The organism is Paenibacillus glacialis (genome assembly GCF_001637205.1).
GTDB classification, from domain to species: domain Bacteria; phylum Bacillota; class Bacilli; order Paenibacillales; family Paenibacillaceae; genus Paenibacillus_AQ; species Paenibacillus_AQ glacialis.
Window position 1 is genome coordinate 230,686 of sequence record NZ_LVJH01000002.1, and the last position, 57,671, is coordinate 288,356.

Annotated in this window: 53 protein-coding genes and 1 riboswitch (2 of these 54 only partly in view); of the genes, 12 read left to right on the forward strand and 41 right to left on the reverse strand. The window is 41.7% G+C overall.

The genetic code is table 11. The features are described 5' to 3' along the window. Positions 1 to 221, reverse strand: partial view of a 2-oxoglutarate dehydrogenase complex dihydrolipoyllysine-residue succinyltransferase gene (gene odhB / locus PGLA_RS01535; protein ID WP_068527680.1) — the start only. Its footprint begins 1,087 nt before the window's first position; the window shows 221 of its 1,308 coding nt (coding positions 1–221); the start codon lies at positions 219 to 221; its stop codon lies beyond the left edge, outside the window. Positions 222 to 251: 30 nt separating this feature from the next. Continuing rightward, a complete protein-coding gene (locus PGLA_RS01540; protein ID WP_068527683.1) occupies positions 252 to 3,113 on the reverse strand; it encodes a 2-oxoglutarate dehydrogenase E1 component in 2,862 nt (953 codons plus the stop codon). A 289-nt stretch (positions 3,114 to 3,402) separates the two neighbouring features. Between PGLA_RS01540 and PGLA_RS01545 the strand changes: the two genes are divergently transcribed. Next, positions 3,403 to 4,167 (forward strand): YwaF family protein, encoded by a 765-nt coding sequence (locus tag PGLA_RS01545; protein WP_068527685.1) that lies wholly within the window; start codon positions 3,403 to 3,405, stop codon positions 4,165 to 4,167. A 136-nt stretch (positions 4,168 to 4,303) separates the two neighbouring features. On the opposite strand, the gene PGLA_RS01550 is transcribed toward PGLA_RS01545, so the two are convergent. The 3 genes from PGLA_RS01550 to PGLA_RS01560 all read right to left on the reverse strand — a co-directional run bounded on the left by PGLA_RS01550 (position 4,304) and on the right by PGLA_RS01560 (position 7,375). Then, the gene (locus tag PGLA_RS01550) at positions 4,304 to 5,902 is read right to left on the reverse strand and encodes a copper amine oxidase N-terminal domain-containing protein (RefSeq protein WP_068527687.1); all 1,599 of its coding nucleotides are present in this window, start codon (positions 5,900 to 5,902) and stop codon (positions 4,304 to 4,306) included. A 95-nt stretch (positions 5,903 to 5,997) separates the two neighbouring features. Then, on the reverse strand, positions 5,998 to 6,501 hold the full coding sequence (locus PGLA_RS01555) for a GNAT family N-acetyltransferase (RefSeq protein ID WP_068527690.1): 504 nt from the start codon (positions 6,499 to 6,501) through the stop codon (positions 5,998 to 6,000). Between the two features lie 34 nt (positions 6,502 to 6,535). After that, positions 6,536 to 7,375 carry an SDR family oxidoreductase gene (locus PGLA_RS01560; RefSeq protein WP_068527692.1) on the reverse strand — a complete coding sequence of 280 codons (840 nt, stop codon included), beginning with the start codon at positions 7,373 to 7,375 and terminating at the stop codon, positions 6,536 to 6,538. Positions 7,376 to 7,527: 152 nt separating this feature from the next. Between PGLA_RS01560 and PGLA_RS01565 the strand changes: the two genes are divergently transcribed. After that, positions 7,528 to 8,616, forward strand: coding sequence for a M24 family metallopeptidase (locus PGLA_RS01565; RefSeq protein ID WP_068527694.1), 1,089 nt, complete (start codon positions 7,528 to 7,530; stop codon positions 8,614 to 8,616). Between the two features lie 181 nt (positions 8,617 to 8,797). Here the strand turns inward: PGLA_RS01565 and PGLA_RS01570 are convergent, their stop codons facing one another. From PGLA_RS01570 to cobD, 13 genes are all read right to left on the reverse strand, one after another. Then, a complete protein-coding gene (locus PGLA_RS01570) occupies positions 8,798 to 9,502 on the reverse strand; it encodes a queuosine precursor transporter (protein WP_068527698.1) in 705 nt (234 codons plus the stop codon). A 181-nt stretch (positions 9,503 to 9,683) separates the two neighbouring features. Continuing rightward, positions 9,684 to 11,078: an L-cystine transporter gene (locus PGLA_RS01575; RefSeq protein ID WP_068527701.1), complete on the reverse strand. Its 1,395-nt coding sequence runs from the start codon at positions 11,076 to 11,078 to the stop codon at positions 9,684 to 9,686. 96 nt (positions 11,079 to 11,174) lie between these two features. Next, a complete protein-coding gene (locus tag PGLA_RS01580) occupies positions 11,175 to 12,776 on the reverse strand; it encodes a cobyric acid synthase (protein ID WP_245699648.1) in 1,602 nt (533 codons plus the stop codon). A gap of 15 nt (positions 12,777 to 12,791) precedes the next feature. Further along, positions 12,792 to 13,604: an adenosylcobinamide-GDP ribazoletransferase gene (gene cobS, locus PGLA_RS01585; RefSeq protein ID WP_068527704.1), complete on the reverse strand. Its 813-nt coding sequence runs from the start codon at positions 13,602 to 13,604 to the stop codon at positions 12,792 to 12,794. Beyond that, a complete protein-coding gene (cobU, locus tag PGLA_RS01590; RefSeq protein ID WP_068527708.1) occupies positions 13,601 to 14,173 on the reverse strand; it encodes a bifunctional adenosylcobinamide kinase/adenosylcobinamide-phosphate guanylyltransferase in 573 nt (190 codons plus the stop codon). The genes cobS and cobU overlap by 4 nt, the downstream gene beginning before the upstream one ends. After that, positions 14,170 to 15,240, reverse strand: coding sequence for a nicotinate-nucleotide--dimethylbenzimidazole phosphoribosyltransferase (cobT, locus tag PGLA_RS01595; protein WP_068527709.1), 1,071 nt, complete (start codon positions 15,238 to 15,240; stop codon positions 14,170 to 14,172). Before cobT ends, cobU begins: the two co-directional genes overlap by 4 nt. Before the next feature lie 128 nt (positions 15,241 to 15,368). After that, positions 15,369 to 16,145 carry an ABC transporter ATP-binding protein gene (locus PGLA_RS01600; RefSeq protein WP_068527712.1) on the reverse strand — a complete coding sequence of 259 codons (777 nt, stop codon included), beginning with the start codon at positions 16,143 to 16,145 and terminating at the stop codon, positions 15,369 to 15,371. Next, positions 16,142 to 17,188 (reverse strand): FecCD family ABC transporter permease, encoded by a 1,047-nt coding sequence (locus PGLA_RS01605; protein ID WP_068527715.1) that lies wholly within the window; start codon positions 17,186 to 17,188, stop codon positions 16,142 to 16,144. The genes PGLA_RS01600 and PGLA_RS01605 overlap by 4 nt, the downstream gene beginning before the upstream one ends. Beyond that, entirely contained in the window at positions 17,185 to 18,189 is a 1,005-nt protein-coding gene (locus tag PGLA_RS01610) for an ABC transporter substrate-binding protein (RefSeq protein ID WP_068527719.1), read from the reverse strand. Before PGLA_RS01610 ends, PGLA_RS01605 begins: the two co-directional genes overlap by 4 nt. Before the next feature lie 244 nt (positions 18,190 to 18,433). Then, a riboswitch (cobalamin riboswitch) is annotated at positions 18,434 to 18,645 on the reverse strand. 93 nt (positions 18,646 to 18,738) lie between these two features. Beyond that, positions 18,739 to 19,335: a histidine phosphatase family protein gene (locus PGLA_RS01615; RefSeq protein WP_068527722.1), complete on the reverse strand. Its 597-nt coding sequence runs from the start codon at positions 19,333 to 19,335 to the stop codon at positions 18,739 to 18,741. Further along, complete coding sequence (gene cbiB, locus PGLA_RS01620) at positions 19,326 to 20,300, reverse strand: adenosylcobinamide-phosphate synthase CbiB (RefSeq protein WP_425415326.1); 975 nt, start codon at positions 20,298 to 20,300, stop codon at positions 19,326 to 19,328. The genes PGLA_RS01615 and cbiB overlap by 10 nt, the downstream gene beginning before the upstream one ends. Next, a complete protein-coding gene (locus PGLA_RS01625; protein WP_342671674.1) occupies positions 20,297 to 21,022 on the reverse strand; it encodes an adenosylcobinamide amidohydrolase in 726 nt (241 codons plus the stop codon). Before PGLA_RS01625 ends, cbiB begins: the two co-directional genes overlap by 4 nt. Before the next feature lie 18 nt (positions 21,023 to 21,040). Beyond that, positions 21,041 to 22,132, reverse strand: a complete 1,092-nt coding sequence (cobD, locus tag PGLA_RS01630; RefSeq protein ID WP_068527728.1) for a threonine-phosphate decarboxylase CobD — start codon at positions 22,130 to 22,132, stop codon at positions 21,041 to 21,043. 179 nt (positions 22,133 to 22,311) lie between these two features. On the opposite strand from cobD, the gene lplA reads away from it, so the two are divergent. Then, positions 22,312 to 23,313, forward strand: a complete 1,002-nt coding sequence (gene lplA / locus PGLA_RS01635) for a lipoate--protein ligase (RefSeq protein WP_068527731.1) — start codon at positions 22,312 to 22,314, stop codon at positions 23,311 to 23,313. Positions 23,314 to 23,420: 107 nt separating this feature from the next. Here the strand turns inward: lplA and PGLA_RS01640 are convergent, their stop codons facing one another. From PGLA_RS01640 to PGLA_RS27805, 6 genes are all read right to left on the reverse strand, one after another. Beyond that, the gene (locus PGLA_RS01640; RefSeq protein ID WP_068527734.1) at positions 23,421 to 24,167 is read right to left on the reverse strand and encodes a hypothetical protein; all 747 of its coding nucleotides are present in this window, start codon (positions 24,165 to 24,167) and stop codon (positions 23,421 to 23,423) included. Next, positions 24,154 to 24,882, reverse strand: a complete 729-nt coding sequence (locus PGLA_RS01645; RefSeq protein ID WP_068527738.1) for a hypothetical protein — start codon at positions 24,880 to 24,882, stop codon at positions 24,154 to 24,156. The genes PGLA_RS01640 and PGLA_RS01645 overlap by 14 nt, the downstream gene beginning before the upstream one ends. A 46-nt stretch (positions 24,883 to 24,928) precedes the next feature. Continuing rightward, the gene (locus tag PGLA_RS01650; RefSeq protein WP_068527741.1) at positions 24,929 to 26,140 is read right to left on the reverse strand and encodes a hypothetical protein; all 1,212 of its coding nucleotides are present in this window, start codon (positions 26,138 to 26,140) and stop codon (positions 24,929 to 24,931) included. 176 nt (positions 26,141 to 26,316) lie between these two features. After that, complete coding sequence (locus PGLA_RS01655) at positions 26,317 to 26,580, reverse strand: YqkE family protein (RefSeq protein ID WP_068527743.1); 264 nt, start codon at positions 26,578 to 26,580, stop codon at positions 26,317 to 26,319. 51 nt (positions 26,581 to 26,631) lie between these two features. Next, positions 26,632 to 26,970 (reverse strand): hypothetical protein, encoded by a 339-nt coding sequence (locus tag PGLA_RS01660; protein WP_211269483.1) that lies wholly within the window; start codon positions 26,968 to 26,970, stop codon positions 26,632 to 26,634. A gap of 186 nt (positions 26,971 to 27,156) precedes the next feature. Next, positions 27,157 to 27,333: a hypothetical protein gene (locus PGLA_RS27805; RefSeq protein ID WP_161487819.1), complete on the reverse strand. Its 177-nt coding sequence runs from the start codon at positions 27,331 to 27,333 to the stop codon at positions 27,157 to 27,159. 119 nt (positions 27,334 to 27,452) lie between these two features. Between PGLA_RS27805 and PGLA_RS01665 the strand changes: the two genes are divergently transcribed. From PGLA_RS01665 to PGLA_RS01690, 6 genes are all read left to right on the forward strand, one after another. Further along, a complete protein-coding gene (locus PGLA_RS01665) occupies positions 27,453 to 29,063 on the forward strand; it encodes a spore germination protein (protein WP_068527748.1) in 1,611 nt (536 codons plus the stop codon). Positions 29,064 to 29,066: 3 nt separating this feature from the next. Continuing rightward, on the forward strand, positions 29,067 to 30,263 hold the full coding sequence (locus PGLA_RS01670) for a Ger(x)C family spore germination protein (RefSeq protein WP_068527752.1): 1,197 nt from the start codon (positions 29,067 to 29,069) through the stop codon (positions 30,261 to 30,263). A 20-nt stretch (positions 30,264 to 30,283) separates the two neighbouring features. Further along, complete coding sequence (locus PGLA_RS01675) at positions 30,284 to 31,387, forward strand: GerAB/ArcD/ProY family transporter (RefSeq protein ID WP_068527756.1); 1,104 nt, start codon at positions 30,284 to 30,286, stop codon at positions 31,385 to 31,387. Between the two features lie 26 nt (positions 31,388 to 31,413). After that, entirely contained in the window at positions 31,414 to 31,641 is a 228-nt protein-coding gene (locus PGLA_RS01680; RefSeq protein WP_068527759.1) for a hypothetical protein, read from the forward strand. 113 nt (positions 31,642 to 31,754) lie between these two features. Then, a complete protein-coding gene (locus PGLA_RS01685) occupies positions 31,755 to 32,663 on the forward strand; it encodes a DMT family transporter (protein ID WP_068527761.1) in 909 nt (302 codons plus the stop codon). Positions 32,664 to 32,834: 171 nt separating this feature from the next. Next, the gene (locus tag PGLA_RS01690; protein WP_068527764.1) at positions 32,835 to 33,635 is read left to right on the forward strand and encodes a Cof-type HAD-IIB family hydrolase; all 801 of its coding nucleotides are present in this window, start codon (positions 32,835 to 32,837) and stop codon (positions 33,633 to 33,635) included. Positions 33,636 to 33,758: 123 nt separating this feature from the next. Here PGLA_RS01690 and PGLA_RS01695 read toward each other — a convergent pair whose 3' ends face one another. From PGLA_RS01695 to PGLA_RS01735, 9 genes are all read right to left on the reverse strand, one after another. Continuing rightward, positions 33,759 to 34,844 (reverse strand): site-2 protease family protein, encoded by a 1,086-nt coding sequence (locus tag PGLA_RS01695; RefSeq protein WP_084410653.1) that lies wholly within the window; start codon positions 34,842 to 34,844, stop codon positions 33,759 to 33,761. 171 nt (positions 34,845 to 35,015) lie between these two features. Next, complete coding sequence (locus PGLA_RS01700; RefSeq protein WP_068527767.1) at positions 35,016 to 35,786, reverse strand: MBL fold metallo-hydrolase; 771 nt, start codon at positions 35,784 to 35,786, stop codon at positions 35,016 to 35,018. A 125-nt stretch (positions 35,787 to 35,911) separates the two neighbouring features. Beyond that, the gene (locus PGLA_RS01705; protein WP_068528359.1) at positions 35,912 to 36,970 is read right to left on the reverse strand and encodes a sulfate ABC transporter substrate-binding protein; all 1,059 of its coding nucleotides are present in this window, start codon (positions 36,968 to 36,970) and stop codon (positions 35,912 to 35,914) included. Between the two features lie 40 nt (positions 36,971 to 37,010). After that, positions 37,011 to 38,075, reverse strand: coding sequence for a sulfate/molybdate ABC transporter ATP-binding protein (locus PGLA_RS01710; protein WP_068527770.1), 1,065 nt, complete (start codon positions 38,073 to 38,075; stop codon positions 37,011 to 37,013). 1 nt (position 38,076) lies between these two features. Further along, a complete protein-coding gene (locus PGLA_RS01715) occupies positions 38,077 to 38,874 on the reverse strand; it encodes a sulfate ABC transporter permease subunit (protein WP_068527772.1) in 798 nt (265 codons plus the stop codon). Then, positions 38,871 to 39,686, reverse strand: coding sequence for a sulfate ABC transporter permease subunit CysT (cysT, locus tag PGLA_RS01720; protein ID WP_068527775.1), 816 nt, complete (start codon positions 39,684 to 39,686; stop codon positions 38,871 to 38,873). The genes PGLA_RS01715 and cysT overlap by 4 nt, the downstream gene beginning before the upstream one ends. A 444-nt stretch (positions 39,687 to 40,130) precedes the next feature. Next, positions 40,131 to 40,715, reverse strand: a complete 585-nt coding sequence (locus tag PGLA_RS01725; RefSeq protein ID WP_068527777.1) for a TetR/AcrR family transcriptional regulator — start codon at positions 40,713 to 40,715, stop codon at positions 40,131 to 40,133. A gap of 5 nt (positions 40,716 to 40,720) precedes the next feature. Then, positions 40,721 to 41,353: a YigZ family protein gene (locus tag PGLA_RS01730; protein WP_068527780.1), complete on the reverse strand. Its 633-nt coding sequence runs from the start codon at positions 41,351 to 41,353 to the stop codon at positions 40,721 to 40,723. A gap of 194 nt (positions 41,354 to 41,547) precedes the next feature. Continuing rightward, positions 41,548 to 42,903 (reverse strand): glucose-6-phosphate isomerase, encoded by a 1,356-nt coding sequence (locus tag PGLA_RS01735; RefSeq protein WP_068527783.1) that lies wholly within the window; start codon positions 42,901 to 42,903, stop codon positions 41,548 to 41,550. Between the two features lie 192 nt (positions 42,904 to 43,095). On the opposite strand from PGLA_RS01735, the gene PGLA_RS01740 reads away from it, so the two are divergent. Then, positions 43,096 to 43,995: an NAD(P)-dependent oxidoreductase gene (locus PGLA_RS01740; protein ID WP_068527785.1), complete on the forward strand. Its 900-nt coding sequence runs from the start codon at positions 43,096 to 43,098 to the stop codon at positions 43,993 to 43,995. Positions 43,996 to 44,147: 152 nt separating this feature from the next. Here PGLA_RS01740 and ppnP read toward each other — a convergent pair whose 3' ends face one another. Next, positions 44,148 to 44,459 (reverse strand): pyrimidine/purine nucleoside phosphorylase, encoded by a 312-nt coding sequence (ppnP, locus tag PGLA_RS01745; RefSeq protein WP_068527787.1) that lies wholly within the window; start codon positions 44,457 to 44,459, stop codon positions 44,148 to 44,150. A gap of 48 nt (positions 44,460 to 44,507) precedes the next feature. Continuing rightward, a complete protein-coding gene (gene tkt / locus PGLA_RS01750) occupies positions 44,508 to 46,550 on the reverse strand; it encodes a transketolase (RefSeq protein WP_068527790.1) in 2,043 nt (680 codons plus the stop codon). Positions 46,551 to 46,976: 426 nt separating this feature from the next. Here tkt and PGLA_RS01755 point away from each other — a divergent pair, with 426 nt between their 5' ends. Both PGLA_RS01755 and PGLA_RS01760 read left to right on the forward strand, forming a co-directional pair. Beyond that, a complete protein-coding gene (locus PGLA_RS01755) occupies positions 46,977 to 47,540 on the forward strand; it encodes a C40 family peptidase (protein WP_068527793.1) in 564 nt (187 codons plus the stop codon). Between the two features lie 238 nt (positions 47,541 to 47,778). After that, entirely contained in the window at positions 47,779 to 49,110 is a 1,332-nt protein-coding gene (locus tag PGLA_RS01760; protein ID WP_068527797.1) for a radical SAM/SPASM domain-containing protein, read from the forward strand. 319 nt (positions 49,111 to 49,429) lie between these two features. On the opposite strand, the gene PGLA_RS01765 is transcribed toward PGLA_RS01760, so the two are convergent. From PGLA_RS01765 to PGLA_RS01790, 6 genes are all read right to left on the reverse strand, one after another. After that, positions 49,430 to 50,281 (reverse strand): HAD-IA family hydrolase, encoded by an 852-nt coding sequence (locus PGLA_RS01765; RefSeq protein ID WP_068527800.1) that lies wholly within the window; start codon positions 50,279 to 50,281, stop codon positions 49,430 to 49,432. A gap of 168 nt (positions 50,282 to 50,449) precedes the next feature. Beyond that, positions 50,450 to 50,773, reverse strand: a complete 324-nt coding sequence (locus PGLA_RS01770) for a 2Fe-2S iron-sulfur cluster-binding protein (protein ID WP_068527803.1) — start codon at positions 50,771 to 50,773, stop codon at positions 50,450 to 50,452. A 183-nt stretch (positions 50,774 to 50,956) separates the two neighbouring features. Then, complete coding sequence (locus PGLA_RS01775; protein WP_068527805.1) at positions 50,957 to 53,881, reverse strand: VWA domain-containing protein; 2,925 nt, start codon at positions 53,879 to 53,881, stop codon at positions 50,957 to 50,959. After that, the gene (locus PGLA_RS01780) at positions 53,865 to 55,871 is read right to left on the reverse strand and encodes a vWA domain-containing protein (protein WP_068527808.1); all 2,007 of its coding nucleotides are present in this window, start codon (positions 55,869 to 55,871) and stop codon (positions 53,865 to 53,867) included. The genes PGLA_RS01775 and PGLA_RS01780 overlap by 17 nt, the downstream gene beginning before the upstream one ends. Before the next feature lie 130 nt (positions 55,872 to 56,001). After that, complete coding sequence (locus tag PGLA_RS01785) at positions 56,002 to 56,937, reverse strand: DUF58 domain-containing protein (RefSeq protein WP_068527810.1); 936 nt, start codon at positions 56,935 to 56,937, stop codon at positions 56,002 to 56,004. Beyond that, a protein-coding gene (locus tag PGLA_RS01790; RefSeq protein WP_068527813.1) for an AAA family ATPase crosses the window boundary here: on the reverse strand, positions 56,934 to 57,671 show its 3' portion. 252 nt of this gene lie beyond the right edge of the window; 738 of the gene's 990 nt are visible here — the last part of the coding sequence; the start codon falls outside the window, past its right edge; it ends in the stop codon at positions 56,934 to 56,936. Before PGLA_RS01790 ends, PGLA_RS01785 begins: the two co-directional genes overlap by 4 nt.

The following is a 57,671-nucleotide window of genomic DNA, read 5'->3' on the forward strand; positions in this document are numbered from 1 at the left end:
CGACCAATGACCTCACCAATCTGGACCGTATCGCCTTCTTGTCTGAGAATTTTCTCTAGCAACCCATCTTGCTCGGCACTAATCTCTAAGTTGACTTTATCTGTCTCAAGCTCAAGAAGTACGTCCCCAAGGCTAACAGGATCCCCTTCTTTCACATGCCATTTGTATATCGTTCCTTCGGTAATGGATTCTCCCATTGCGGGTACAGTAATATTATTCAAGTCTTCTACCTCCTCATGGATATATTCGATTTAGTTCGTCTGTTTAGTAGCCTGTTGTAAGCGAAGTGCCAATGAAATAATCTGTTGTTGTTCAAAAATATGAACCTTCTGATAACCACTAGCCGTGCTCGAACGCTCAGGACGACCATTATAAGTGACAGAGACTCCATCAGGTGCAATAGCACGAATACGCGGATCAATATAGCGCCACGCCCCCATATTTTGAGGTTCTTCCTGTACCCACACGATCTCTTTAAGATTCGTTAACCGACCTAGTATATCCTTCAATTCACTCTCAGGGAATGGATATAGTTGTTCTACACGTGCAATATGCAACCAATCTGGACGTTTATCTTCTTCAGCATCTAATGCTTCTTCTAGTTCAACGGCAATTTTACCGGAGCATAGTAGTAAGCGTTCTACACTTTCAGGTTTTTCTCCTAATCCCATCTGCTCCAATACTCGTTTGAACGCTCCCTCACTGAATTCAGTTCTAGAAGAACCTACTCTTGGATTACGTATCAAGCTCTTCGGAGACATGATGATGAGTGGTCTTGCTTCTTCCGTCTCGGTTAGGGATGCCTGACGACGCAACAAATGGAAGTATTGTGCAGCACTAGTTAGATTCGCTACAGTCATGTTATCATCTCCTGCTAATTGCAGAAAACGTTCAAGCCGCGCACTAGAGTGCTCAGGCCCTTGGCCCTCATATCCATGAGGTAGTAGCATAATTAGACTTGAATTCTGAGTCCATTTGGAACGTCCCGCCGAAATGAACTGATCCATAATCACTTGAGCACAGTTAGAGAAATCACCATATTGTGCTTCCCAGATGACCATAGTCTCCGGTGAGAAGACATTATATCCATACTCAAATCCTAGTACCGACGCTTCAGATAATGGACTATTATGAATAGCAAAGGAAGCCTTCGCTTGTGGCAGTGCATGCAATGGACAATACGTAGCACCCGTCTGCGGATCATGCAACACTAAATTACGATGCGCAAATGTTGCGCGTTCCGCATCTTGGCCACTGATACGAATAGGTTTACCATCCGAAAGAATCGTTGAGAACGCCAACGTTTCAGCAAGTCCCCAATCTACCTTTTCCCCTTCATCCAGGGAAGTATAACGACGTTCAAGTATACGCTGCAACTTCGGATAAACTGTGAATCCCTTAGGACGCTTCAGAAGTTCTTTGTTGATTTTTTGAAGCTTATCCAATGATACTGCGGTGGATATTGGTGGTGCCACATCAGATACAAGTACAGCAATACTCTGCTGAGCAGCATTCTGTACATCATTACGTTTCATTAGATCATAAGCATCCTTCATGCGATTAATGACACCTTGCTTGAGTTGCTCTGATTGTTCTTCCGTAACTCGACCTTCTTTGGATAACTTAGCAGCGTAAATGTTACTCACACGTTCATGATTTCTAACTTTTTGATATATCAATGGTTGCGTCGTATCTGGATCATCCGTTTCATTATGTCCATAGCGACGATACCCTACAAGATCAATCAGGAAGTCTTTCTTAAAGCGATTACGATATTCACTAGCCATACGCATAGCCGCAATACAAGCTTCAGGATCATCCGCATTCACATGAATGATCGGAATTTCATATCCTTTTGCTAAATCACTAGCGTAATGCGTAGAGCGAGAATCTTTGCTCTCGGTTGTAAAACCTAAATTGTTGTTCACAATAATATGGATGGTTCCACCATTCTGATAACCTGACAATTTAGTGAAATTCAGTGTTTCTGCAACAATTCCTTCTCCTGGAAAAGCAGCATCCCCATGAATGAGAACCGTTGCTGCTTTATTCACATCTTGCTTAGGATATCCACGTTGTCCCCGATCTTCTTGAGCTGCACGTGCATAGCCTTCTACAACAGGATTCACGAATTCAAGATGACTCGGGTTGTTCGCTAAAGTAATTTTCGCTTCAAGCTCATTGCCTTCTTTTAAAAGACGTTTGGCTCCTAAGTGATATTTAACATCACCGGTCCAACCATAGTTGATACCTGTGGAACCCTCTGAAGGAATCAACTTTTTGTTCGGTGAATGATGGAATTCCGAGAAAATATTTTGATATGGCTTACCTAGTACATGCGCCAATACGTTCAATCTTCCTCGATGCGCCATCCCCATCAAGATATGCTCCGCACCACTACTTATCATTTGGCGCAACATTTCATCAAGCATCGGAACGAGAACGTCATTCCCCTCAATAGAGAAACGCTTCTGCCCAACGAATGTACGATGAAGAAACTCTTCAAATTGTTCTACTTGATGTAATCGTTCTAGTAATGCTGTACGTTCCTCTAATGTTAGTCCAGAAGATGGAGCTTCGGCTTGACGGTTTAGCCAGACCCGCTCTTCCTCTTCATGCACATGACTAAATTCATAAGCTATAGTGCCTGTATATAATTCACGAAGTCGCACAATGGCATCCCACCCTGTAGGTACATCCTCAGGTGCATTATGCCAAATTAAGGAAGATGGAAACGCTTTTAAATCTTCCTGCGACAAATGATAGCGTTCAGGTTGAAGCAATCTTGTATCGGATGCTGGACGGAGTCCTAGTGGATCGATGTTTGCTTCTAAATGTCCATAGGCACGAATATTCCAAACAAGTTTCCCAGCGTCTACACCCTTTTTCAACAGATTCCTGTCCCAAGATATACGATCACTTGGTGCTTTGGGCGTTGTATCTTCGTCAGATATGGAAGTTGGTGCTCCCCACAAACCAAATAAATGTTGGAAAGTCTCATCTACTGAAGTAGGATTGCTTAAATACCGATCATATTGTTCATGTACATAACCAAGATTGGGGCCGTAATAAGTTTGCCAAGGATCGCTAGTCTGTTGCTTATTCGTTATCATTGTCGGATATACCTCCGTCTTGAGCTATAATAGTTACTTTTTAATAAGACTTTCTCAAATCTCACTTCTTTGATCTCTTCTATTATAATCCTTTGTACACAATACCTGAAATAGCCTTTTCATATAGTTATGATCTAATAAACAGATCGATCGCATATCTTATCTAGAGATTCATGGCGAAAAGATGCTGTTTAAAAAACTCCTCAATGGATCATCCAGATTTTTGTTAATATAATAGTATTACCCTTTATCCCCTATATTCAATACTATCCTTGAAAGGAGAAGTTCAATGATATCCTCTTTTTTTGACTATCACAGTCCTTACATTTTCCATGCATACTCCATAGCTCATCTCATTCAGATTGCAATACTGATTATTCTATCCTTCTTGATGTTCAAATTAAGGTTCGCCATTCAAAGAAATGCTTCAGCAAAACGAACTATTCGTTATGTCATTATTGGGATATTGATCATGTCAGAAATCTCACTCAACCTATGGTATGTCTCACAAGGAGTATGGAGTATCCAAACATCATTGCCCCTTGAATTATGTAGTATAACTTTGTTACTAGCCATTATGATGCTTCTTACTAAAAGCCGTTTATTGTATTCTATTGTTTTTTTCGCAGGAATTACCGGAGCGCTACAAGCTGTACTCACACCAAGCTTAGACTATACATATCCACATTTCCGCTTTCTACAATTCTTCATCGCTCATATTGGTATTATCCTTTCAGCGTTATATATGTCATGGATTGAAAATTACAGACCTACCTGGAAATCGATCGGAATCGCCTTGATTTTCTTAAACGTTCTTGCCATTATCGTTGGATTCATCAATTATGTCATAGGTTCTAATTACATGTTCTTGATGCATAAGCCACTTACGCCATCCATTCTTGATTGGTTAGGTCCCCATCCCTATTATTTATTGTCTGAACAAGGTATTGCGCTTCTTTTCTTCACCCTACTGCACCTGTTATTCTTCGTATTACCTAGTTGGTGGAAGCAATATTCTCTAAAAAACACTTCAAAAGCAAAATCTTATCTATAAGCTAAAGCTAGAGCATATTACCGAGATTCAAAAGATCGTAGCATGAAAAAAAGGTTGAGTAGGGTATCCCCTACTCAACCTTTTTCATTCTAATCCAGAAGCTGAATTACTATTACAAAAAACTTCTACCGCTCGACTATTTACGTTCTATCAAGATGGATTTACTATCATTATCCCATTGCACTGTAGAACCTAAAGCTTTCGCTATGAAATGAAGTGGTACATAATATGTTCCATCATGCTTCATGACAGGCTCTGTGAGTTTCACTACTTTCCCATCCACAAGTGCTTGATTGGAGCCATTCTTAAGAACAATTGTCGATCCCGTTAGATCATCAATAATTGTAATTTGCTTCCCTGAAGCGTCCAATTTCAATTCTGCATCGAGCTGTTCAGCAACATATCGAAGAGGGACCATCTTCGTTTTATTAACATCAATAGGAAGAGCATAACCGTAGTACCAATCGTAATCTTCATCTACTAAGGTATTCATATAGATATATTTCTGAGTAACACCCATATCCTCTTTGATGAAACGATAAGCTTCGGATTGATTATCAAAATTACGCAACATGGTTCCAGGTGTCACTTTATTCGCATTGAGCAAATCTATTGCAAGGGACCCTTTAGATATGTCAATGATATTCGCACTAATTGCCTTGTTAACGTTCCATATTTCGCTTGTAGAATGAACCTTGATTTGCTTAATAGGAGCTTCTATTGTTGTTGGAATCTGAACCGTAAGATCAATGTTTTGCTTACGTACATTTAGATTCTTATCGAACATATAATCCATAGCTAACACCGTATTTTTACTAAACAATTCATTCAATTCCGGTGTATCAGTGAACATTTCATTTACGTCCTTATCATAATCAACAAGGAATTCATTCAACGCTTTTTGTAATTGATTCGTCAAGTAAATAACAGCCGCTTCTTTGTCATCGATAACGCTATTCAATGTACCTAAACCAAAAGGAAGCACTTCTTCATCCACATTACCCATGTCACTTAATTCGTTTAAAGTGTCTACTTCCGATTTAAATATAGGATAGTATACATCATATAACGTACTTATTAATTCTTTGACACCTTCCTTATCCTTGGATACGCTTGTTAGGAAGGATTTAGCGAGACCTACCAATTCATCTCCACGAATATCTACATGAAGCTTCTGAAGACTCAAAGACTCACCATATACAGTGTCTGTCACAGAAGATACAGAAATAGATGCTGGGTTAGATACATTCTTAAATAAGAACTTTCCTACATTCTTAATTAATTGTTGGGACTGTTCTGTCGTTGGTTGTAGGTTAGCAGCATCTACACCATAACCAGAGTACAATGTGTCAAGAGCTATAGAAATCGGTTGTTTAGCTCCTTCTACCCACAATATAAGATTCTTCTTATCAACGGATACGTGGAACGGTAACTTTTTACCATCTAAACTTAATGATCCCTCTACAGAACCCGTTGATGCATCTTGCATCATAGCATGGTCAATTGTTAATGAAAATGAGTTTATAAGATCAAGCATTTCTTTTTCTTCTTCACTCATCTGCGTGCCTGAAGGAACAATTTCAAGTGACAGTGTTTGTTTCGATTCTGAAGATTTAACTGTAAGATTATCTGCTAGAGTCTTACTAATATCCAAACCTCCAACAGATTGACATCCAGCTAATATAACAAGCATAGACACTAGAAATGCAGCCAATAAAACTTTCATTCGTTTCATTATTTACTCCCCTTTTTCGTATAAATATTGGAATATATTTCACTAGTATGCCAGTGAGGAGCAGATCTGTAAAGATAAATATATATGTGTTCTCTCTATACTCTTAATGCCACAATAACTAAATCCCGTTCTACACTGTCTAATGTAGCAACACCCGGAAGGAAACCCCATTGTTTAAATCCAAATTTCGATAGTAAATGTAAACTCCCATCATTATGTCCGAATACAAAACCAACTAAATTACTTACCCCAAGCCGTGGACATTCAGCAATAGCTTTCTCCACAAGGATGCTTCCGACTCCAGCTCCACGGTAATCTTCTGACACATAAATACTTATCTCTGCGGTTCCATCATAAGCTGCCCTTCCATAAAAGGATTGAAAGCTCATCCATCCCACAATGTTGCCTTCCGACCTCATCACCCATAGTGGTCGAAGATGATCATTGTGTTCATGAAACCATGCTAGTCTACTTTCTACGCTTACTGGTTCTAAATCTGCCGTAACCATCCTTCCTGCAACTGTTGAGTTATAAATTGCTACGATCGCTGACAAATCACTTATCTGGGCATAATCAATACAATATTCTTGTAATCTCATCTCTATTCCTCCGAAGTCTAATAGTCATAGGTAGTTAAAGCCCAACTTGTTTCTCACTCCAATCCCACAACCACTGAGCATCCTCCATATTGTTTGCACGTGGTGTGAGTGTCTGAATTTTTTGGCGATAGAAATATTCACCACTCACCTCAGAGATTTCAGGTGCTGTAGCCAGATATAGTGCTGATTGAGATCCTTGCTCTGGAGATAGAAAGAATGGGCGCAGGAGCGTATACACACGTTTACCGAATCCTGTGTTACGATCAACACCCAAGTTCGTTACAACGGCTCCAGGATGCAAACAATTAGCTGTCACACGTGTTCCGATCAACTTAACAGCCATCTGTTTGGTGAACAGAATGTTCGCAAGCTTAGATTGCGCATAACCTTTAGCTATATTATATCTCTTCTTTAATGTAGGATCGTTAACATGTATTTTCCCCACTTTATATGCACCTGAAGATACGTTCACTATTCTTCCTTGATCTGCTAACATAAGTCTATCTAACAGCAATTTTGTTAGTAAAAAATGACCGAGATGATTAATCCCTAGCTGCATTTCAAAACCATGCTTCGTTAATTTACGCTTCAAGGATACGACACCCGCATTATTAATGAGTACATCTAATACCTGATATCTGGACTTATATTCAGCTGCTAACCTGCGAATACTATCTAGATCTCCTAAATCACCGATCAAGAGTTCCATGTTCTGCGATCCACTCTGTCTCATAGCTTCTTCAATAGCTATTTTGCCACGTTCCTCACTTCTACAGACCATAATAACGCGAGCACCTCTTCGTGCTAGTTCTGTTGAAGTAGCCAGTCCCATACCTGAGTTAGCGCCGGTTACCATAACTATTTTATCTCTCATAAGTTCATTCCCTCCTATTATAATTCACATATTGCTCTAATCATCTTATGTAGAGTTATGACTTCACTTTCTCATTCGTAAGTAGAAGTTTATAATATATATTAGTTCACAACGAAGCTTGATACCGAATTCGGAAAGGATTGAACATATCGATGAATGAAAGATTAAACCGCTTAGATACCTCTATGCAGGAAATGGGTCTTGAAGCCCTGATTATTACAGACCCTAAACATGTGTACTATTTAACAGGGTTCGCAAGTGACCCTCACGAACGTTTCTTAGGATTAGCCCTTAGACAAGGTGAGGAACCGGTGTTAATCGTGCCTGCACTAGATGCTGAAGCTGCCCTTGCGGCATCCTCTGTCCAGAACATCATAACCCACTCAGATACAGATCACCCTTACAATTTGTTAAAAGAACACTTAAAGGGGACGATCACATCTCTTGGTATTGAAAAGAATCAGCTTACTGTCTCACGGTTTGAGCTTCTTCAAGCATCCCTAGAAGCACAATCATACCAAGATATTGGCCCTGTTCTCCAAAGCTTGAGAGTGCAGAAAACACCTGAAGAAGTTATTCGAATGAAGCATGCGATTCACTTGATTGAAGAAGTACTTCGTCAAGGGTTGACTCGAGTTCAGGTGGGTGTAACTGAAATCGAGCTGGTCGCTGAGCTCGAGTATCTTATGAAGAAACTTGGCGCAGACGGCCCTTCTTTTGATACCATGGTACTCTCTGGGTCCAATACCGCTCTCCCTCATGGGGTTCCCGGGCAACGGAAAATTCAGAACGGTGATTTACTGATGTTCGATATGGGGGTATTTGCGAATGGTTACGCCTCTGATATTACACGCACCTTTGCTGTCGGTAACATAAATAAAGAGCAATCCACTATTTACAATACTGTTCTTGAAGCGAATCTTCAAGGTATTCAATCCATCAGACCAGGCGTAACGTTGGCATCTGTTGATCAAGCCGCTCGTAGCGTGATTGAACGTGCAGGTTACGGTCCCCAGTTCATGCATCGTCTTGGTCACGGGTTAGGTATGGATGTTCATGAGTATCCATCCATTCATGGTAATAACCTGGATCTCGTTCAATCTGGTATGGTATTTACGGTAGAGCCAGGCATTTACGTTCCTGGATTAGGTGGCGTTCGAATAGAGGACGATATTGTCGTAACTGAAGATGGTGTCGAAGTGCTAACCTCATTTCCTAAAGAGCTGACTATTGTAGGATAATAATAAAGAAGGGTGAGCCTTTCACTTTATTATTTTGCAACAAAAAGGATGTCCTACTGCCATATTATTGGCGCAAAGGACATCCTTTTTGTTGCATAACTATATAGATTGAACTAAAGTTTGCGCTCACAACTTCAATCATTTCTAAAGAAGATCATGAATATAAGGGTTCGTCTTTAGTTCAATCTATATAACTCGATGACTCTTCATCGGCAAATTTAAAGGTTCTAGCCTTATATAGAAATGGCGTTCCCACAGCAGTTAATACAAACTTAATAATATAAGTAGTTAATAATATTTCTACCCAGACATTCCATCCATAATCAGGTATTGAAAAGGCAATTAAACAAAAGACTAATGTATCCACAAAAGAGCTGATCATCGTACTTCCATTATTACGTATCCAGAAATGCTCAGGCTTCGGATAGAACTTGCGAATCCAGCTGTACAACCTCACATCGAGGAACTGACTTACGAAGTATGCGGTAAGACTACCCAAAGCTAGTCTTGGCATAAGTCCAAAGATCTTCTCCAGAGGTTCTTGAGCAAAATCTCCAGCTGACGGAGTAAAGAAAAGTGCCATCTGCATAATGACTGTTGTCATTAATAAGGTAAAGAAGCCGAACCAGACAGCTTTACGAGCTTCTTCCTTACCATATCTCTCATTTAGCAGATCGCTAGTCATATATAGACTCACATACATCGTGTTGCCTAAAGTCATAACGATGCCAAACATATCAATCGTTTTGGTTACCTGAATATTAGCAATTACCGTGGCAACCCCAATCCATGCATAGAGACCTTTTTTACCAAAAAGGCGGTAGCATAGCAGGAAAAGCGAAAAGTTGACGAGCACATATACAATGCCCCATCCAAAATTAAACATGATTAATCCTCCTAGTTTTGATACGCGGGATGGTTACGAACCGCGGTTTCGAACGTCTACAACGATCAAAACATGTTCTACTGTAACACAGAAGATCTCAATTGCCTAGACTCCAACAAAAAAACCAAAGCAGAGGTTGCTTTGGTTTCTCATTTCTTGAATACTTTAAGACTCTACATGCTTAAGCTTGTGCTGCATCTAAATCTATTTTGTCGTCATTATATACTTTGGGATCATTCTCTTTTAATATTTTGCTAGAAATAAGACCTGAAATCATGGAATCATTTACATTCAGTGCTGTACGTCCCATATCGATTAGAGGTTCGACAGAGATCAGTAGACCTGCTAATGCAACGGGTAGACCCATTGTAGAAAGTACGATAAGCGATGCAAAGGTAGCACCCCCACCAACTCCCGCTACACCAAAGGAACTAATCACAACAACCAAAATCAATTTCAGAATAAAACTCCAGCTTGTTGGATCTATACCTACTGTTGGAGCAATCATCACTGCAAGCATGGCTGGATAAATCCCAGCACAACCGTTCTGACCAATTGTAGCCCCGAAGGTAGCTGACAGATTTGCGATACCTTGCGATACGCCAAGTTTTCTCGTCTGAGTCTCTATATTAAGTGGAATGGCAGCTGCACTAGAGCGTGAAGTGAATGCGAATGTCAACGTAGGCAGAACCTTTTTCAGATAAACTAACGGGTTGAAACCAAACAGCGTTATCAATATTAAATGAATAATAAACATAACAATCAAAGCTACATAAGAAGCGAGTACGAAATTAATCAGTTTTAATATTTCATCAACATGGGTTGTAGCGATTGTCTTGGTGATCAACGCCAATATACCATATGGAGTCAGTCTCAATACTAGTGTAACCATACGCATCACAACCGCATAAATTGCATCGATCAAATCACGGAAAATTTGAGCTTGCTTCGGTTTCTTACGATCTATCCCAAGAACAGCTACACCGATAAAGGCTGCGAAGATAACGACAGCAAGTGTAGAAGAACTACGAGCTCCCGTCATATCTGCAAATGGGTTTTTCGGTATGAACTCAAGCATTTGCTTTGGAATCGATTTGTGCTCGACATCTCCAAGCTTTTCTTCTAATTTCAAGCCCTGTGCCTGTTCTCTGTCACCGCTCTGAATTTCTATTGCCTTTAAATCAAAGGTCCGGGTGGTCATAATACTAACAGATGCCGCGATCGCTGTGGTAAGTAGAAGAACTGCAATAATAGAAAAACTCATTTTCCCAAGATTCTTAACACCATTCAAATTCATGATAGCAGAAATGATCGACACCATAATTAGCGGAATCACGATCATTTGAAGCAGTCCAACATAACCGTAGCCTACCAAGTTGAACCATTCAACGGACTTCCCTATGATATCAGAATCAGGTTTGAAGAAGAATTGCAGGATAACTCCGAATACGATTCCAAGCCCTAATCCTGTAAATACACGTTTTGTGAAGGAAATATTTTTCTTTTGCATCCATACTAGTAATCCTATCAGTACCAACATGACCACGATGTTAATAATAATCCATAAAGTATCCATTATGTGTGTCCCCCTAAATAAAGTGTATCGCTAAATAAATATGAATAGTCTTTCGATGTTTCATATCATAGCACATACCTTAGTAATTGGGTAGGATTAATTTGATAACTTTTGATTAGTGGGTCTAATGCCCATAAGATCGTAGATTTGTTCCATATCAAGATGGCTGCGAACTACTTCAGCAACCCGGTCGAACTCCTGTTCTTTAAGCATGTTAGCGGTATATGTCTGACCTAAAGGTGTCAATCCTTTTTGCACACGAATACCGTCCAGCCAAGATCTTCGAAAGCTATCGTTATGAAATACGCCATGAAGATAAGTTCCCCACGTGCATCCATCTTCCGTCCCCCAGCCTTCGTGTACACGATCCCCTGTTATTCGCTCCACTTGAAACAGTTGTGCCACATTATTCATATTCAAGCATGCTGTCTCACCCATATGAATTTCGTAACCTTCAATCGGGGTAGCGTCCTGATTCTTATCAAGACTAAGCGGATGACCGAACGCTAATCTTCCTTTCACCCTCACAGTTGTTTTCTCTTTCAGAAAGGTCGTCGTAACCGGAAGAAAACCAAGTCCTACAGCGCTTCGAGGTTCACCACCCTCCACCGCAAAGGGATCCGTCAATATTTCGCCTAACATTTGATAACCACCACATATACCCACAAGTTGCTGTGTCCCTGATCTCATAGCTTCTGCTATTCCATCATCTAATCGCTGCATACGAAGAAAGTCCAGGTCCCCGATCGTATCCTTAGTCCCTGGTAGAATGATAACATCAGGGGAACCCAACTCTGAAAGTGACTTCACATATCGAACGGATACATCCTTCTCCTCACGCAAGGGATCAATATCCGTAAAGTTAGAAATTCTCGGATATTGAATAACAGCGATATCAATCTCACGCTGATCCCCTACCTTCTTTCGTAGTGTATCTAATACGACAGAATCCTCCGCTTCAATCTTGATCTCTTCAATAAAAGGTAAGACACCAAGTACCGGAATGCCAGTACGTTCGGTAAGCCAGACAAGCCCTGGCTCAAGTAGCGAGACGTCCCCACGGAATTTATTAATAATGATGCCCTTCACCCTTTGCCGCTCATGGGGTTCTAAGAGTTCTAACGTGCCGACGATAAAGGCAAATACACCGCCCCGATCAATATCTGCGATTAACAGTACTGGAGCATCCGCCCAACCCGCTAAGTTCATATTGACGATGTCTCTGCTCTTTAAATTAATCTCTGCCGGACTCCCAGCTCCTTCCATCACTACGACATCATACTGCTCGCGTAACCGATCTAACGCACTCATCACTATTTCTTTCGCTGTCGATAAGAACTGATTACGATAATCGGATGCACTCATTTGTTGATAAGGTTCACCATGAACAACGATTTGTGAGAACATGTCTTTCACTGGCTTAATAAGTATAGGATTCATATCTGTTGTCGCCTTAATCCCACAAGCTTCGGCCTGAACACCTTGCGCACGGCCAATCTCTTTTCCGTCCTCCGTTACATAAGAGTTCAGAGCCATATTTTGCGATTTATAGGGGGCTGTGAGATAACCATCTTGTGTGAAAATACGGCATAATGCTGTGGTAACGACACTCTTGCCTACATCTGAGGCTGTCCCTTGCAACATCAATACCCTTCCAAAAGAACCCTCATTCATCATGTGAGATTTGGATTTCTCCATATTTATCTCCCCCTCTTACATATGATTGTGCAACAGTACTAACATAAGTAATGCCACAACTTCAAGTAATTCGTTGAGTGCTCCATAGGTATCCCCTGTTAATCCACCTAATGTTGCGTTTAACTTCTTTGCCATCCATGTTCCTGCAGCCCAAGTTGCCAGAGGAAGTGTAATTAATCCAAATAGCGCTACCGTCCATGAAGAGCTGTCCATATAGATCAACGGTATTATCGATGCCGCGACTCCTGATAACACGGTCGCAATTAGAAACGTCGCCCATACCTGCCCTCTACCTAACCCATTAAAGTTCCCCCCAGCCAGACCCTCTTTTCCACGAGCCATAGGCCATGAAGCAATCGCATGAACCATGAACCAGCGACTCCAAATCAAAGGCAGCAGTAAAAGTCCTGAGTAGTCAAGACCATCTATGAGCAATGAATAGATTAAAGAGAGCTTCAGCATGAGGAGGAGCACGCACGCTAACACACCCATGGCTCCTACGCGGCTATCCTTCATAATGTCTAACATCTGTTCACGAGAACGATAGCTTAAAACCCCATCGGCAGTGTCCATCCATCCATCTAAATGAAGTCCTCCTGTGAGTCCAATCCATAAGATAAGGGTCAAGACAGCAGCAGGTAGGGCTGGCAGTAAATACGAAAACCCTGTAGCCCCTGCCCACACGACTAGTCCAATAACCGCTCCTACAAGCGGATAGAACTTCACACTTTGACGAAAAAGCGCTGGTGAGTAATCTAGATGTGCATTCACAGGAAAACGTGATAGAAATTGAAAAGCGGCCGCAGCCGCTTGTCTCCACTTCATCATAATGTATACTCCCTACTCTTCAGCTCAATAGCAATACCCACCGTGACCAGGAAAGCTTCAGAACTACTTCTCGATATAGCCTGATTCATGAACCCTGCTAAATCCCGGTATATTCTTCCGAGAGCATATTCTGGTACAATGCCATCCCCAACTTCATTGGTTACCATGATCAAATCCCCTGGGTATTGTTGCACCTGTTCTACAAGGCGAAGAATCTCAGCTTTCACTTTCTCTTGCATATCCTTCTGTCCCTCATACGATAGAAGGATATTAGATAACCATAACGTAAGGCAGTCCACCAGAACCGTAGGAGCACTATCTTGTTCCCCAAGACTGTTCTCACGCCAATCGCTCAGAAGCTTCACTAACTGAAATGGTTCTTCCACATTACGCCATGGATAGTTGGCTTGAATTCTTTGAAGCTGATGAAGAGCAATCCGCTCCTTCATCTCCTCATCGAAAGCTTGCGCCGTTGCGACATATATAGCTTCCTGCGATTTCGACATACATAACTTCTCCGCAAAGCTACTCTTCCCGCTTCGTGCGCCACCTGTAACAAGTGTGATCATTTCGTCTGTTCCTTGGTTTCACCAGACACGCCTGCACTTTCGAAGGTTGCCATTTCACTTACAATACGGCAAGCTGCATCCACAAGATGTAGACACAATACGCCACCTGTACCTTCGCCGATCCGCAAGTCTAATTCCAATACAGGACGAAGACCCAACTCTTGTAATAACAATCGATGTCCCTGTTCATGAGAAGCATGCGACACAATCATGTAATCAGCGGATGCAGGACAGATCGCTTTAGCAAGTAATGCTGCTGCGCTAGAAATAAATCCATCTATAATGACTGGACAACCGTTTATTGCTGATCCAAGAATGACACCTACTAAACCTCCAATTTCAAGACCTCCAACCTTAGCAAGAACATCAATTGGATTACGCGGATCAGGGGCATTAATCTTCAACGCCTGTTCAACAACACCAATCTTATGCAGAAGGCGAGAATCATCGATTCCGGTTCCTCTTCCAACGGCATCCTGAACACTAATGCTTGAAAGAGCGCAAATTACCGCAGAACTTGCCGTCGTATTCCCAATACCCATTTCGCCAGTTATAAATAATTGCACACCACGTTTAACAGCATCTTCGACTACCTGCATACCGACAAGTATTGATTGCTCCGCTTCCTCATAAGTCATGGCAGGACCTTGTGCCATATTCGCTGTACCATACCGGATTTTGCGCGATAGTAGATCGGGGTGGGACAAATCACTATTCACTCCAATATCCACACATACGACTTCCGCACCTGCTTGTCGAGCAAGAACGTTAACCGCCGCACCTCCTGCAAGGAAATTATGAATCATTTGAGGCGTAACTTCTTGTGGAAAGGCACTGATACCCTCCACACACACACCATGATCTCCTGCCATAATAATGACTTCTCTGTGGTCAAAAGAAGGCTTTACGCTTCCTGTGATACCAGCAAGCTGTATCGCCATAGACTCCAATTTACCCAAACTGCCCGGAGGAACAGTTAGATTACTTATATGTAATTTAGATGCCTGAATTGCAGCTTGATCAAGCCCACGGATTCTCCCAATACGTTCCATAACTTCCTGACTCATATATCATTTCTCCTTTAATAATGTTCTTTACTACATAGATTGAACTAAAGACCAAATCCCATATCCATGATCTTCTTTAGAGATGATTGAACTAGTGAGTGCAAACTTTTGTTCATTCTATATACATTTCAAGTGCGGGATAAAAGTACTTGTGGAACCCCGCTTTTCGGGTGTTGTACGACCGCAGGATCAACTTTGTATACTCGTCGGATATTATCTTCCGTTAAGATCTCATCCGGTGTCCCTAGACCAACAACCTCCCCTTCTTGTAGTACTAAGAGTTTATCACAGAATTGAGCTGCCAAATTCAAATCATGGAGTACAGCAATAACCGTGATTCCTGTCTCTTTGCGCCAGTTAGCAACCAATTCCATAAACTGAAGCTGATAATAGATATCTAGAAACGTTGTCGGTTCATCCAACAATAAAATTCGAGGTTCTTGTGCCATAACTTTACCTAAGGCAACGCGTTGCCTTTGTCCACCACTTAATTCATCTAATGGTCGATCACCCAGTTCCTGTAGCTGCAACTTATTCATGATGTCCTCAATGATAGTATCGGCATTGTCACCAAGGTCTCGTCCCATCCAGTCCTGAAATGGAAATCTCCCCATTTCGATTATATCTCTTACGGGAAAGCTAATCGCAGGAAGGCCATCCTGCTGAAGGACAGCCAACATCTGAGATAATTCTCGACGGCCGTACTTCGAGACATGATGGCCCCGAATCTTAAGTTCACCTGTAGTTATCTTGTCCACTCCAGAAATTAATTGGAGAAGAGTCGATTTACCACTACCATTAGGACCTATAATGCCCCACCATTCACCTTCTTGTATGGAACAGCTCACATTACGAAGTGCAGAAAATTCTCCATACATTTTTGAAACATTATTCACATTGATCATACCTTACCACCATTCCTTTGCTTCTTATTACGATACAACAGATATGCAAAGAACGGTGCACCTAGAAACGCAGTAACAATTCCAAGAGGAATCTCAATTGGAGCTAGGATAGAACGGGCAACCAAGTCACACCACATAGTGAAGATTGCACCTCCTATTGCTGATAACGGAATGATGAGTCGGTAATCAGGTCCTATAATCAATCTTACAATATGTGGCGTAACGAGGCCTACAAATCCAATCACACCCGATACAGACACAGCCGCTGCAGTAAGCAATGTAGATACAATTAACGTTACTAGCTTAAGTCTCTCTACATGAAGCCCCATATGTGCAGCCTGACGTTCACCGAGTGCTAATATATTCAAAGAACGTGCGCAACTCCAAATGACCACAAACCCAATGAGAACATATGGCAATAACATTAGCGTGTATGACCATCCTCGGAAACTAAGTCCGCCCATCGTCCAGAATAAAATTTCATTAACAGTCCCCTTCGACATCGCTGTTAGGAACGATACAATCGCTCCTAGAAATGATTGCATGACTACACCAGACAAAATTAAACTGTTGGTAGGGATCTTCCCACCATCACGCGCCAAAGATAATACACCCCAAAGCGTCAATATCCCTGTAAAAAAAGCAACCAAAGGGAGCGTCCATGCGCCCACAAGTGAATACTGTATCCCGAAGAATATAAGAACCGCAGCTCCTACAGATGCACCTGAAGACACACCAAGGGTATATGGGTCAGCTAGAGGGTTTCGAAGCACTCCTTGAAATCCTGAACCGGCAACCGCAAGAGCTGCTCCGACCAACATTCCTAGAATAATTCGAGGCAATCGGACTTTTATCAATATTTGTTCAAAAGCAGGACTCCAAGTGGGCGTAATCGCATCTCCGATCCAAGGGATACGGTGCAATAGAATCTGTACAATATCCATCACCGGGAGCTTCACAGCCCCTATTCCCAGACAGAGTAGGAAGCTCGCGATAAGCAAGATTATCCCGAGTCCTCCATACCCAGCTAGTTTCTTACTCATGGCTTCACAAGTTCAGGATAGATCGCACTTGCAATTTCTTTAAGACCTTCCGTCACACGTGGACCCGGACGACTAACTAGGTTATCATCTAATCCAAAAATAGCATTATTCTTAACAGCCGTTATTTGATCCCAGCCACTACGCGCTTTAAGAATTTCGTCTAATTTCTTCTTTGTCTTGTCATCAATTACATTTTTAGAGAACAGAATCACATCAGGATTATCATTAATGACTTTCTCTTCGCTGATTTCATACCATCCTGGCGTACCTGCGGCTACGTTAACACCACCAGCAAGATTAATTAACTCATCCATAAACTCACCACTACCTACTGTCCAACCCAAAGAAAATTCAATATATACTTTCTTTTTCTGTTCAGGTGTAAGTGATTTAACCGCTTCTGTTACTTCATCTCGTTCTTGTTTCATTTTATCCACAACGGTTTTGGCTTCTGCTTGATGATCTGTCATCTGACCGAACAATTCAATGTTTGCAATAACATCATCCACAGATTTAGGATCTGTCTTGAATACCGTAATTCCTAGATCACGTAGATGTTTCGCAGCTTCTGCACCCATCGAGATACCAGTTACTACGAGGTCGGGTTGTGCAGCAATCATTGCTTCCTCATTTGGATTATACAAACCACCCATTTTAGGCTTCGTTGTCGCAGCTGCTGGGTAATCATCGTAGTCAGATACCCCAACAATTTGAGCATCTAATCCTAATGCAAACAAGCTTTCTGTCTCTGCAGGAGAGATGGATATAATCTTCTTTGGTGCCTCTTTAAAAGTAATTTCCTCACCTGTCGCATCCTTCACCGTTAGAGGATACACCGTTTTTGCACTTGCTTCTTCAACAGGTGGCGTCACCTGTTCAGTTGTTGTAGGTGTTGGCTCCGTTACTGTCTTCGATTCATTATTAACTCCACAAGCTGCGAGCGATAGTACCAACATGATCGCTAAGGCACCCGTAGTCCAATTCTTCCATATTTGTTTCATTATTTTTCTCTCCCCTTTTCTTCGTTTCTTTCATGTTTGAGATGCTCCACTTGTTGTTTCAATGATTTATCTTTGCGAAAATCTACACATACGCAAAAAAACCTGATCCTCTTGTTATCAGACAAGAATCAGGGATTACGTCAATACGGGTTTCATGGTACTCACCATAAACATCCGCAGGCTATGTACCGAAATAAATCAGAGGCACTTCCACAAGCCAAACGTAATCCTTTCCTCGAAGGACCGTCGTACTTCTCATAAGGCAGGTCTCCTGACTGACAGGTTAGCTAACATTCTCACCTTCCCATCCTGCTTGACGCAGAACAGTGGACATGGAGAACATCCCTGTATCACAGTGGCGGGACCGTGCCGGAATTACACCGGCTTCCCTTTTAACTAGGCTTGGAAGCAATGATTTCTACTTCTAATTTCTAGACCTCACAAGTTTATGATATTCATTTAAGGACAAGTCTTGCTTCTCTATTCAAAATTATAGGTCAAAAGGAGCCTCCTTACAATCCAATTATTAGGAACATCCTAATCGACCATTCACAAATGACCTTCCCATTTCCCCTCATGCAACGTAAGTTTCAACGATAACAAACTTCCCAAATCAGCAGTGTAATCCCAAAATTTCGTACCTGGAATCATCATTGACGCCAGTTGTCTTATGACCCCTCCATGCGTAACAATCAACACAGAAGACACAACATTGTCATTGTTTTCCTTAATGAAACCTGCCAGATTGTCCATAAAGTGGTTAAGTCTCTCCTGAAAATGCCCCCATGATTCTCCTCTTGGTGGAGTTACAGATTGAGGGTTGTCCAACCATTCTCGATAAATACTAGAATCCTTTAACTGATCGTAGGTCTGCCCCTCCCAATCACCGAAATCCATTTCTCGCAAACGCTGATCAAAGACCACCTTATCTGGTGGCGTAGGATATGCCCATTCTAACGTCTCCCTACATCTCTTCAAATCACTACAGAACACCTGATGAAACTTCCTTCCTTCGAGTTCTTCTTTCACGGACAAGAGCTCCGTTAATGACTCTGGAAGGATACCTATATCTGTATGTCCTAGATAACGTTTATCCTTATTCCACTGCGTTCTGCCATGACGTACACATACCAGTTCTAGCTCCATAAAGTTCCACCCATCGTCCATAGGACAAGCATGCACAACATTAGAAATAATAACGATGCAAAGAGCATCAATCTTACGGTTGACAGAATATCTCCCTTTGTCATTGGACGAGAGAACTCTCCCATGTATGCACGAAAAGATACCACACCATGATACACGTTCTCGCCCCCGAGTCGGATACCTAAAGCGCCAGCTACTGCTGATTCAGGAAATCCGCTGTTCGGACTTGGATGGAGACGGGCGTCATGTCTAATCGTACGATATGATTTCTTGTAATCCAGACGCATAATCCAACTACTAGCGACCAGTAGAACAGCTGTTATTCGTGCTGGAATGAAGTTAGCGATGTCATCCAGCCGAGCGGAAGCCCATCCTAGGTTTATGTATTTATCATTCTTATAACCAACCATGGAATCTAGCGTATTCACAGCACGATAAGCCATGGCGAGTGGAGCGCCTCCAATAAGTGCAAAGAACAATGGAGACACAATGGCATCAACAATATTTTCTGCAACGGTCTCAACCGTTCCACGAACAATCTCAGGCTCTTCTAAATGGATTGTATCCCGACCAACAATCATGCCAAGAGCTTGTCTTGCAGAAGGTAAATCGCCACGATTAAGGTGACCATACACTTCCATTCCTGCATCCTTAAGCCCTTTCGTAGCAATCGTCGTGGCAATCAACACGACCTCCGCTCCCGTAGCCAGCCACGGATGGATCATATGCAGTCCTCTCAACGCTACCCATGTTATAGCAAACGCTCCTCCAACGATAATGACTGGGAGTAGCATTCCGGCTTGTTTCAACTTCGCAGGGTGAGAGACATTCTTACGAATCATCTTCTCTAACCGTTTAATACCATTCCCCATGCCTATCACTGGGTGGGGTAGCCAACGTGGATCGCCAATGATTAGATCTAATACGTATGCAGCCCATAGAATGAATATTGCCCATCCCATCATGGTTGACTTACTCTTGCAGCCCCAAGGCTCTCTTTCACCGTTCCATAAACCACTCGTCCGATAGCAGCTCCCAAATCCGTCGCGGTGCCACAATAGCGATGTTCAATAGGATAAGAAAATGATTGACTTACCCCTAATACAATAGCATCCGTCGTGGTCCCCGTAGCGATTAATCCATTCTCTGCATCACGGATTCCGAGATCAGCTAGCGCAGCAGCCTTCGCTTCTACCGCCGTAATGACAGCATTCACCATCGCCGCTTGCGTCATTCTAGCGTCAATCATGAGCATGATATTAATCGTTCCAGGTTGATAGACGGGGAACGTGGTCCGCTCAGATCCAGCACGTGCACCGTTTGATACCCCTGCCGTTGTACAACAGAACACGGAAGCATCTTCCCCATTCTCTTCAAGAACTGAAGTATACTCCAACCTAACAGCCGTCAATAATCCTGCGGTTGATTCCAGTGGATAATCCCACTCCTGAAATAACTTTTCCACATCCTTTTCCGGATGACTACATTCATAGAAACGATCCACATAAATATTTGCGATTCGATCAATCTTACTCATGCCTCCACCATGTATAGAACTGCTGAGACTATCCATTGGCGTAGAGGATTGAAGTAGTAAATGCCGTTCATGTCGGGTTAACGTAAGACCGGGCCACACTACAGATTTATAAGTGTTATTGTCACCATTCAAAAAAGGCGTTGTCATCATGGGTCTCCTATTCTCATACTAAGCTATCTTATTTATTACTTGCTTTATCTCTTTTAGAAATACCAGATTTGCATCCGTACCTTTGACCGCAATTCGAATATGTCCTTCTCCCAGCCCAGGGTACATTGCACAACTGCGAATTAATAACCCTCGTAGTCCAAGCTCGCGTTGCATATCTATCGCTCTCCATGGATCAGGTAACCTTACGAGCAAGAAATTTGCTTCCCCTGGACTTACCTCACATCCTAACGCTGTGAGGCCTTGGACGAGCACTACTCTTTCATTTGCTATCAGTTCTAGCGTCCTGCGCTCGAATTCCTCACCACTATTCAGTGCTGCCTCCCCCGCTAACAAAGCCAGTCCATTCACACTCCAAGTCACCTGCTTACTCTTCATCGATCTGATGATATCTGGATGCGCCAATGTATATCCTAACCGCAGGCCTGGAATGGCATAGAACTTGGTCATGGAGCGTACCAGTAGCGTACGAGAATACTTCTCAAGTTCTGACAACAATGATGCCTGATGGTATTGTGGAATGAAATCAATAAAGGCTTCATCTACGACCAAATAGGTATGGCTTTGTTCAGCCATCTCAGCTAATGTGCATAGCTCTTTAAGCGAATACTGCACGCCATTCGGATTGTTAGGCTGTCCAATAAATAACAGATCCACCTGTTGCAGTAATTCTCCTATTTCCTCTGTCGTTGCTTTCCAATCCATGTCCTGCCTACCATATACGGAGTATACTTCTACATCGAATTGTTCCGATAACTGCCGATACTCAGAGAAACAAGGTTCAATAATACCTACCTTTTGCGGATCAAGTCCGAGCAGAATGAGCGACATACACTCTGCTGCACCATTTCCTACACAAATGTTATCTTCGTCAACTTTCAACTTTTGCCCAAGAATATGTTTGAATTGCCGATGTCCAGGATCTGGATAACGAATAATAGACGATAAGGCACCCTCCAATTGCATTAGCACATGTTCAGGTGGACCAAGCGGATTGATGTTGGCACTGAAATCGAGGAAGGAGCTTTCGTCTAGTCCATAAGCCTTAGCAGCACTTTCTAAATCTCCTCCGTGTCCGTAACGTTCTAACATTCTAATGACCCTTCTTCCTTAAATGTATCCATTATTATAGTTCCATTATTACGTGGGTTCTTCCTTTGCGTCAATCTAAGCCCTCTAAGCCCCCTTTGTTTCTAATTCGCATTTAGTTTACAATCAAATAAGATTCAATATCATTACATACCTTAAAAAGTAAAGGAGTAGTCTAAGCTATGTTATTCATCGACAACCAAGGAATTCATGATCCTGCTATTAACCTCGCGATAGAAGAGTACGCTTTGAAGCACCTTTCTATGGACGAAAGTTATTTGCTTTTCTATATTAATCATCCCTCTATTATCATTGGTAAACATCAGAATACCATTGAAGAGATTAACCAAGAATATTGCAAAGAAAATAATGTACAAGTCGTACGTCGTTTATCTGGTGGGGGTGCGGTCTATCACGATCTAGGCAACCTTAATTTCAGCTTTATTACCAAGGATGATGGCCAATCATTCCACAATTTCTTGAAATTCACCCAACCTGTCATAGATGCTCTTCATCAAATGGGTGTGAACGCTGAACTCAGTGGTCGAAACGACTTACAAGTTGGAGAAAAGAAGATTTCCGGTAATGCCCAATTCTCCACCCGTGGACGGATGTTTAGCCATGGTACGCTCATGTTCAACCTGAACTTAGATGATGTACAAGCTTCTCTTAACGTCAATCCAGAGAAATTCAAATCTAAGAGCACCAAATCCGTTCGTAGCCGCGTAGCCAACATAAGTGAACTTATGGAAGGTTCAATGACGATTGAGGAATTCCGTGCTGAGCTCCTTCGTTCTATATTCGGAATGGATGTCCAAGATGTTCCACAATATCACTTAACAGAAGCTGATTGGGAGCAGATTAACCAGATTTCCAAGGAACACTATCAGAATTGGGACTGGAACTATGGTATATCACCTGAATCCAATGTTAAACACTCCAAGAAGTTCCCTGTTGGCATTATTGATCTCCGCATGAACATTAACGAAGGCAGAATCCATGACATCAAAATTTACGGTGATTTCTTCGGTGTAGGCGATGTCGCTGATATCGAAAATGCACTACATGATAAACGGTATGAAGATGCTGAAGTGCGAGCAGCCTTGTCTGATCTCGATATGAAACATTATTTCGGTAACCTTACGTTGGACGAATTTGTCGGACTTGTGTTTCTGGAAGATTAGGACTTTATCAATATAAAAGAATGGATAGAGTCATCAGAAAATATCTGAAGACTCTATCCATTCTTTACACCCACTTAATTACTGCTATCTAAATCCTGTTCCCTCTACTATTTGGAAAGCTCTAGCTCTGATTCATTGAGAATCCGCACGAAATCTACGTTGATACGACCACTGTCGAAAGAACTTCCATTTACGGTGTTCTCGGGGAAAGTTACCTTTCCATGATGTCCAAAAGGGATCCAGCCAATGTACAACGATGAAGATGGACTATTCATAAGAAAGAGCGAGGTTAGTTGATTAGCTCTGCTCAATCGAAGGTTTCCATTCATGAGCTCTACCCAATCTTTAGGGAAAGGGAGTACTCCATACTTCTGCTTCTGTAAGGTTGTCGTCAACTCCATCTGAACTCTTGGTCTATATGATTCGACATCTTCACTACTGTGAAAATCTCTCTCCCCAATAAGGTAATACTTGAGCTCGCTTAATTCATCTTCTGGGTCCATATTCCATACGATATAATGCGTAGAAGCATCCTTCTCGTCTATCTTCCAGATATAAGGCGCTCCCTTTGTATCGATCCTTCCTAGCCTCCATTGAAATCGATCCCATTCCCAGAAACTCATTCCATAATGGTCATCACCAGAAATAATAGGAACAAATACATGTTTGCTATCTAGCGGAATAACATCTACGATCTCACTGATATTCCCCTCTGTGTAAAGCTGATTCATAACTTTAATCGCCTGTGTGTCTTCAAGAAAAGGTTTGGGTTTCCCATCATAAAACAGGTACACAATGACAGCTATCATAACGAGCAGAATGGGGATCAGCACCATCTTCTTATTCATCATCATTACGAACCCCCATATCTATAAGCGGTTCTTTAGAGCGATAATAATAGCTCTGATTAGATGTTGTAATTAACAGTCCTCTACCGTCATCTTGAATATATATGGAAGAATTCAGATTGCTCCCCCATCTTGGGAGTGTACCTAATAGCGCATAAGGAAAACGCTCTTTCTGATAATAGTACTCCGATTCCAACGCAGAATTCCGATTCCACTCCATACCCAATACATCAGCAGATTGGAGATCGCTTAGATGGGTTTGGAGCCGCTCATTGTTCAAGGTAGCTGGATGAGCAGAAGGGTGAATAGCCACAATTGATGCATGCTTAAGATCTGCAATATAAGTGGATGCATCCTCCTTTGGATAAACACTGTTATCGATATAACCAGTCATTAACGTAGTGCCTAAGAAAATAAAGTTGGCCCAAAACCCAATCCAAGCATACGGTCGATATGTCTGCCATGACTTTTTAGACAGCATTCCAACTAATAACCACACACCCAGAGGTAATATGGATACCTTCATTGAAAATTGTAAAAGGTTCAGATTTGTTGTAACAGAACCCATTCCGACCAAGACAACGAGTATAACTTTCCAATATGTGGGTTTCTCCTGCTGCTTCAAGTACTGTCGTGAGACGAGAATAAGTACAATTAGCCAGCCCAATATCGCGCACGAAATGAAGACGATGTTGTGAGGTACCTCAAGTTGAAATGACATGATCATCCTCCATTCAAACAAATCCACTCAACAATGAAATAACACCCTACTTGATAACGGCTGGAATAAGCGGTTTAACTGTAACACCTTGAAGTCCAACTTTCTCAAGCACTTCAGGCGTTACTAAAAGGCGGAATTGAAACACACGACTGTTGGTGCGGTCCAGTGTCACAATCTGACCTGTAGGACCTGTTAATTTATATTTATAGTTGTACATGTCACCTTCACGTTGACCAACACTTAATTTGAACTTAGATACAATAGGACGAAGTGGAATATACGTCTTCCCCTCTGTTACAAATGCGTATGGCACTAGCTCTGAGCCATGTGAAGTTACTACCTCATATTCATACAAGTTACGGATCGGTAGATCAATAACAGGCAACGTCTTTATGTCTAATTTATCTGGTGCTTTCGTTGTCGGACAGGGATCCTTCCAAGAGTAGAGTTTCTCTTCCTCCGTCTTGGTAAGTAGGCTTGATTTCCCTGTTTTCAAATCATATATCCACTGAAGACGCTTAGGTTCATTCTTGACATACACTAATTTCTGTTCTTGATCCGAATATTGATATAATTTTCCGAATACAAGCTGCTTTGTCTTACCCGTTGCTGGATCAAATGTTGAAATTTCCTTTTGGTTCGCCACCTCACTATAATGAGCTACTAGCAACTTACTGTCTGGGAGCCAATACACCGTTGCGTACTGGGTACTAGATTTCCACTCTTGAATCTGACCTGTTGTCATATTTTTGATAAAATAGCTATGCAACTGCGTGTTTTGCGCAGTTTTACCGTCTGATGACATCTCTGCACCGAAATCTAATGTTTGATATAGTCCCCATTTCTCATCTGGTGAGATCCTATAGACTTGGCCTCTAACCGCAACGTTATTAGTAGTATCTAAATATAATGGAAGTAAATAATCAAATAAATCTCCTTCAGTGGCATTACCAGAATTGATATTCAGCATGGGATTAGGGCTCACATAAGGATCCATATAAATACTCCTGAATTTCTCACTTAGTCGAGCCCATTTGCCATCATTTGTTGACACGATCACTTTGTTCGAATATTTATCACCATCTGAACCACTCCAGTTGTAATACGTACTCCCTGAGCTCGGGTCTTTCCATTCCGCATTAATCGTTGGTTTGTTATCTTCCGCCTGCGCTATAGGTGTTACGTACGTTATCCACACTGAGACCATAAGTATCGTCGCCAATCCAACTTGTGACCTTATTCTTCTCAGTAACTGCATGTTCATGTTCCTCCTTATCATTCTCTTTCACTTTAACTAAGACGGATTTTATGGAATAAAGTTACATACAACTACGGGCAAGTGACATTATATATTTCTACTGATGAAATGAACAACATACAAAAACCACCGGTATGACTAGACTTTTTGTCTAATCCCGGTGGTTTTGCTTGATCTTATTTATATTTATGCCAATCCATATTACTATTCTCGAGCAGATGTTCGAAATTGTTATCCAATTTCTTTTGCTCTTGCTTACGAGCTTCCGCCTTCATCAATTCTTGTTCTTCTTTCTTCTTCTTTTCCTCCGCCTTCATCTCATCTGCTTGAGACTTCAACTGTTCCAGAATATCACTGCTTAATAAATCTTTTAGCGTAGCTGGCTTATATTCGGAATCGGACTTTTTTGGAGCCGGAATAGCTCGGTTTTTCTTAGCCATAGAATCATCTCCATTTCAGAACCATATTATATCAGTTAATGACGACACGTTCTATATCTTCACTTGATATAACTCCTTAATAACTCTGTCAATCGATAAGGCATTGATAGACATATCGTGAATGATATATCGATCATTCACGATACGAATGAACTCCTTAAGCTCTAATTGTTCCGTATCTAGTTCAAGCTCAGCCTCCATCTCGGATACTTGCTTCAGAACGGTTACATCTGCGATTCCACTCCAGTCCGCCTGTACTTCTGTCGTTAGAATAAAAGTAACCCCGCGAACGTTCATTTCCTGAATAAAGCTACGAATTTTCTCCTTAGCAATCACGTATAAGCCAATCGTTGGCTCATCAAGAAAAACAACTTTCGGTCGATTAAGCATCTCCATAATGAACTCTTATTTTATTCTCTCTCCAAGGGACAATTGACGTGTCGGTTTACGCATGACGGCATTAACATCCAGCAATTTCACAAGTTCATTCAGTGTTTCCTCAAATGGTTCATCTTTCAGCGCCGATATTTCGAACGTATTTCTTACGGTGCTTCCATGGCGTGTATCCGAGGATCTTCACATCTCCTTCTGTTGGATGTAGAACACCTTAAGATCAGTATGACGGAATGCCCCTATCAACTTCACAACAAAGGTCTTACGCTTATCGAGTACCTGTAAACGCTGCGAATCAACGCCTAGTCTCTGAGTGGTAGAGTCTCTTCTAGCATCTTGAAGCGATAATGTTGAACTCATGGTACGTCCCCATATAGAAACCATTATTTAGAAACAAACGCTCCCTATTCCTACGGTATATGTCCCCGTTATTATGGTAATACCGTTAACAGCAGCTACAGAGAGGGACAAAAACAACTATGGACTTTATGAGCAGGGTAATCACAAAAATGTTTAAAAACCCTTCACTTGGGAACAGCGACTCAAGTAAAGAACCAGAACAAACTAAAGTACCTTTAACAATAAACCTTCAAGAAAATTTACAACATATAAATAATTCACTTGGAAATAGTAGCGACATCGTTATCAGAGAAATTCAGATTGGCTCGGAACGACAGATCAAGGCAGCCATTATCTTTACGGACGGATTGGCAGATTCCAAATCTATTCAGAACTTCATTATGGAATCTCTTATGTTAAATATTGCAAATGCGGATCCAAATCATTTGATCACGTCCCAAGAGGACATTTTTCAAGTATTAAAAGATCATTTCCTGACTGCTGGAGATATCAAAGATGTTACGGAGTGGGGTCCCCTATTAACATCCCTGTTGTCCGGAGATGCCATCCTCTTATTGGAGGGCTACTCAAAAGGTTTCAGTATCGGTATGCGTGGATGGAAAGACCGTGGTGTAACAGAGACGACTACAGAAACTGTTATCCGGGGACCAAAAGAAGGTTTCACAGAAAGCCTACGCACCAATACTGCCTTAATACGTCGAAAAATAAAGGACCCTAATCTCTGGCTAGAGACGAAGGAAATTGGACGAGTAACCAAAACCGATGTCGCGATCATGTATATCAAAGGAATTGTGAGTGACGACATTGTAAAAGAAGTTCATGCACGTTTAGATCGAATCAATATTGATGGGATCTTGGAAAGTGGATATATCGAGGAATTGATTCACGATGAAACATATACTCCTTTTCCTACGATCTATCATACGGAACGTCCTGATATTATTGCCGCCGATCTTCTAGAAGGGAAAGTTGCCATATTAGTGGATGGAACACCGATGGTTCTGGTCGTCCCTATTGTGCTTATCTCTTTCTTTCAAGCTGCAGAGGATTATTATCAGCGCGCGGATATTAGTACGCTCATTCGTATACTTCGTTTTATAAGTGTCTTCATTTCTCTATTGGGTCCCGCTCTGTACATAGCCATCACGACTTTTCATCAGGAAATGTTGCCCACTCAACTTCTGATTAATTTGGCAGCTCAACGGGAAGGAGTTCCCTTCCCTGCATTTATTGAAGCTCTCATGATGGAAGTATCGTTTGAAATTCTGAGAGAAGCCAGTTTAAGATTGCCTAAGGCCATAGCACAATCGATATCCATCGTAGGAACATTGGTCATTGGATCAGCCGCAGTTGAGGCCGGATTCATATCCGCAGCCATGGTTATCGTCGTTGCTATTACGGCAATTTCCAGCTTTGTACTGCCTGCCTATAACATGGCCATGACCATCCGAATGCTACGTTTCCTAATGATGGGATTGGCCGCTTCGTTCGGTTTGTATGGAATTATCATCGGTGTCATTGCGATTGTTCTTCACTTGTGTAGCTTGCGTTCTTTCGGGGTTCCTTATATGAGTCCATTGGCTCCGTTTATCCTTGAGGATCAGAAAGACACCCTTTTCCGAATGCCCCGGTGGGCAATGTTTTCCCGTCCTCGAATGATCAGTAAGAATAATATCATTCGCGAACAAAGTACTCCTCCGGAAAAACCGCAGGACAACACAGGAGGTTGAGCAATGAAACGGAAAGGATTGTTACTTTGTATTTTCATAATCTTGCTCATATTCGTCACGGGTTGTTGGAACCGCCGGGAATTGAACGACTTAGCTATTGCCGTAGGCATAGCGATCGATAAATCTGGGAATCAATACAAGGTTTCTGCTCAAGTTGTAGAACCAGGAGAAGTCAGTGGAAAAAAAGGGGGGTCCGTGGCGCCGGTCACTTTGTATCAAGCGACAGGTGACACCATATTAGAAGCCCTTCGACAAATGACCACGATTAGTCCCCGCAAAATATATTTAGCCCATATTCGAATTTTAGTCCTTAGCGAATCATTGGCCAGAGAAGGAATCAGAGATTCTCTCGATCTCATGTCGAGAGAACCCGAAACACGAAATGACTATTTCATTGTTGTAGCAAAGCAAGCTACGGCCGAGGATATGTTAAAAATATTAACCAACTTAGAAAAAGTACCTTCTATTAGATTGTTTTCTACTTTGGAGACATCGGCGAAACAATGGGCACCTACAACAACGGTTAATTTGGATAAATTGATCTCTGAACTTGTGAGTGAAGGAAGGCACCCGGTATTAACAGGACTTAATGTCATAGGAGATAAAAAAATAGGTGAATCCAAAAAAAATGTTGAAACCGTTCCGTCTCCTGCCGATATGCAATACTCAGGATTAGCAGTGTTTAGAAAGGATAAACTGATTGGTTGGTTAAGTGACGAAGAAGGCAAAGCATACAACTATATTGACAATAATATTAAAAGTACAGTTGGACATGTTAACTGTCCCGATGGAGGAAAACTGTCATTAAAAGTCATTCGCTCAAACACGAAGGTTAAAGGTAGCCTCCGCGATGAACACCCGCGTATCACTATCGAAGTACAATCGGAGGCCAATGTAGGAGAGGTACAATGCCATCTTGATCTAACAAAGACGGAAACCATTGCTGAAGTGGAGAAATTGGCGGACCGGAAAACGGAAGAGTTCATTGAAAAGACTATAAAAAAAGTGCAACAAGAATACAAAATCGATATTTTTGGATTTGGCGAAGTCATTCGTCGCTCGTATCCAAAGGCCTGGAAAAAGTTAAAAAAAAATTGGGATCAAACTTTCGTGAATATTCCAGTGAATGTGAAGGTTACTCACAAGATTCCGTATTTGGGGAAGATATCTAACTCGTTCCTCGAAGATATGAAAGAATAAAATGGAGTGAAATAAAACATATGCCTGAGAACGTTAAAATAAGTATTCGTCAATTCACCGTCTTAGTGATGCTCATTACCATTGGGGATTCGATTCTGGTATTACCTTCCATCGCTGCATTCGAGGCGAAACAAGATGTATGGATATCCGGTTTGATTGGACTAGCGGTAGGCTTGTTGGCCGTTTACATTTTCAGCATGGTGGGAAAGCTCTATCCCCATTTGACTTTGGTTCAATCTATTCAAGAAATTTTCGGAAAATGGTTCGGGACATTCGTATCGCTTATGTTCCTATTTTACACCTTTCTATCCGTTGTGGCACATACGAGAGAGACAGGTGATTTTGTGACCTCAGTAATGATGCAGGAAACTCCAACTCAAGCGATTCAAATCTTATTTGTATGTATTGTTATCATGGCAGTACGCTTGGGTCTTGAGGTTATTGCACGTACCGGGGAAATATTCTTACCTTGGATCATCTTTTTTTTCCTCATACTAGTCATCTTACTTTCTCCTCAAGCAGAATTCGAGAAACTACAACCCATTCTAGAAAATGGAATCAAGCCTGTATTGCATGGCTCTCTCTCATGTATAGCTTTTCCCTTTATGGAGCTAGTTGTTTTTTTAATGATATTCCCTTATGTGAATCAACCACAACAGATAAGAAAAGGTTTTTTACAAGGTGTACTGTTAGGAGGCATCGTATTAATCATCATTATCACTGTTTCTATTCTTGTTCTCGGTCCCGATCATACTGCGAGAAGTATGTATCCCACTTATTCCTTGGCAAGAAGGGTAACTGTCGGTCGCTTTTTTGAAAGGGTTGAAGCCATGTTAGCCCTCATGTGGACGTTAACCATTTTTATGAAAGTTACTTTGTATTTTTATATTTTCAATTTGGGTTTAGCACAATTGTTAAAATTAAAGGGATATCGGATGTTAACCTTACCTGTAGGCTTGCTCCTGATTGTACTTACGCCAGTCATTTCCCCTAGTATAACTTATTTCAATAAAGTAATCTCCAAATACTGGCCGTATTTCGACTTGACTTATGGCTTACTCTTACCGTTGTTATTATTGGCTGTTTATTTTGTTCGAACAAAATTCAAGAGATCAACTAACTGAAAACTGACGAAAAAGGAGCCATCATCATGCTCACAGGGATGCTTTTCATTGTCGCTATAATCATTGCTATAGAGGTCCCTCCTCTTTGGAGGAAGAAATTAAAAAAGGAGCTTTGGGCATTTTCCCTTCTCTTATTATTCGGTACCATATTAGGTCTTGCTCAAGCGCTAGAATTCAAGATTCCTAATCCATTAGATTGGGTCATATCGGTATACAAGCCCGTGTCTGATTTGATGGATGTATGGTTAAAGTGAACATGAGCCTCTTTCCTTATTGGAATGGAAGCTCTTTTTTTCTTTCTATTTCCTTGTCCAACCTTTATTTTTGCGATACAATTTGGACACTTGCTTATGAAAGGATGTCACAAGTGCATCGAGCTCATCTCGCTAATTTCAGTCTACTTCTTGTTGCCATGATGTGGGGGTCTACCTTTCTCATCGTTCAAAATGCCGTTCGAGTGCTTCCACCCCTCGCTTTTAACGGATTACGATTTCTTGGTGCAGCGGCACTATTGGCTCTTATTATTTCAGTGTTTTATCGAAGTCAATGGAAGGAATTATCTTGGAAGATCCTTAAGCATGCAAGTCTATTAGGTATTTTCCTATTCATGGGCTATGCATTCCAAACCGTAGGATTACTCTATACTACAACCTCGAATGCAGGCTTTATTACTGGACTTTCTGTTATTTTTGTTCCCTTCCTATCTTTGATTCTATTGAAATATCCGATCTCTCGATACACATGGCTAAGTGCTCTGTTAGCTGCCATCGGACTATATTTACTGACATTCACAGGCTCATCCTTCAGTTTGAATAAAGGTGACCTACTTATATTCTTATGTGCTATTGCCTTTGCGTTACATGTAACATACACAGCCATTTTCGCACCTACATACCCAGCCCTGCTACTTTGCACACTTCAAATGTTCATTGTGGGGTTACTAAGTACGTTCTCTTCCCTGTTGTTTGAGGATCTTGGTCCGATCCATCAGGTCATAGATCAATTAGTACAACCAGAGGTGCTTTTTGCATTACTCATATCCATTGGACCTACAAGCGCGCTTGCCTTTTGGATTCAGACGGTATGCCAGAAGTTCACTTCTCCTGCTCGTGTAGCTATTATCTTTGCCACAGAGCCAGTATTTGCGGCAATAACAGGAGTCTTCTTCGGTGGAGAAGTACTAGGAACACTTGCTGGACTCGGATGTATCTGTATTCTCACCGGTATGATTATTGCAGAATTAAAATCTACACCGAGCACATTAGTCCCGAAATAGATTACAATAAGGACAGACATGAATCAATTTCATAAAGGATCAACTATGACTTAAGGACACGATATATAGACAAATAAAATCATTTTGATCTATATATCGTATTGATTGAACCCGCTTATGCTATTATGAAATTGATTCACATATAAATAGATTATTTAAGGAGAGAAATTTATGTACAAACTGATTGCTATCGATATCGATGACACATTGATTAACGACGACAAGGAAGTATTGCCTTCCACACAAGAAGCACTCGAACAAGCTGTGGCTAAAGATGTAGTCGTTACCCTTGCCACAGGTCGTGCTTACGCATCTGCGCAACACCTTGCACGTCAGACAGGTCTAAACGTGCCAATTATTACGTATCAAGGTTCCTTAATTAAGAATCTATTGGACGAAAAAGTTCTCTACGAACGTTTTGTTCCCAAGGATGCTGCACTTAAACTATTTAACTATTGTATCGAGCATAACTTACATGTGCAGGTTTATATTGATGATAAGCTATATTCAAGGGAAGAAAACCAGAAACTGATCGATTATTGTGCTCTAAATGGAACGCCATATTTTATAGAGCCAGATTTCATCAAAATGGTGGATCAACCGACACCCAAAATGCTAATTATTGATGATCCAGCTTATTTGGATGAAATAACCCCGATCCTTCGTGAATTGTTGGGAGATCAAGTCCATATCACCAAATCTAAACCACATTTCTTAGAAATCATGCACCATGAAGGAACGAAAGGTCACGCGCTTACCTTCTTGGCTAATCATTTCAACGTTGAACTCTCAGAGACAATCGCTATTGGCGACTCATGGAATGATCATGAAATGTTAGAGGCTGCAGGTCTAGGCGTTGCTATGGGGAACGCTATTGATGCCCTCAAGGAAATTGCGGACTATGTGACATTAAGCAACAATGAAGATGGCATCAAGCAAGTCATTGAGAAGTTTGTATTGAACGTAGAGTAAAATAACACGAGATAAACAAAATAGCAGGCCCTAGGTTATCCTAGGCCTGCTATTTTATATATCTTGTCTCATATTATTGGCGAGTTAGCGATTAGAGGAATTTCTGAGCTCGGAGCCCAGTCATTACACATTAATATTACCTACGCTATGCACCAAGTACATCATACCTATTAATGCTGAAGCAAGTAGTCCATAACTTATTCCGAATTTCCAACGAGATGATAATGGTACGTCGTAATACTTATCATTCTCGTAACGCGTATACTCCACTTGGCAGTTAATCTTAATACGATAATCCTCAGGTGTTCGTTGAAGTTCTAGGCCATTCACAAGAACGCTCGCAAGAACTCTCTTAATTATCCCCTGCTGTGGCATAGGGATGATTCCTTTGAAATCCATACTAGCCCACTCTGTTTTAACATATTGTCGTTGTTCTTCCAAATTACAATAAGTACTGAAGGGTAACTCTCTTTTATGCTCAGGTCCAGGGATTATGGCACCTTGAGCATATAGATGTTCCACAGGTACTATAAAACTAGCATTTGCAAACTCCACAATATTTCTATTACGATCTTTGACATACTTCTTATACAGATCGTAAGCAAACAACGCCCATATAATAAAGAATAAAAACGAACGCAAATAAATAATGACGCCTAATCCTCCCACCAAACCCACAAGCCACAACCAGCGGGAGACTGCGGTAGCAATCCGACCTCCATCTAGTGGATGAATCGGTAATAGATTGATCAAATTCAGGAAAAATCCTACATACGCTAGTGAGTAGAGTAAGGGACTATCCAGCCAATAAGCAGCTAGAAAAACTCCCGTTGCGCCAATGGAGCCTAACACGGGACCACCGAATGCTACGTAGGCTTCCGTCTTAGCATCTAATGGAGTTTTTTTCATTGTAATCATCGCACCAAGAAAAGGAATAAATAATGGTGCAGAGACAGGTAGCCCCTTCCTTTTCGCTGCGAACACATGACCCAACTCATGAACCAATAACAACAAGACTATGCCCAAAGCGAATTGCCATGGATAGATCAGAGCATATGCACCTATCGAAATCGCCATAGAGAATATTACTCCACCAAGCTTACCGAATTTCAGAAGTGCAAGTAGCGATTTACCTTTTAACAGTAAGAGCACAATTGTACTTCCTATATACATCAACCGAGAATCTTTTTTCTTTTCTTTTTTCTGCAATAGTATCCTCCCTCACATTCTCCGAACTCTAGCGTTACCGAAGCTTGAGATAAAATGATTCTAGTATAATAAGTCCCAATTATTATCATATGGTGTAAGGATTAGTAAAACAAGCCCAATCATATCTTGTATGGATCGCAATAAAAGAAGCGACTCTAATATTCAGCCCTTTTAGGATAGCACAACTTCCAAACCTGTACGCGCTAATGTGACCTCTTGGGGCAGTCGATAATCTTGAGACAGATCAACATCATGAGACATGTGCGTGTAGATCACCTTATTCGGATTAATCTCTTGCAGCAATTGTTCCGCTTCCTTCATATCATAGACAGAACGCGATGAGAATTCAGCAGTTTCATGATAGAAACTGGTACCCAATACCAATAGGTTCAATCCTACCATAGGTTGTTTCTCCATATGACTAAGATTGATAGCATCTGAGCAATATACCCAGCTATAATCACCTTGTTCAAGTCGATATGCGTAAGAATAGCCATTCTTTCCGTGGCACACCTTCCAACCTGTAATATGCCACCCAGCTAATTGAATTCCATCATCTATAGCTATCAATTCAAGATTATTCTTCAACCAAGGAAACTGGACTACAATATTTGTTATGACTTCCATCGGTGCGTAAAGTTGACCCTTTCTATCCGTCCAACGACAAGCATCGGCCCACTCTGGTAATCCAGCAATATGGTCGAAATGGGCATGTGTTACCAGCACCTTCTCTGTTATTCGCTTCTCAAGTGTCTCCATCTGGCTACGCCAATCAGGTCCACAATCAATGAGAAAAGAGCCCCCTTCTCCCTCAACCATAACGGATGATCTCAATCTACGATTCACACCGGTCTGCCTTGCTTCCATACATACGCTACAATCGCAATAAACTCGTGGAACGCCCATAGCGTCACCCGTTCCAAGAAACAATAATCTATCCATGTTGATTATCTTCTCCTTACTATTACTATGTATAGAGCTATTATAATTCATAAACATCCTATTATAAAAGGAGGATGCTCCCTAAATTTAAAGGTGCATCCTCCTCTGCTATCTTTTACTAAGCTTTAAAGTCCAGCTAATACCTGATACCATACCCCACGTTTAGAGTAAATTGTCTCACGTACTTGAGCCCATCCACCGAGGTATTCAATATCAAACAATCCATCTGGTGTCGGATATCTACTCTGGTTCTCAGCATATACCTCTTTATTCACCGAGCGGAAGCCATGTTTAGCAAATATCCTTTGCGCCTCTTCACTCCACAAATATGCCACAAAAGCTTCTGCTAATTCACGCGTATCATGTTTATCCGCGTATGCACTAACTACAGCAGCTGGGTTCTCGATCAGTATCGTATTGTTAGGTACGACGATATCGTATTTCTTACCTTTTTGAATACGAGCAAACAGTTCGTTCTCATAGGTTACAATGACATCCCCTACACCATATTCAAATGCGGCCATGGATGATCTTCCACTCTTATCTAATGACTCCACGTTCTCATGTACCTGTTCTAGAAATTGTTTGGCGACCTCAGGATCTTTCTTTCCTTTTTCCTCAGATATTTTCAAGCCAGCGCCATAAATCGCATTAATATCCCACTGTGCTCCACCTGAAGTTTTCGGATTGGGATACAAGACCTTTACACCAGGCTTCGTTAGATCCTTGAAATCTTGTATTCCGAGAGGATTCCCCTCGCGAGTACCCAGCACAACAATTGACCGGGTCACCATTCCCTTCTCATGCTTGTTCTTCCAATCGGTATCCACTAACTTAGCCTTAATCAATTTATCGATATCGCCTTCCATTGCAAGAAGGGTCACATCCGCTTCGAAACCTCCAACAATAGAACGTGCTTGAGTACCTGAAGCTTCATAGGATTCTTGAAATTTGACTGTCTGCCCTGTCCGCTCTTTCCATTCCTGTTGAAACAAAGGTAAGATATCGGCTAAAGCATCCTTAGCTACACTATATGCGCCGATCACTAGGGTCTTCTCTGCATCTTGTGCAGGTTCTTTACTAGAAGCGGGTAGATCGTCATTGCTACAGCCTATGACCCATAGACTCACTACTATTATCATGATGCTGAAGCATGCGTAACGACTAGAGATTCTTCTTCTCATCATCTTCTCCCCCTCCCATTCTCATGTATGCAATACGCCATTAAATCATGATTGGAATTGGAACATCTTTCAGCCTGTTTTCCATAATCCAGCTCCGTTCTTCATTGAACAAATATGCACGATGGACCAATACACGAACTTCCTGACCTATACTCAATGTCTCTTTCTCTAATGAACGATACGTGATCAGCTTATGTCCAGCAACTTCAACTTCTACTAGCCATTCGCTTCCCCGAAAATGTAAATGTCGTATAATGCCTGCTTCCGTTGCTGAAGCAAGAATAAATTCATGCTCATGGCCCACTTCGATATATTCTGGTCGTATCAAAGCTCGAGTCCCCGAATCATTCTTTACCTCTTCAAACCCCTTCAATTCAGATATATGATCAATTAACGTGGACTCCCCAATAAACGTCGCCACAAATGGTGTCTTCGGTTCTTTATAGATATCCCAAGGTGTTCCCTTCTGCTCGACACGCCCTTGATTAATGATCATAATTTCATCTGCTACTTCAATGGCTTCATCCTGATCATGAGTTACAAAAATGGAGGTAATCCCTACACGTTCAATCAAGTCTCTAAGCCATGTACGAAGCTCTTGTCTAATCTTGGCATCAATAGCCGCGAAAGGTTCATCTAATAGTAACAGTTGCGGTTCAGGTGCTAGTGCACGTGCAAAAGCAACTCTTTGTCGTTGCCCACCAGATAATTGGTGAGGATAACGTTTCTCAAACCCTTTTAGTCCAGTCAACTCTACGAGTTCCATTACGCGTGATTTCACTTTAGCATGAGGGATCTTTTTCACTTTCAAACCAAAAGCGATATTATCGAATACCGTCATATGCTTAAATAAAGCATAATTCTGAAATACAAACCCTATGCCTCGCTCCTGCGGAGGTAATGCATTGACCAGTTTACCATGAAAGCGAATTTCCCCAGAATCGAGTCCTTCTAGACCTGCTAACATCCGCAATATAGACGTTTTCCCACCACCACTCGGTCCCAACAATCCGATTAGATGACCCTTTTCGATTTCAAAACTAACATCCTTTACAGCATGAAAATCTCCAAAATGTTTGTTTAAATTACGGACCTCTATATGCATATCAGGACACGCCCTTTCTTCTTTTGGTCCATTCCATCATCAGTAGCAATCCAATAGAAATAGCTGCAAGGACTAGAGCTACACTATTGGCGGCTATCACATTGAAATTCTCTACATCTTGATATACAAGTGTAGTCGCCGTCTGAGTCTTGTTCATAATGTTGCCTGATACGACAAGAACTGCTCCGAATTCTCCCAGTGACCGAGCTACCGTTAATACGACACCATATAGAACTGCCCATTGGATCGAAGGCCATGTAACCTTCCAGAATGTTGTCCATCCATAGGCACCCAGTGTTGAAGCTGCTTCCTCTTGTTGCGCTCCGATCTCCTGAAGTACAGGCATAACCTCACGAACCATCAATGGAAATGTAACGAACAATGTGGCAATAACCATGCCGGGAAATGCGTATACGACCCGAAATCCAATATTTTCAAAAAAACCACCCATTATACTTTCTGGTCCCAACAACAATACGATCATTAATCCACCGATAACTGGCGATACCGCATATGGAAGGTCCACAATACTATTCAAAAAGCCCTTTATCTTATTACTGAGCCAATGGCTTCTAACCAAATAGATAGCCATCATGACTCCAAAGAGCGTGTTTATACATGTAACGACAACCACAACCAGCCCAGTTACCATCAGGGCATGTATCGCTTCAGGTCTGATTAAGGCATCTTTCCAACCGCTAAAGCCCTCACTGAAAGCACCTGATCCTATTTTTAATAAAGGAATAATAATCAATACGATGAAAACAATATACGTCAGTGTAATCCAGTACTTCTTCATGATCTTCTCCCTCTCATCTGCACCAAGTTAATGCACCATAATATAGAGAAAGATAACGTTAGAAGAATGATAGACACTGCCGCAGCTCCTGTAGCATTATCGCTTTCAACTTCACCATATATAAAAACAGAAGCAATTAATGTTCTACCTGGAATATTACCAGCTACAAGGACAACCGCACCGAATTCCGCTAATGCTCTAGAGAAGGCAAGCATCCCTCCGCTGATCATACCCGGTGCCATCGATGGTAGAAGTACTTTGCGGAAGACACATGTTCTGGTAGCACCCATCGTATATGCAGCTTCTTCTTCTGATGGATCTATTTCTTCTAGTAACGGCTGTACCGCTCGAATTACAAAGGGAAAAGTAACAAATACCATGGCAATCACAATCGCTGGCTGATGAAATACAATTTCGAACCCTAATGATTCCGCTATGGATCCAATAAAACTTCCCGGACCTAACAACAATAGAATCATAAGACCTCCAACCGCAGTGGGTAGCGCAAACGGCAAATCCACCAAGCTATTGAGAACCGATCTCCCAAAGAAAGAATAGCGATTTAATACCCATGCAATCATCGTCCCTATAACCACATTGATTAGGGTTGCAATGACAGCTAATTTCAACGTTAAAAGAACCGATTTCCATGCGATGGGATCACTCACACTTTCTATGAACATGGACCATCCAAGGGAAAACGAATTGAAATATACGCCTAATAAAGGTAATACGATGAGCATAATAAAATACAATAAAACAGTACTTCGAAATCCCCAGATCCATCCCTTATGCCGCAATATGGTGTTCATAACTCATTCCCCCTGCCTCCAAAGTTCAATTTGGGCGGCTCATCCGTTAAGAATATTTTAATAATACCCATTAATCCACTTGGTTTTGTACATATCAGTACTTTACCAAAATTTAACTCATATCGTCAATAGTTTTGTTGAATATATTCCAATAAAGCACTGCGTCTATTTCCTAAAGATATCTGGTCTGTTTGTCCACATGCGAAACAGGCGAAAAATGGGCAGGCACTAACCTGCTCTTCTTCGCCTTGCTATTTCTAAAGTTATTTCACTATCTATATAGAGTGAACTAAAGTTTACGCTCACCTATTCAATCATTTCTGAAGAAGAACATGAATATGGGATTTCGTCTTTAGTTCAATCTATATAAATTTATCATAGTAACACTATGTTCTTACACCGCGGTATCAATTTAAAGCATGAAGGTCAATAGACATAAGACAACTACCCTAAATTGCGACAAATCAACGATACATGCGAAAGGGCTAATGGCTTAATCTCTTCAAAGGGAATACGATCCTGAATATAATATGATATGAATCCATGTAGCGACAAAAACAATGTCCGCGATAACTGATCGGGTTCTCCTCCAGCATGTTCTCCATCTTGTAAATAAGTAAAAACAATGGAAGTGAACAATTCAAAACAACGGCCTTGTTCAAATCGACAGTAGGAAAGTAGTTCCTCATCACGAATCATAAACATGATCTCATATTGATGAGGATTGTTCATACCATATGATACAAATTCCATCATAAAGTACTCCAGCTTGGACAACCCCTCTGTTTCTTCCACACCGGATGCTATTATCAACCGATGCGCAAGATGGGCGAAATCCTCTACCACAATCGCATAGAATAACTCGGCTTTCTCTTTAAAATGATAATATAAAGAGCCATGGCTATAACCAAGGTGTTGACCTATACTACGCATTGAAATGGCGCGATATCCTTTTGTAATAAATAGATTTCTAGCTGCTTCCAAAATACGTTCCCTCGATAACTCCTGTTCCACTGCTCTTCTTGCCATAGACGTTATTCCCCTTCAATATAATAAAGCTGTACTCCCTCCGAGACTCGCGATTGACCTTGCGTTAAGTCAATCATCCATGCCTTAAATGTCTCTACCTCACTATTTCTAGGAAGACATGTTAGCATGACCTTATCCGTAAAGGAAGTTTCCCCCATCCTAACTTCTTTGTTCCGCAGTTCATTCTCAACCTTACCTAGCCACGTATAATCTACTTCCACAAAAATTTGTTGATGCAAAATACGAGTGATGACCTCCCCCGCTTCAATCGCAACAACGGCTCCGTCTGTATAGGCTCGGATCAAACCTCCAGCGCCTAACATAATCCCACCGAAATAACGAGTTACTACAATTGCAACGTTACTTAAACCTTGATTACGGATCACTTCAAGAATAGGTTTACCTGCTGTACCGCTAGGCTCACCATCATCCGATTGCTTCTGAATCTCATTTCTTTCCCCTAGCATGTACGCTGAACAGTTATGAGTTGCATTCCAGTGTTGTTTCTTGATGTCTTCAATGAATGCAATAGCTTCAGATTCAGTCTCTACAGGCATAATATGCCCGATGAACCTTGACTTCTTGATGACTATTTCTTTAGATCCTGATCTTCGTACAGTCTTATAACTTTCAATCATACAATTACCCTTCCTTTGATAACACCAAGTAGAATCTTGATATACTACCCTAGTTATGGACGACACCCATTCTTGTAGGAGATATAACTTCATACTCTCTAATATTTTAAAAAAAGCAGTTCCCCGAATATGGTGCGACCGGTGAACTGCTTCTTTATCTGTGTAAGTATTCTATATTCAATTCTAAAGCAAGCCTATTCCGTTAGTCTAGCTTCCAGTTCAGCTTTTTCTTTCTCGTAACCAGGTTTGCCAAGAAGTGCGAACATATTTCTCTTATAAGCTTCAACACCTGGTTGGTCAAATGGATTGACACCTTGTAGGTATCCACTGATTCCGACTGCCTTTTCAAAGAAATATACGAGATATCCGAAGGAATAAGGTGTCATATTCGGAACAGTTACGATCAGGTTAGGAACTTGTCCGTCCGTATGAGCAAGCATCGTACCTTGGAATGCCTTTTTGTTCACGAAATCCATCGTTTTACCTGCCAAGAAGTTCAATCCATCCAAATCGTCAGGATCGCTCTCAATTGTAATATGCTCAGCCACTTCTTCTACCTGAATAATGGTCTCAAAAATATTACGGCTACCTTCTTGGATAAATTGTCCCATCGAATGCAGGTCCGTTGAGAAATCAACAGATGCAGGGAAGATTCCTTTATAATCCTTCCCTTCACTTTCACCGAACAATTGCTTCCACCATTCGGATACATAGTGCAAAGAAGGCTCATAATTCACAAGAATTTCAATGGCTTTACCTTTACGGTATAAAGCGTTACGAACGGCAGCATACTGGTAGCTCAAGTTCTCAGCTACATTAGGGTTACTGAATTCCTTGGAAGCGTCAGCAGCACCTTGCATCATTTCTTCAATGTTAATTCCTGCTGTAGCAATTGGCAATAGACCCACCGGTGTCAGAACAGAAAAACGTCCACCGACATCATCTGGAATAATGAAAGATTCATATCCTTCTTCGTTAGCTAGCTTCTTTAATGCGCCTTTTTCTTTATCTGTTGTAGCATAGATCCGTTTGCGAGCTTCTTCTTTACCATATTTCTTTTCTAGATCAGCACGGAATACACGGAATGCCACTGCTGGTTCAGTTGTTGTACCTGATTTAGAGATCACGTTGACGGAGTAATCTTTACCTTTTACAAGGTCCAACAAATGAGTGATGTACGTTGAGCTAATGTTGTTACCTGCGAAATAAATCTCAGGCGTTTTGCGTTTATCTTTTGGTAGCATGTTGTAGAAAGAGTGTGAGAGTGCTTCAATTGCTGCTCTAGCACCTAGGTATGAACCACCGATACCGATAACGATCAGTACATCAGAATCGCTTTGAATTTTCTTAGCGGCTTTCTGAATACGAGCAAACTCTTCTTTATCATATTGTGTTGGTAGATCAATCCACCCAAGCGCGTCTGATCCAACTCCTGTACCGTTATGTAGCTGCTCATGAGCAAGCTTGATTGGTTCAGCTAAATAGTCAATTTCATGTTGATTAATGAAAGATAACGCCTTGCTGTAATCAAAATTAATGTTTTTAGACATAAGTAATGGTAACCTCCTGATTATATATATATCTATTTCCGTAAACCTTCTTTAAACTAGGATACTTCAAAATCATAGCACTGACAAGGTTTGGCAGGATCAATTGAAATCATTTGAGCCCCCAATGGATTGTACCAGACACTCGTGTTAATATAAATGAAGTTTATAACCTAAATAGAGAAGGTGACTTTTGTGAAAAAAATCGGGTTCATAGGACTTGGAACGATGGGTTTACCCATGGCAACCAATCTCATTAACAAAGGATTCGAAGTGACGGTCTACAATCGTACGGCTTCCAAATGCCAACCTCTGATTGATCAAGGAGCTACTATAGCGTTGACACCACGAGAAGCTACCAATGGTACAGATGTTGTAATTACGATGGTGAGTAATGACGATTCGATTCGTAGCATTTATTACGGTGAAGACGGTATTCTAGACGCCGTTCGCAGTAGAACGACCGTTATTGATTGCAGCACGATTTCTCCAGAACTCGTTAAACAATTGACTATTGAAGTTAATAAACGAGGGGCACATTTTCTTGATGCTCCTGTTACAGGTAGCAGTCCAGCTGCAATTGATGGAACACTTGTCTTTATGGTCGGAGGCAGTGCAGATATCATTACCAACCAATCGGACGTATTTGATACACTAGGCAAACGCGTACTTCATATGGGACCTAATAGTAGCGGAGCCGTCGCTAAGTTAGCTCATAACACAATGGTAGGAATCAACAATCTCGCCTTAGTAGAAGGTTTCTCCATAGCCTCGAAATCAGGTATTCCTGCTGATACATTCTTAGAACTTGTTCAACTTGGTTCTGCCGGAAGTAAAGCAGCTGATCTCAAAGGGCGCAAAATTATAGAGCATGATTTCACTAACCAATTCTCGCTACAACTCATGTTGAAAGATCTTAAGCTTGCTTCTTCGCTTACCGACTCCATCGGGGTTCCTACTCCGATGCTTAACCTAGCAAAAAGCTTATTCCAAACAGGACAAAGCGAAGGTTTCGGCGAAGAAGATCTCTCAGCTGTTGTGAAATGTTATGAGGCATGGATCGGTCACACCATTGCTGGCAAGCCACTTCAGTAGTTGTTTGTTAGCTTGAAGTTATCATGGATACTTTATACGTGATGATCATTGTAATAAAAAGGGTATGCCTGGAATCTTCCCAGGCTTACCCTTTTTATGTTTGGTTTTCTTTACACTCGTTCAAAAAAATAAAGGCAACCTACTTTATTTATTTAAACGTAAGAGCAGCAGTAATCCGTTACACTGCGGACTTCAAGCTTGAACTTGGACTGTCCAGGCACATGAAACGTACTTGGTCCTTGAATTGTTTGCCACTCCGTTGCATCTGGTAACAAGACATCCAGATCCCCAGAAAGAATCTCCATGATCTCCGGAACGTCCGTGCCGAATTCATAAGTACCTGGTAGCATTATACCCAGCGTTACTTTAGAACCACCATCTAATATGACAGTTCGACTAGTCACCTTACCGTCATAATACACATTGGCAGCTTTAACAATTGTAGCGTTACTGAACTCAGACATGAAGATCTCCACTCCCTATTTCAATGAGATATGATATCCATTAGTCGATTAAAGAAGTGCTTTAACGCGGCTAACGACGTTCTCAACCGTAAATCCATATTCCTTCATAACGCGGTCACCAGGAGCAGATGCTCCGAATGTAGAAATACCTAGAATATCACCTTGGTCTCCAACGTATTTCTCCCACCCTAGTGGATAAGCCATTTCAACTGCAAGACGAGCTTTCACTTCTGGTAAGATAACAGACTCTTTATAAGCTTTATCTTGTTTCTCGAATAAATCCCAGCTCGGCATACTGATGACACGTACTTCAATGCCTTCTTTAGCCAATTCTTCTTGAGCTTTAACAGCGAGTTGTACTTCGGAACCTGTAGCAAGAATTTGAGCTACTGGACTACCGTTTTTCGCATCTGCTACGACATAAGCTCCACGTTTGATTCCTTCACGAGCACCATCTACGGATGCAGCAAGAATCGGAAGATTCTGACGAGTCAATACAAGAGCTACCGGATTAGAAGTGTTCTCAACTGTATAAGCCCATGCTGCAGAAGTCTCATTAGCATCAGCCGGACGGATAACCGTTAGACCTGGGATAATACGTAGGGAAGCTAGTTGCTCGATAGGTTCATGTGTTGGACCATCTTCACCAACAGCAATACTGTCATGTGTCAGTACATACGTTACTGGAAGACCCATGATGGCTGCCAAACGAACAGCTGGACGCAAATAATCGGTAAATACGAAGAACGTTCCGCCGAAAATTTTAAGTCCTTTGTGTAGTGCAATACCATTCATCGCAGCAGCCATAGCAAACTCACGTACACCATAATAAACATTGCGGCCATCATAACTTTCCGAAGTGAATGATGCTAGACCATTTAAGTGAGTCATCGTTGAACTTTCCAAGTCAGCAGATCCACCTAGAAGCTGCGGTACATTACCAACTAGACCATTCAATGCACTACCAGAAGCTACACGAGTGGAGACTGCTTTATCTTCAGTAGTATATTTAGGAAGGTCTTTGTCCCAACCTTCAGGTAGTTTTTCTGCAACAGCATTCTCGAATTGAGCTGCAAGCTCAGGGTAAGCATTCTTATATTGTGCAAATTGCTCTTCCCATGCTTGGTAAGCAGCAATACCATGTTCTTTTACTTTAGCGAAATGTTCACGAACTTCTTGTGGTACATAGAAGTCTTCTTCATATACCCATTTGTAAGCTTCTTTAGTTAACTTAGCTTCTTCAGCACCTAGTGGAGATCCGTGCGTACCACCATGTCCACCTTTACCTTGTTTATTCGGGCTACCGTAACCAATAACGGTTTTCACTTCGATCAACGTTGGACGGTTCGTGTCAGCTTGTGCTTCTTTGATTGCTTTCTCAATTGCAGGAAGATCATTACCGTCTTCTACGCGCAATACTTGCCAACCATAAGCTTCAAAACGTTTTTGAACATTCTCAGAGAATGACAAGTTCAATTTACCATCCAAAGAAATATCATTGGAATCATAAAGAGTAATCAATTTACCTAGTTTAAGATGCGCTGCAAGTGAAGCTGATTCACTGGAGATACCCTCCATCAAATCGCCATCACCACAGATAGCATACGTGAAGTGGTCAACCACTTTGTAATTATCTTTATTATAAGTTGCGCCAAGTTGAGCTTCAGCCATAGCCATTCCGACAGCCATACCAATTCCTTGTCCAAGCGGTCCTGTTGTCGCATCTACTCCTGCTGTGTGACCGTATTCTGGGTGACCTGGTGTCAAACTTCCCCATTGACGGAAATTCTTCAATTCTTCCATCGGAAGATCATATCCACTTAGGTGTAGCAAGCCGTACAGTAGCATCGAACCATGTCCCGCAGACAATACGAAACGGTCACGGTTGATCCATGTTGGTTGATCAGGATTGTGGTTCATCGTCTTCGCGAATAATTGATATCCCATTGGAGCGGAGCCCATTGGCATACCTGGATGTCCAGAATTCGCCTTTTCAATGGCATCAATAGCCAAAGTACGTATCGTTGTAATGGATAAGTTATCGATCGTGTTGTTCTCTTCTTTGTTAATCACTTGATTGTTGTTAGTCATGTATATCCTCCTCATACTTCTGTTAAATCTTACGTCGCAAAGCCCTCCATAACGTGTTCCACTGCGCTGTTATGAAATAAATCCGCTTTGAATGTTTCAATATGACTTATTGTAACACTTGGCTCACTTCATTTCCATATCCTTGTTCAGTTTTTACCTTCCTTGCATGCATTATCCCATATGTAATACAAGATAATTAAGCTTGTACATGTCATAACGAAGTATTCACTTCAACCCAATCCATTACATAATCCGCTCTAAATCCTATAAATAGATACATATGTTATTAAAACTTCAGGAAATATCCGTAAAAAAGAGACAAATATATGTTAAACTACTACTATCATCTAAAGATCAACTTTTAGATGTGAACTCAAAAATATTTAACTAACGATGGTTATATGATTGAGTAGAGGGTGATGAGAAATGTCTAAGGACCACGATATTTATATCCTACTAACGGATACAGGAACAGTTCTGAATAAAACCATTAAGTGGTTCACGAAAGATCCTCTAAATCATGCATCCATTGCATTTGACAAAGAATTAACAGAAGTATATAGTTTCGGTCGAAAGAACCCAAACAATCCATTCTTCGCGGGTTTCGTTAAGGAAGACATGAACTGGGAATTATTCAGACATGCTACGTGCGCGGTTTATCGTTGTAAGGTTAATACAGAGGTTTACAACAATATTCGCAATCAAATTCTTGATATGGAACGCAACCATGAACTATATAAATATAATTTAATTGGTATGCTTGGACTCCTTCTTAATGTAAAAATTAAGAGAGACTATGCTTATTTCTGTTCTCAATTTGTAGCTTCTGTATTCGAAAACAACGGTGTTCATTTAATAAATAAATCCTCTTTACTTGCTACACCAGGTGATTTGGTTAATGCCCCTGACCTACAATTAATCTACAAAGGAAAACTCCAGCGTTACCTTAAACCTACTCGAGTCGTATTCAAACGGATAAGAACCGCTTAACATTTCATAGAACAATACATAAACAAAACTGTAAGCTGCTCCAGTAGTCACAACTGGTGTCAGCTTCTTTCATTTGGGCTAAATCCCTCGTAATCTTGTCGCTACTATTATTTGGAAATGTTCCCACCATGCTAACTATGACATTTGCAACTGTAAAAAAGCTGAAACTATTAGATGATATTAACGATGTGATCATTTCGCATTTTAATTTACGTTTAATGTTCAGGAGGATTAATAAATGAAACAACATAACTGGGTTCGATCCCGGTTCAATGCCATCTCTTCTACAAAAGAAGGAGAACTTTTACTATACAACAGCTATACAGGGGCTATTTCCGCATTTCCAGATGTGGAACGTGAAGAGGTCATGGCATCCCTCAAAGGTCATGGAATAATCAGCACAGAACTAACAGAACTTCAACAACAAATGTTAGAGATGGGGTTCATCATTCCATCCGATGTGGACGAAGAGAGAAGAGCGCAATTTCTTTTTCAAGCTGTTAACCGTACGGATGTGTTACACCTTTCGATTCTAACTACAGAAGCCTGTAATTTTCGTTGTGTGTACTGTTATGGAGATTTCGTAAAAGGGAAAATGCCGCAAGACATTATTGAGGGCTTGAAAACATATGTTCAGAATCAAGCAAGAACCTTACGTCATTTATCCATTAGTTGGTTTGGTGGAGAACCTTTGGCTGCATCCGATGTGATTGGCGAATTATCAGAAGCCTTTATCGAAGTTTGTGCCCAATGGGGAATTGAATATAGTGCTGAAATTTTGACGAATGGCTATTTTTTGAAGCCTAAGTTGTTTGCGAAGCTAGATGAGTGGCAGATTAAACGTTATATGATCACACTCGATGGTCCTGAAGAGATACATAATGCAAGAAGGAACCTCATTGGTGAAGGTGGAAGTTTCCAAGTCATCTTAAACAATTTACTTGAGATGAAGAAGACAGATAAAGACTTTGAAGTCGCTCTTCGTGTGAATTTTGATAACGATAACTTACCTTATATGGATGAGCTTATCGATATTTTTGCCGAACATTTCGCTCATGACCGTAGATTCCAAACGTATTTCCGTCCTGTAGGACGTATGGGTGGTAAGAATGATGCTCATTTACCAATATGTGATGATAACACAAAAGACAAGATGATCTGGGAATTGACACAGTCTGCACTTGATCGAGGGGTAGCCATGAGTTCTATCGTTGAGAATGCACTTATGCCTTTAGGATCAACTTGTTATTGTGTGAAACCTAATGCCTTCGTTGTCGGGTCTGATGGGGGTTTATATAAATGCTCAGTAGCCTTTGATGAACCTATTAATCAATTAGGGAAGGTTCTTCCGGATGGAACATTTGACTTAGATTATGATAAATATGCTTACTGGGTTACTCCTGGTCCTGAACGTGATAAAGCTTGCGATGCATGCTTCTTCCGTCCTTCCTGCAACGGAAACCATTGTAAACTCTATCGAATGAGGAACGACGAGAGACCTTGCTCTTTTGAGAAAAAAGAAATCAAAAAAGTCCTCGAAACGATATATCTAGACCATACTCTAGCGTAGGAGGTGAATGTCATGCGTGTCATTAAAGCCGGAATCAAACCTGCCGAAGCAGCAGCTTCAGGAAGAGTTAGCAAGAACAACCCAGGTGGATTGAATAAAAAGTAACAGAAATGCTCGGTGTTTAAAGAAATATGAGGGAGTTGTCCTACAGACCATTAAAATGGCTAGGGCAACTCCCTCTTTAATTGAACCCTTATCCTATAAATAATACTAGCTACTAAGAGTCCAAGGAAGAATCCAGAAATCGATGAAACAACTAACATACCCATATAATTCGTACTTGAGGAAAATAAGAACTTCAGTGTTAGAGTAATAATGGTTACAAGAAGAACCGTGATACATATCCAGATTTATGTGTAAACCCATCTAATAACACATGTGAGTAAAAACCGATCATGACAGAAACGATAAATATGATCCAGCTGCGTACAGTGGATAAGTTCCAGTCTTGTATTATTCCATTGGATTTTTTGTCCATATTGAATAATGGGGGTAGATTATGTGTTAACGGCACCTTAATTAATCTATGAAAAATATATGCTAACAACAGGCTTAGTGGAATGGCTTGAATAAAAAGACCTTTGGTTGTATGACCCATGATTTGATATGGTTCGAGTGCCATAAAATATTCAAAATCCGGTGCCATACTCCCAAGAATAATCCCTGTTAAACTTACATATTTAGGTTTTAATAACTTCAAAGGTGCAGCATACAATGGATGTGCAAATGTAAAAGGTATATCTATCCATCCTTTCTCACAAGGATAGATGCAAATATTAATGAATGATTTCAACTCTTCAGTTCGTGTAAAGATATGGTCTGGTTCTATTGAGAACTCCGTATTCTGCACCGTTCCAAACCAATGCGCACCTACGGTTAAGATATTGGCTGACTTCCCTGCCGTGATATCTGCATTACTATCACCGACAAAGACCACTTCATCTGATCGTAGATTCATCATTTGTATTGCTTTGTAGATCCCTTCTGGATCTGGTTTAGGCTGTGTAACTTCATCTCCCGCTATTGTAGTTATAAAAAAATCTGTAATGCCAAGGTTCTTTAAACATATATCTAAGCACTTTCTACTTTTGTTAGTAATAATCACCATCTTAATATGTAGTAAAGTTAACTCTTTCAAAAGATTCATGATCTCTTGGGGCATCGTTACCATTTCATGAATCTACAAGCCTTGAATGATAGTGGTAATGTATCTGCTAACATAAAAATGCATCCTCTAGAATTTCATCAGTTAAACCCAGTGGTTATTCCAATGTCTATTCTGTAGGATGCACTTCAGTTTAAAGTAAGTAATTTCGCAATAGTGGGATTCTTATGTTCTTTATTCTTGAGGTCGTCCGCCCGGTTCTAAACCAGATTCGAAAGCTGTCATCAATGGCTTCACAGATAGATCTGTGTGTACGCGAACTTGACAGGAGAGACGGATATTAGGTTCTGTGATCTCTTTTTTCGCAAGAAGTTCTGCTTCTACCTGGTCGATTGGTCCAGCGTCTCCTTCAAGAATCTCAACACGGCAAGTTGTACATCTAGCGTTTCCGCCACAACGGTGTAAAATATCGACTCCATTGTCTTCAAGAACAAGTACTAGTTTTCTTCCTTCTTCGGCTTGAAATGAGCCTTTTCCTTCTACTTGAATCGTTGGCATGTGAACTGCTCCCTTCGTTACTTTACTACTCTAGTTTACCCGATCTTGGCATCGTTAGGCGAGAAACTATCACCTTTTTCAAAATGTGATAGCTTCTCGTATGTTCGCAAGTGCTCCAACACGCTATCTCAACCATTTCCTCTAGCCAGACGTATTCGCTCGACATTATTATCCACGGAACATTCAACGTGAATTTCGTTTCTTCGCAGCAAGCAGGCGGTCCATCGATGTGGACCGCTCATCTGCGGACGCATCAGCTGGCGCCGCTGCTGATGGAGCGCTCGGCTCGGCCTTTGGCTGCCGAGCCCGCTCTACCGGCGGCTTCGCACGCGCCGCCGGTCTCTCCGAAGCCGGGATGATATCCCCAGCTTCCTGCGGGCTGCGCCCGCCCGCACCGCCGCGTTCCGCGGGCGGTGCTGCTTGCGGCGGCGAGGCTGCGCTGCCGCCGTAAAAGGCAGCGGCGCGTTCCTTGCGCGCCGCAAGCCGGGTCACGCCGGCGGCTGGCGCAGCCTCGCCGGCAGGAGCGGGCCGCCGCCGCAGGATGGCGGCAAGCCGCGCCGTTATGCTTGCCCATGGCAGCGACAAGCGGCGCACAGCAATGTCTGCGACCCATAGCAATAACGCTGCTATAAGTAGCGCATAGCTTAAATCATGGAGCATACGGCTAGGTCTAGCCTTTGGAGCAAACAGTTCCTCAGGCTTATCCCAAGATAACATGCGCCCTCCAGTAAGATCAGCAAGTCGACTAAGCCCCTGTTTCGAATCCCCATTCGTAATACGATACTCCGGAGAATAAGGTACGATTAATCCAGTACCTGGCGCAAGAATCTTGTCGGCGTCTCCTGTACCATCAACTAAAGACAACATGAAAGATCCAGGTTGATCAACCAACATCTCACCGGTGTATTGACCAGGTGATTCTTGGTATAAAGTAACTTTCTGCTCTTTCAAATCCTCACCTGTCACGACAGCTATCATTTCATCAGGCGCAGGTTCATCGTCGCTAACAGCTACCTGTAACTGAACTTCATTTCCCTTTACCTCTGTCTTTATTTCATAAGGAGAAGCTGTAAATTGTGGAAAAGTCCACTTCATCATCTGCGTTAACACATCAGAGAACGCTGACCATGACACCCATTCCTTGGACCATTTCCCCGTCAGGTCACTGGTCCATGCAACGGTACGTCCTGAACCATACTGCCATCTAGACAGTAGCGGATCAGGCTCCGGACTAACCAAGGCCGTCTGTGCAGTCGGTTTGGGCGTTGTTGCTACATAACCATTAATCGTAGGCACTCCCGCTTCAAAAAGTGAGCTCCAATCCCCAGCATCTTGCATCGCAGGGATGAATGGCTTATCAACAATGTAAGACTGAGCCATCATCACCGCTTCCCGACTGAATATCGCTGGGATGGTTGTTTCATCCTGCACGAAGTAATATCTACCCTTCGCAGCATCGGCTAATGTTTCTAGTAATACCGTATCCGAATCCTGCCCCACAGCAACGGATGAGAGCGTCATATTATTGCCTCTCATTTGCTGAATAAGTCCATCATATGCCCCATTACCTGCTGATTGCCCATCGGTCATAAGAATAATATGCTTTCTTTGAGCCTTAACAAGTAATAATTCTTGTACAGCAGAACTTAAAGCTGGATAAATATCCGTTCCACCTTGAGATTGAATCGACTGAATCTGATTGAGAACGTCCTCTTTATTGGTTAATTTTTGCGGTGAAACTACCCACCACGGCTGATTATCAAAAGCAACAACCCCAACGGTATCTTTCGGACGCATCAATTCTACAGTTCTCATGGCCGCTTCTTTAGCCAGTTCTATTTTGTCTCCGCTCATACTCCCCGATCGGTCAATCACAAGTATAAGTCCCAAGGATGGTATTTCGCGTTTCCCTACCAGCTCCATCGAGACTGGTAGAAGTTTCTCAATAGGGGTCTTGAAATATCCACCCATTCCAAAGCTGTCTTCGCCTCCAGCCATCATAAAGCCTATTCCATAACTTCTGACCGCTTGCTCAATCAGATCCATCTGACGTCCGCCAACACGATCTGCGGATACATTATTAAAAACAATGCTATCATAGGCACCATATTTTGCTAGCTCAGAAGGTAATAACTCAGGTAGAATCACATCATATTGAATAAGTCCCGAAGATAGAGCAGCGGTAATATTCCCCGATGTCTCAGCATCTCCTTCCACAACTAATACTTTCGGGGGACCTTCTACACGAGTAAAAGCATACCCTGCATTATTCGCTGATTGCTTATCTCCATCCATAAAGATTTCAGCCCGATAACGATGAAGCCCGGTTGTCTTAGCTAGCCCTTTCAAACCGTAACGATTATCCCCCGGCGTTACCTCTACCTTTTGTCTTCCAATTTCGCGATTATCTTCATACAGTCGAAGCTCTCCGGTGGCCTCATATGTACTTCGAAGCATGACTTCGAAATAAAAAGACTCCGCCTGATACAACTTATCAGGAACGATAAGTTCTTCAACAGATACATCCTTAATCTCGACTTGAGGGGACTCCAATATATCTACAGCAATCCCTCGGTCCTTTAGTAACCTTCCAGCAGAAAGCATGCTACCTACGTTCTCTTCTCCATCTGTGATCATGACCATTCGAGCATCACCTTGGTCACTTAGAAGACTACTTCCTAACTGTATCCCCGCTTCTAAATTACTAAATTCTCGCTTTAAGGATGCATTAAGTTGCACGTTATCGATCTTAGAAGTCGAAAGCTTTCGCTCAACAGCAGCACCCAATCCTGTGGATACGATAGAGGTCTGATCTTCCTTATTTTTATTATCAGCAGATTTCTGAATCCACCCCTTCAACTGCTCTCCATCAGGCATACTGAAGGAACGGTCAACGAGATAGACTATTTCTTTTTGATAGAGCACGGTGTAGGATTGTAGGCCTGATAACATCAGAACAAGTATTAATAATATCGTTGAACGAATACCGATCGCCCATTTCTTCCGTGAACCAGACAACCTGAAATCTGATCTATAGGCATACACCATAAGACCCGCTAGCGGAATAAGTAATAACAACCACCATGGATGACTAAATTGAACGCCCACGTTGGTACACCCCCCATTCCAACAGCATGATCACCAGTGCAGCGCAAGCGGCAAGCCACATAAGAGACATAGGAAACTGTCCATCGTTAGCCTTTTGATTCTGTTCGTTCCCCAGGCCTACTTCAGAAGTACTTCCCGTTTCATCCTTGACCTCTTGTGCAATTGGTAATACTGTTTTCTCTCCAATGGCTCCTTCAAAAGGATCAGAAACGACCTCCACCCAATAACTCGACATGCTTCCTTCTGCATTTTGTTGTTCAAATGCATACAATCCAGGAATAGAAGGCGTCCTCTGTAACGTTGAGAATCCTCGACTTCCCTGATCTGCATCTATTGGAGCTAATCCCGTTGAGTAGGCCAATCCACCTTTAGCAACCCACCGTGCCTTTGTATCTTCAGCAGATATAGGAATATCTAAGCTATTTCCTGCAATGACTCGCCCAAGCCCGTAACCATCTCCACTGGTCAACCACAAGACTGCATTATTCACCATGATTGGAAATTCAGCGGACAATGGAAGATCACTATCTTCTAGTTTGAAAAGAAAGGATAAACGTGGATATCCACCCTCGCTACCTGCATAAACAGCAGGCTTATTGCCAATCTCTATAATTGGGTCACCCCATTCGGGAGAATCCACCTCCAGAACCGTACCGAAATACAATCCAGATAAGGATAGATATTTATTCATTGCGTGACTCTGTAGCTTAGCTTTCTCGCCACCTACCTTTATTTCCTTGCCTATGCCACCAATCGTCCATAGCGGTGTCTTACTTAGTAGCTTCTTCCATTCACCCTGGGCTACAAAATTCGGTATAACTCCATCTACAATGATTAGATCTGGTACATCTTTTGGAACGGGAGGAGATGACATATCTGACTCATCCTCACCTTGCGCAAGATCGTCAATTCCTGTTTCCTGAATATTTATCTTGGTAATCTCCGCCCCAGTTAACTGAAGAGCCTTTTCCAAGAACAAATTACCAGATGACAGAAACAACACTCGTGGAGTTGAACTCTTACTTCCAAATGCAAAAGAAACATTATCAGCATCGTAAGCATCTAAGCTCTGTATCTCCAGACGATACACCTCAGCATCTTTTAGACCATCTGACCTAAACGTCGTTGTCCCATTCCCATTCCCATTCCATTCAACAGACTGTGTTGCCAATAACTGATCGTCTCCATATAAGTTGTATTCAGCTGGAATAACCTTACCTGGCGAACGTTCTAAGACCGCAACCGCTGTGCTACCCTTGTTGGGTTGATGCTGTACTCCGAATTGTTTGATTGCAACATTAACTGAAAGTGATTCTCCAATATCAATGACTCGAATAGGTACTTGAAAAGAAATGTTGTCTCCCTCACCCTTCCATTGACCATCCGTAAACACCACTACTTCAGCATCCTGTTCTTCCCGAGTTAATGCCGAAGCTAGCGATATTGTTTCTTGATAGGCAGCTTTGCCGTAAAAAGGCTGAATACCATTCACAGCCTCTTCAATACGCGTAATACTTTTTTCGCGAGATACGATAACCTGAGGTTCCGCAGCCATACTTAGGAGTGTTATTTCACTCCCCTTGGCATGGTCCTTCAAATAATTATTGATCTTCGTCTTCATAAGATCTATCCGTCTAATCTCCGGATTAGAATTCCCATTCTCAACAGTCGAGTCTGATGTCCTTGCACTCATGCTGCCTGAGGTATCCGCGACAATGACCACATGATCTTTAGCATCATCGGACACCCACCAATACGGCTGCATCAATGCAAACACGAGTAAAGCAGCTGCCGCCAGCTGCAACCACAGCAATAACCTATTCTGTAGCTTCTGCCACGGACGGTTAGCCTCTATATTCCGAAGGACCCGTTCCCATAGAAGATGACTCGGCACCAACGTATCTACAAATTTTCTTTTCAACAAATACATCAGTAATATGGCCGGAATGCTTAATCCAAATATCATCCCTAACCATGATCCGATCCCCATATTGAGTTCCTCCTAAAAGCTTTGCGTAGCAAAGCTGACTTCGTAAGCATAATCCAAGCTTTGCGTAACAAACCTACTTCGTAAGCATAATCCAAGCTTTGAGAACCAAACCTACTTCGTAAGCATAGACTTAAGTCATCACCAATCCCGTCTCCGCTAATATTCCAAATACAGCTTGTTGCAAGGGCATATCATTAGGAATGAGAACATATGAAATCCCTCGTTCTGCTGCATAACGTGAAAGATTACTCTGGTATTTATCCCATTCTGATCGATACAACTGTAATACTTTACCAGTTAAGGCCACTTCCTTACCTGTTCCAATCTCACTATCTACGAGCCTTAAATCTCCGCTATACGACGGGTCCATTTCCTCTTGCGATAATACATGAACAAGCACAACCTCTTGACCCGCACCAGCAAGCCGAGACAAGGCATTTCCAATCTCTTCTTCTCCATCACGAAGCCAGAAATCTGAGAATATCCATGTCATTCCCGGTAATCTAGGAATCGCCCCTGGTTCACCAAGACATGCAGCTAAACTTCCTTCTCCACCAACTGGAGCATCCTCTAGAAATTGAAACAATCGGTGGACAGCTCCACGCCCTCTTAATACGGGAAGACGAGAATCTAAAGAACGACTGTAGCAGGCAGCTTGTACACGCTCATAAGAGCAAAGAGCGATATAACTAATACTTGCTGCTAACTGCTTAGCATACTGTAGTTTACTTGGAATCTCAGCGTTTCCTTCCGCGTTCCCTTTCACTTTACGTGCACCAAAATCCATTGACGTTGAACAGTCAACATACACGCTTACCATCAATTCTTGTTCGTCCATGAATTGTCTAATGAATGGCTTGCCTGTACGTGAATACACACCCCAATCGAATCTCCTAATATCATCGCCAGCCGTATATGGGCGATAATCTGCGAATTCAAGTGATGAACCCATTCGACGAGAACGACGTTTGCCTTGTAGTGTACCTGCCACTCTCCTACCCGCACCCAGACTTAATCTCTCTAGACGAGGGAGCAGATCGGACGGTATTAAATATTGCCCATTCATACCGTACCCCCAAGAGTATCTATAATTTCTTGAATGAGTTGATCTGTCGTAATCCCCCTTGCTTGTCCTTCAAAATTCATAAAGATACGATGCCGCAACGCAGGAATTGCTACAGCATGGATATCCCCTGTGGAGAGATGCATTCTACCTTGGCACACAGCACGAACTTTCCCAGTTGAGATTATCGATTGAATTCCACGTGGTCCTGATCCAAATCTTACATACTTACGAATACCCTCTGGAGCAGATGTTTCTTCAGGATGAGTCATCATCATAAGTCTAACTGCATAATCAAGTACTTCTTCCGCAACCAGTACTTCCCGTGATCCCCGTTGAATTTCCAAAAGCTCCAGTGCCGTTGCCTGTTTACTTACAACTACTTGATGTGAAGAAGTTGTTCTACGAACAATTTCCTTCAATTCTTCTGCATTCGGATAAGGGACCAAAATCTTCAGCTGAAATCGATCTAACTGTGCTTCTGGCAGTGGATAGGTTCCCTCATTCTCCAAAGGATTCTGTGTTGCCAGCACGAAAAAAGGCTGTGGTAAATGATGTGTGTCATTTCCAATCGTAACTGTATGTTCTTGCATCGCTTCAAGTAAAGCACTTTGAGTCTTAGGTGTAGCCCGATTGATTTCATCTGCAAGCACGATACTACTAAAGATTGGCCCGCTCTGAAACGTCATCCCGGTCACACCCTGATTCCCAAACGAAAGAACCTGCGTACCTGTAAT

Bases quoted from the DNA above. Each gene is read 5' to 3' on its own strand.
- PGLA_RS01770 (WP_068527803.1), bottom strand. From the start codon at position 50,773: ATGCCAACGATTCAAGTAGAAGGAAAAGGCTCATTTCAAGCCGAAGAA.
- PGLA_RS01545 (WP_068527685.1), top strand. From the start codon at position 3,403: ATGATATCCTCTTTTTTTGACTATCACAGTCCTTACATTTTCCATGCA.
- cobT (WP_068527709.1), bottom strand. From the start codon at position 15,240: ATGAGTCAGGAAGTTATGGAACGTATTGGGAGAATCCGTGGGCTTGAT.
- PGLA_RS01780 (WP_068527808.1), bottom strand. From the start codon at position 55,871: ATGGGGATCGGATCATGGTTAGGGATGATATTTGGATTAAGCATTCCG.
- PGLA_RS01675 (WP_068527756.1), top strand. From the start codon at position 30,284: ATGCCTGAGAACGTTAAAATAAGTATTCGTCAATTCACCGTCTTAGTG.
- PGLA_RS01670 (WP_068527752.1), top strand. From the start codon at position 29,067: ATGAAACGGAAAGGATTGTTACTTTGTATTTTCATAATCTTGCTCATA.
- PGLA_RS01610 (WP_068527719.1), bottom strand. From the start codon at position 18,189: ATGAAACAAATATGGAAGAATTGGACTACGGGTGCCTTAGCGATCATG.
- PGLA_RS01665 (WP_068527748.1), top strand. From the start codon at position 27,453: ATGGACTTTATGAGCAGGGTAATCACAAAAATGTTTAAAAACCCTTCA.
- PGLA_RS01680 (WP_068527759.1), top strand. From the start codon at position 31,414: ATGCTCACAGGGATGCTTTTCATTGTCGCTATAATCATTGCTATAGAG.
- ppnP (WP_068527787.1), bottom strand. From the start codon at position 44,459: ATGTCTGAGTTCAGTAACGCTACAATTGTTAAAGCTGCCAATGTGTAT.
- PGLA_RS01705 (WP_068528359.1), bottom strand. From the start codon at position 36,970: ATGAGAAGAAGAATCTCTAGTCGTTACGCATGCTTCAGCATCATGATA.
- PGLA_RS01580 (WP_245699648.1), bottom strand. From the start codon at position 12,776: ATGGAGAAATCCAAATCTCACATGATGAATGAGGGTTCTTTTGGAAGG.
- PGLA_RS01650 (WP_068527741.1), bottom strand. From the start codon at position 26,140: ATGCAGTTACTGAGAAGAATAAGGTCACAAGTTGGATTGGCGACGATA.
- cbiB (WP_425415326.1), bottom strand. From the start codon at position 20,300: ATGATGGGATGGGCAATATTCATTCTATGGGCTGCATACGTATTAGAT.
- cysT (WP_068527775.1), bottom strand. From the start codon at position 39,686: ATGAACACCATATTGCGGCATAAGGGATGGATCTGGGGATTTCGAAGT.
- tkt (WP_068527790.1), bottom strand. From the start codon at position 46,550: ATGACTAACAACAATCAAGTGATTAACAAAGAAGAGAACAACACGATC.
- lplA (WP_068527731.1), top strand. From the start codon at position 22,312: ATGTTATTCATCGACAACCAAGGAATTCATGATCCTGCTATTAACCTC.
- PGLA_RS27805 (WP_161487819.1), bottom strand. From the start codon at position 27,333: ATGAGTTCAACATTATCGCTTCAAGATGCTAGAAGAGACTCTACCACT.
- PGLA_RS01730 (WP_068527780.1), bottom strand. From the start codon at position 41,353: ATGATTGAAAGTTATAAGACTGTACGAAGATCAGGATCTAAAGAAATA.
- cobU (WP_068527708.1), bottom strand. From the start codon at position 14,173: ATGATCACACTTGTTACAGGTGGCGCACGAAGCGGGAAGAGTAGCTTT.
- PGLA_RS01645 (WP_068527738.1), bottom strand. From the start codon at position 24,882: ATGTCATTTCAACTTGAGGTACCTCACAACATCGTCTTCATTTCGTGC.
- PGLA_RS01760 (WP_068527797.1), top strand. From the start codon at position 47,779: ATGAAACAACATAACTGGGTTCGATCCCGGTTCAATGCCATCTCTTCT.
- PGLA_RS01625 (WP_342671674.1), bottom strand. From the start codon at position 21,022: ATGATGACAACGCCTTTTTTGAATGGTGACAATAACACTTATAAATCT.
- PGLA_RS01700 (WP_068527767.1), bottom strand. From the start codon at position 35,786: ATGGATAGATTATTGTTTCTTGGAACGGGTGACGCTATGGGCGTTCCA.
- PGLA_RS01560 (WP_068527692.1), bottom strand. From the start codon at position 7,375: ATGAGAGATAAAATAGTTATGGTAACCGGCGCTAACTCAGGTATGGGA.
- PGLA_RS01785 (WP_068527810.1), bottom strand. From the start codon at position 56,937: ATGAATGGGCAATATTTAATACCGTCCGATCTGCTCCCTCGTCTAGAG.
- PGLA_RS01605 (WP_068527715.1), bottom strand. From the start codon at position 17,188: ATGAGTAAGAAACTAGCTGGGTATGGAGGACTCGGGATAATCTTGCTT.
- cobS (WP_068527704.1), bottom strand. From the start codon at position 13,604: ATGATGAAGTGGAGACAAGCGGCTGCGGCCGCTTTTCAATTTCTATCA.
- PGLA_RS01600 (WP_068527712.1), bottom strand. From the start codon at position 16,145: ATGATCAATGTGAATAATGTTTCAAAAATGTATGGAGAATTTTCTGCA.
- PGLA_RS01690 (WP_068527764.1), top strand. From the start codon at position 32,835: ATGTACAAACTGATTGCTATCGATATCGATGACACATTGATTAACGAC.
- PGLA_RS01570 (WP_068527698.1), bottom strand. From the start codon at position 9,502: ATGTTTAATTTTGGATGGGGCATTGTATATGTGCTCGTCAACTTTTCG.
- PGLA_RS01540 (WP_068527683.1), bottom strand. From the start codon at position 3,113: ATGATAACGAATAAGCAACAGACTAGCGATCCTTGGCAAACTTATTAC.
- PGLA_RS01755 (WP_068527793.1), top strand. From the start codon at position 46,977: ATGTCTAAGGACCACGATATTTATATCCTACTAACGGATACAGGAACA.
- PGLA_RS01660 (WP_211269483.1), bottom strand. From the start codon at position 26,970: ATGCTTAATCGACCGAAAGTTGTTTTTCTTGATGAGCCAACGATTGGC.
- PGLA_RS01640 (WP_068527734.1), bottom strand. From the start codon at position 24,167: ATGATGATGAATAAGAAGATGGTGCTGATCCCCATTCTGCTCGTTATG.
- PGLA_RS01765 (WP_068527800.1), bottom strand. From the start codon at position 50,281: ATGGTAACGATGCCCCAAGAGATCATGAATCTTTTGAAAGAGTTAACT.
- cobD (WP_068527728.1), bottom strand. From the start codon at position 22,132: ATGTTAGAACGTTACGGACACGGAGGAGATTTAGAAAGTGCTGCTAAG.
- PGLA_RS01555 (WP_068527690.1), bottom strand. From the start codon at position 6,501: ATGAGATTACAAGAATATTGTATTGATTATGCCCAGATAAGTGATTTG.
- PGLA_RS01735 (WP_068527783.1), bottom strand. From the start codon at position 42,903: ATGTCTAAAAACATTAATTTTGATTACAGCAAGGCGTTATCTTTCATT.
- PGLA_RS01710 (WP_068527770.1), bottom strand. From the start codon at position 38,075: ATGCATATAGAGGTCCGTAATTTAAACAAACATTTTGGAGATTTTCAT.
- PGLA_RS01565 (WP_068527694.1), top strand. From the start codon at position 7,528: ATGAATGAAAGATTAAACCGCTTAGATACCTCTATGCAGGAAATGGGT.
- PGLA_RS01575 (WP_068527701.1), bottom strand. From the start codon at position 11,078: ATGGATACTTTATGGATTATTATTAACATCGTGGTCATGTTGGTACTG.
- PGLA_RS01725 (WP_068527777.1), bottom strand. From the start codon at position 40,715: ATGGCAAGAAGAGCAGTGGAACAGGAGTTATCGAGGGAACGTATTTTG.
- PGLA_RS01550 (WP_068527687.1), bottom strand. From the start codon at position 5,902: ATGAAACGAATGAAAGTTTTATTGGCTGCATTTCTAGTGTCTATGCTT.
- PGLA_RS01715 (WP_068527772.1), bottom strand. From the start codon at position 38,874: ATGAAGAAGTACTGGATTACACTGACGTATATTGTTTTCATCGTATTG.
- PGLA_RS01615 (WP_068527722.1), bottom strand. From the start codon at position 19,335: ATGGAGCTAGAACTGGTATGTGTACGTCATGGCAGAACGCAGTGGAAT.
- PGLA_RS01655 (WP_068527743.1), bottom strand. From the start codon at position 26,580: ATGGCTAAGAAAAACCGAGCTATTCCGGCTCCAAAAAAGTCCGATTCC.